This window comes from Streptomyces sp. NPDC050485 (assembly GCF_044458185.1).
GTDB lineage: Bacteria > Actinomycetota > Actinomycetes > Streptomycetales > Streptomycetaceae > Streptomyces.
In genome coordinates, this window is record NZ_JBITHR010000037.1 from 1 (window position 1) to 50,869 (window position 50,869).

The 50,869-nt window shown below is 71.3% G+C and carries 40 protein-coding genes and 2 pseudogenes; 27 read left to right on the forward strand and 15 right to left on the reverse strand.

Going from position 1 to position 50,869, the window contains the following annotated elements:
* Window positions 1–187: 187 nt before the first annotated feature.
* The gene (locus ACIBK6_RS38390; RefSeq protein WP_399057491.1) at window positions 188–679 is read right to left on the reverse strand and encodes a GNAT family N-acetyltransferase; all 492 of its coding nucleotides are present in this window, start codon (window positions 677–679) and stop codon (window positions 188–190) included.
* A 48-nt stretch (window positions 680–727) separates the two neighbouring features.
* On the opposite strand from ACIBK6_RS38390, the gene ACIBK6_RS38395 reads away from it, so the two are divergent.
* The 3 genes and pseudogenes from ACIBK6_RS38395 (at window position 728) to ACIBK6_RS38405 (ending at window position 4,021) form a co-directional block, all read left to right on the forward strand.
* Complete coding sequence (locus ACIBK6_RS38395; protein WP_399057493.1) at window positions 728–1,531, forward strand: exodeoxyribonuclease III; 804 nt, start codon at window positions 728–730, stop codon at window positions 1,529–1,531.
* A gap of 476 nt (window positions 1,532–2,007) precedes the next feature.
* Window positions 2,008–3,210 (forward strand): helix-turn-helix transcriptional regulator, encoded by a 1,203-nt coding sequence (locus ACIBK6_RS38400; protein ID WP_399057495.1) that lies wholly within the window; start codon window positions 2,008–2,010, stop codon window positions 3,208–3,210.
* An 89-nt stretch (window positions 3,211–3,299) separates the two neighbouring features.
* A pseudogene (locus ACIBK6_RS38405) lies at window positions 3,300–4,021 on the forward strand (GntR family transcriptional regulator).
* A gap of 78 nt (window positions 4,022–4,099) precedes the next feature.
* On the opposite strand, the gene ACIBK6_RS38410 reads toward ACIBK6_RS38405, so the two are convergent.
* Window positions 4,100–4,777: a MerR family transcriptional regulator gene (locus ACIBK6_RS38410; RefSeq protein ID WP_399057567.1), complete on the reverse strand. Its 678-nt coding sequence runs from the start codon at window positions 4,775–4,777 to the stop codon at window positions 4,100–4,102.
* 188 nt (window positions 4,778–4,965) lie between these two features.
* On the opposite strand from ACIBK6_RS38410, the gene ACIBK6_RS38415 reads away from it, so the two are divergent.
* Genes ACIBK6_RS38415 through ACIBK6_RS38425 form a run of 3 tightly spaced genes read left to right on the forward strand, consistent with a single transcriptional unit; the run spans window position 4,966 to window position 8,308 of the window.
* Window positions 4,966–6,501, forward strand: a complete 1,536-nt coding sequence (locus ACIBK6_RS38415; protein WP_399057497.1) for a flavin-containing monooxygenase — start codon at window positions 4,966–4,968, stop codon at window positions 6,499–6,501.
* On the forward strand, window positions 6,498–7,436 hold the full coding sequence (locus ACIBK6_RS38420) for an alpha/beta fold hydrolase (RefSeq protein ID WP_399057499.1): 939 nt from the start codon (window positions 6,498–6,500) through the stop codon (window positions 7,434–7,436). Before ACIBK6_RS38415 ends, ACIBK6_RS38420 begins: the two co-directional genes overlap by 4 nt.
* A complete protein-coding gene (locus tag ACIBK6_RS38425; RefSeq protein WP_399057501.1) occupies window positions 7,433–8,308 on the forward strand; it encodes an SDR family oxidoreductase in 876 nt (291 codons plus the stop codon). The genes ACIBK6_RS38420 and ACIBK6_RS38425 overlap by 4 nt, the downstream gene beginning before the upstream one ends.
* A gap of 1,356 nt (window positions 8,309–9,664) precedes the next feature.
* On the opposite strand, the gene ACIBK6_RS38430 is transcribed toward ACIBK6_RS38425, so the two are convergent.
* The gene (locus tag ACIBK6_RS38430) at window positions 9,665–13,018 is read right to left on the reverse strand and encodes a S41 family peptidase (protein ID WP_399057503.1); all 3,354 of its coding nucleotides are present in this window, start codon (window positions 13,016–13,018) and stop codon (window positions 9,665–9,667) included.
* A 154-nt stretch (window positions 13,019–13,172) separates the two neighbouring features.
* Here ACIBK6_RS38430 and ACIBK6_RS38435 point away from each other — a divergent pair, with 154 nt between their 5' ends.
* Both ACIBK6_RS38435 and ACIBK6_RS38440 read left to right on the forward strand, forming a co-directional pair.
* The gene (locus tag ACIBK6_RS38435; RefSeq protein WP_399057505.1) at window positions 13,173–13,748 is read left to right on the forward strand and encodes a TetR/AcrR family transcriptional regulator; all 576 of its coding nucleotides are present in this window, start codon (window positions 13,173–13,175) and stop codon (window positions 13,746–13,748) included.
* Between the two features lie 131 nt (window positions 13,749–13,879).
* A complete protein-coding gene (locus ACIBK6_RS38440; RefSeq protein WP_399057507.1) occupies window positions 13,880–16,117 on the forward strand; it encodes an MMPL family transporter in 2,238 nt (745 codons plus the stop codon).
* Window positions 16,118–16,315: 198 nt separating this feature from the next.
* Here the strand turns inward: ACIBK6_RS38440 and ACIBK6_RS38445 are convergent, their stop codons facing one another.
* Window positions 16,316–16,753: an SsgA family sporulation/cell division regulator gene (locus ACIBK6_RS38445; RefSeq protein ID WP_399057509.1), complete on the reverse strand. Its 438-nt coding sequence runs from the start codon at window positions 16,751–16,753 to the stop codon at window positions 16,316–16,318.
* Between the two features lie 304 nt (window positions 16,754–17,057).
* Here ACIBK6_RS38445 and ACIBK6_RS38450 point away from each other — a divergent pair, with 304 nt between their 5' ends.
* Window positions 17,058–18,221, forward strand: a complete 1,164-nt coding sequence (locus ACIBK6_RS38450) for a serine hydrolase domain-containing protein (RefSeq protein ID WP_399057511.1) — start codon at window positions 17,058–17,060, stop codon at window positions 18,219–18,221.
* Entirely contained in the window at window positions 18,218–18,997 is a 780-nt protein-coding gene (locus ACIBK6_RS38455; RefSeq protein ID WP_399057513.1) for an SDR family NAD(P)-dependent oxidoreductase, read from the forward strand. Before ACIBK6_RS38450 ends, ACIBK6_RS38455 begins: the two co-directional genes overlap by 4 nt.
* Window positions 18,998–19,007: 10 nt before the next feature.
* On the opposite strand, the gene ACIBK6_RS38460 is transcribed toward ACIBK6_RS38455, so the two are convergent.
* The 4 genes and pseudogenes from ACIBK6_RS38460 to ACIBK6_RS38475 form a co-directional block, all read right to left on the reverse strand.
* Entirely contained in the window at window positions 19,008–19,853 is an 846-nt protein-coding gene (locus ACIBK6_RS38460; RefSeq protein ID WP_399057515.1) for a DMT family transporter, read from the reverse strand.
* Window positions 19,854–19,912: 59 nt separating this feature from the next.
* Window positions 19,913–20,005 (reverse strand): annotated as a pseudogene (locus tag ACIBK6_RS38465) (YbaK/EbsC family protein); the annotation flags it as partial.
* Between the two features lie 43 nt (window positions 20,006–20,048).
* Complete coding sequence (locus ACIBK6_RS38470; protein ID WP_399057517.1) at window positions 20,049–21,674, reverse strand: penicillin-binding transpeptidase domain-containing protein; 1,626 nt, start codon at window positions 21,672–21,674, stop codon at window positions 20,049–20,051.
* 131 nt (window positions 21,675–21,805) lie between these two features.
* Entirely contained in the window at window positions 21,806–23,623 is a 1,818-nt protein-coding gene (locus tag ACIBK6_RS38475) for a dolichyl-phosphate-mannose--protein mannosyltransferase (RefSeq protein WP_399057519.1), read from the reverse strand.
* A 167-nt stretch (window positions 23,624–23,790) separates the two neighbouring features.
* Here ACIBK6_RS38475 and rsmI point away from each other — a divergent pair, with 167 nt between their 5' ends.
* The 10 genes from rsmI to ACIBK6_RS38525 all read left to right on the forward strand — a co-directional run bounded on the left by rsmI (window position 23,791) and on the right by ACIBK6_RS38525 (window position 36,171).
* Window positions 23,791–24,678, forward strand: coding sequence for a 16S rRNA (cytidine(1402)-2'-O)-methyltransferase (gene rsmI, locus ACIBK6_RS38480; protein ID WP_399057521.1), 888 nt, complete (start codon window positions 23,791–23,793; stop codon window positions 24,676–24,678).
* A 192-nt stretch (window positions 24,679–24,870) separates the two neighbouring features.
* Entirely contained in the window at window positions 24,871–25,236 is a 366-nt protein-coding gene (locus ACIBK6_RS38485; RefSeq protein ID WP_399057523.1) for a hypothetical protein, read from the forward strand.
* A 32-nt stretch (window positions 25,237–25,268) separates the two neighbouring features.
* A complete protein-coding gene (locus ACIBK6_RS38490) occupies window positions 25,269–26,141 on the forward strand; it encodes a TatD family hydrolase (protein WP_399057525.1) in 873 nt (290 codons plus the stop codon).
* 135 nt (window positions 26,142–26,276) lie between these two features.
* Window positions 26,277–27,605, forward strand: coding sequence for a ubiquitin-like domain-containing protein (locus ACIBK6_RS38495; RefSeq protein WP_399057527.1), 1,329 nt, complete (start codon window positions 26,277–26,279; stop codon window positions 27,603–27,605).
* Window positions 27,602–28,462: a 16S rRNA (adenine(1518)-N(6)/adenine(1519)-N(6))-dimethyltransferase RsmA gene (rsmA, locus tag ACIBK6_RS38500; RefSeq protein WP_399057529.1), complete on the forward strand. Its 861-nt coding sequence runs from the start codon at window positions 27,602–27,604 to the stop codon at window positions 28,460–28,462. The genes ACIBK6_RS38495 and rsmA overlap by 4 nt, the downstream gene beginning before the upstream one ends.
* Window positions 28,459–29,349, forward strand: coding sequence for a 4-(cytidine 5'-diphospho)-2-C-methyl-D-erythritol kinase (locus ACIBK6_RS38505; RefSeq protein ID WP_399057531.1), 891 nt, complete (start codon window positions 28,459–28,461; stop codon window positions 29,347–29,349). The genes rsmA and ACIBK6_RS38505 overlap by 4 nt, the downstream gene beginning before the upstream one ends.
* Window positions 29,350–29,452: 103 nt before the next feature.
* Window positions 29,453–31,258 (forward strand): ABC-F family ATP-binding cassette domain-containing protein, encoded by a 1,806-nt coding sequence (locus tag ACIBK6_RS38510; protein WP_399057533.1) that lies wholly within the window; start codon window positions 29,453–29,455, stop codon window positions 31,256–31,258.
* A 327-nt stretch (window positions 31,259–31,585) separates the two neighbouring features.
* A complete protein-coding gene (locus ACIBK6_RS38515) occupies window positions 31,586–33,271 on the forward strand; it encodes a PQQ-binding-like beta-propeller repeat protein (RefSeq protein ID WP_399057535.1) in 1,686 nt (561 codons plus the stop codon).
* A gap of 46 nt (window positions 33,272–33,317) precedes the next feature.
* Window positions 33,318–35,180: a PQQ-binding-like beta-propeller repeat protein gene (locus tag ACIBK6_RS38520; protein WP_399057536.1), complete on the forward strand. Its 1,863-nt coding sequence runs from the start codon at window positions 33,318–33,320 to the stop codon at window positions 35,178–35,180.
* Between the two features lie 280 nt (window positions 35,181–35,460).
* The gene (locus ACIBK6_RS38525) at window positions 35,461–36,171 is read left to right on the forward strand and encodes a LuxR C-terminal-related transcriptional regulator (protein WP_399057537.1); all 711 of its coding nucleotides are present in this window, start codon (window positions 35,461–35,463) and stop codon (window positions 36,169–36,171) included.
* 1 nt (window position 36,172) lies between these two features.
* Here ACIBK6_RS38525 and ACIBK6_RS38530 read toward each other — a convergent pair whose 3' ends face one another.
* Window positions 36,173–36,445, reverse strand: a complete 273-nt coding sequence (locus ACIBK6_RS38530) for a hypothetical protein (protein ID WP_399057539.1) — start codon at window positions 36,443–36,445, stop codon at window positions 36,173–36,175.
* 14 nt (window positions 36,446–36,459) lie between these two features.
* Complete coding sequence (locus ACIBK6_RS38535) at window positions 36,460–38,130, reverse strand: sodium:solute symporter family protein (protein WP_399057541.1); 1,671 nt, start codon at window positions 38,128–38,130, stop codon at window positions 36,460–36,462.
* A 217-nt stretch (window positions 38,131–38,347) separates the two neighbouring features.
* On the opposite strand from ACIBK6_RS38535, the gene galT reads away from it, so the two are divergent.
* The 3 genes from galT to galK are packed head-to-tail and all read left to right on the forward strand — an operon-like array spanning window position 38,348 to window position 41,551.
* Window positions 38,348–39,403, forward strand: a complete 1,056-nt coding sequence (gene galT, locus ACIBK6_RS38540; protein ID WP_399057543.1) for a galactose-1-phosphate uridylyltransferase — start codon at window positions 38,348–38,350, stop codon at window positions 39,401–39,403.
* The gene (galE, locus tag ACIBK6_RS38545; RefSeq protein WP_399057545.1) at window positions 39,400–40,368 is read left to right on the forward strand and encodes a UDP-glucose 4-epimerase GalE; all 969 of its coding nucleotides are present in this window, start codon (window positions 39,400–39,402) and stop codon (window positions 40,366–40,368) included. The genes galT and galE overlap by 4 nt, the downstream gene beginning before the upstream one ends.
* Window positions 40,355–41,551: a galactokinase gene (gene galK, locus ACIBK6_RS38550; RefSeq protein WP_399057547.1), complete on the forward strand. Its 1,197-nt coding sequence runs from the start codon at window positions 40,355–40,357 to the stop codon at window positions 41,549–41,551. Before galE ends, galK begins: the two co-directional genes overlap by 14 nt.
* Window positions 41,552–41,736: 185 nt before the next feature.
* Here galK and ACIBK6_RS38555 read toward each other — a convergent pair whose 3' ends face one another.
* Complete coding sequence (locus tag ACIBK6_RS38555) at window positions 41,737–42,177, reverse strand: GNAT family N-acetyltransferase (RefSeq protein ID WP_399057549.1); 441 nt, start codon at window positions 42,175–42,177, stop codon at window positions 41,737–41,739.
* Window positions 42,178–42,440: 263 nt separating this feature from the next.
* Between ACIBK6_RS38555 and ACIBK6_RS38560 the strand changes: the two genes are divergently transcribed.
* Complete coding sequence (locus ACIBK6_RS38560) at window positions 42,441–43,208, forward strand: LuxR C-terminal-related transcriptional regulator (RefSeq protein WP_399057551.1); 768 nt, start codon at window positions 42,441–42,443, stop codon at window positions 43,206–43,208.
* Here ACIBK6_RS38560 and ACIBK6_RS38565 read toward each other — a convergent pair.
* Window positions 43,167–43,664 (reverse strand): MarR family winged helix-turn-helix transcriptional regulator, encoded by a 498-nt coding sequence (locus ACIBK6_RS38565; RefSeq protein WP_399057553.1) that lies wholly within the window; start codon window positions 43,662–43,664, stop codon window positions 43,167–43,169. The two genes, ACIBK6_RS38560 and ACIBK6_RS38565, sit on opposite strands and share 42 nt — an antisense overlap.
* A gap of 132 nt (window positions 43,665–43,796) precedes the next feature.
* Here ACIBK6_RS38565 and ACIBK6_RS38570 point away from each other — a divergent pair, with 132 nt between their 5' ends.
* On the forward strand, window positions 43,797–44,651 hold the full coding sequence (locus ACIBK6_RS38570) for a trans-aconitate 2-methyltransferase (protein WP_399057555.1): 855 nt from the start codon (window positions 43,797–43,799) through the stop codon (window positions 44,649–44,651).
* Between the two features lie 4 nt (window positions 44,652–44,655).
* Window positions 44,656–45,018: a VOC family protein gene (locus tag ACIBK6_RS38575; protein ID WP_399057557.1), complete on the forward strand. Its 363-nt coding sequence runs from the start codon at window positions 44,656–44,658 to the stop codon at window positions 45,016–45,018.
* Between the two features lie 107 nt (window positions 45,019–45,125).
* Here ACIBK6_RS38575 and ACIBK6_RS38580 read toward each other — a convergent pair whose 3' ends face one another.
* The 3 genes from ACIBK6_RS38580 to ACIBK6_RS38590 form a co-directional block, all read right to left on the reverse strand.
* Window positions 45,126–45,755, reverse strand: coding sequence for a hypothetical protein (locus ACIBK6_RS38580; RefSeq protein ID WP_399057559.1), 630 nt, complete (start codon window positions 45,753–45,755; stop codon window positions 45,126–45,128).
* Between the two features lie 234 nt (window positions 45,756–45,989).
* On the reverse strand, window positions 45,990–46,721 hold the full coding sequence (locus tag ACIBK6_RS38585; protein WP_399057561.1) for a TetR family transcriptional regulator: 732 nt from the start codon (window positions 46,719–46,721) through the stop codon (window positions 45,990–45,992).
* On the reverse strand, window positions 46,718–47,713 hold the full coding sequence (locus ACIBK6_RS38590; protein ID WP_399057563.1) for an acyl-CoA desaturase: 996 nt from the start codon (window positions 47,711–47,713) through the stop codon (window positions 46,718–46,720). The genes ACIBK6_RS38585 and ACIBK6_RS38590 overlap by 4 nt, the downstream gene beginning before the upstream one ends.
* A 219-nt stretch (window positions 47,714–47,932) precedes the next feature.
* Here ACIBK6_RS38590 and ppc point away from each other — a divergent pair, with 219 nt between their 5' ends.
* Window positions 47,933–50,662: a phosphoenolpyruvate carboxylase gene (gene ppc, locus ACIBK6_RS38595; RefSeq protein ID WP_399057565.1), complete on the forward strand. Its 2,730-nt coding sequence runs from the start codon at window positions 47,933–47,935 to the stop codon at window positions 50,660–50,662.
* Window positions 50,663–50,869: the final 207 nt, after the last annotated feature.

A 50,869-nucleotide genomic window follows, 5' to 3' on the forward strand; every position in this document is an offset into this window, starting at 1 on the left:
CCCGCCTCCAGCCCTGGGAAACGATCACCTGCTGCACGGGAAGCGATCTCCAACACCCCGCCACGTCGCAGGTCAACAGCACTCGTGAACACCCGACAACAACAACACGGAATCCCGTCCGATCAATCGATCGGACGGGATTCCGTCGTTTCCGGACGAAGTTGGGGTGGCACCGCCGCCCCGACGCTCATCCTCCGGAATGGTTGAGCGGTTTGGCGAAGCAGCGGCTGGAGTCGTACGTCCGGTAGTGGCCGAACTTTTCGCAGGGCTCGTAGCCCGTCGAGGCGTAGAGGGCGATGGCCTCCGGCTGCTTGGTGCCGGTCTCCAGGACCATGCGGGTGCGGCCGGCCGCGCGGGCGTCGGCCTCCAGGGCGGCGAGGATGCGGCGGGCGAGGCCGAGGCCGCGCGCCTCGGGGACGACGTACATGCGCTTCAGCTCGGCGTCGCCGTCGCGGTAGTTCTCCTCGTTGGCTTCCTGCCTGCGCCAGCCGCCGGTGGCGACCGGGCGCCCCTCGGTGTCGTACGCGATCAGGTACAGGCCGCGCGGCGGTATGAACATGGCGGCGTCGAGCGGCGTGACATCGCCCTCGCCCTCGTACCGCTCGGCGTATTCGAGCTGGACCTGGTCGTTGAGCTTGACGGCGTCGGGGTGGTCGTAGCCGACCTGGCGGATAAGCATGCGTATCATCGTACTTCTATGCGTGGGTCGAGTCGGTAGGGTGCCGGGATGCTCACTGTTACCTCTGTGAATGTGAACGGGCTGCGGGCCGCCGCCAAGAAGGGCTTCGTGGAGTGGCTCGGGGGGACCGGGGCCGATGTGATCTGCCTGCAGGAAGTGCGGGCCGAACCCCACCAGCTGCCCGCCGAGGCGGGGGCGCCCGAGGGCTGGCACGTCGTGCACGCGCCTGCCACCGCCAAGGGGCGTGCGGGTGTGTCGCTGCTCACCCGCCGCGAGCCCGAGCGGGTGCGGATCGGGTTCGGCAGCGCGGAGTTCGACGGCAGCGGGCGCTACGTCGAGGCGGACCTGCCCGGCGTTACCGTGGCCTCGCTGTACCTCCCGTCCGGCGAGGTCGGCACCGAGCGGCAGGACGAGAAGATCCGCTTCATGGCCGAGTTCCTGGTGTACCTGCGCGAGCTCAGGGTACGGGCCGCCGCCGACGGGCGCGAGGTCGTGGTGTGCGGCGACTGGAACATCGCCCACCAGGAGGCCGACCTCAAGAACTGGCGCGGCAACAAGAAGAACTCCGGCTTCCTGCCCGAGGAGCGGGAGTGGCTCACGCAGGTCTTCGACGCGGAGGACGGCGGCTACGTCGACGTCATGCGCGCCCTGCACCCGGACACGGAGGGCCCGTACTCGTGGTGGTCCTACCGGGGCCGCGCCTTCGACAACGACACGGGCTGGCGCATCGACTACCAGGTCGCCACACCCGGCCTCGCCCGGCGGGCGGTGAAGGGGCTGGTGGAGCGGGCCGCGAGCCATGGGGAGCGGTGGTCGGACCATGCGCCGGTGACGGTGGTCTACGACCTGTAGGGGGCGGCCCGCATGAAGCCCCGCCCGGCGGTGTTTCCTACCGTCGCCGGACGGGGCTGATCTGTGCCCGCGCGCGGCGCCGCTACTCGCGGGGGCTCGGGCCGGAGGACTCCGTGGTTCCCAGCCGGATGACGTCCGCGATCCTCTCGGCGAGCGAGGCGGGGACCATTCCGACGTCGACCCACGGGGTTCCTCTGCCGCTAACCAGCGGGCGGAGGCGGTTCGCTTGCTCCTCCGTGGCTCCCGCTGCCCGTAGAGCCCTCTGAAGTGTGCCCGCAGCCTCCGTGGCTCTGTCCCAGCCGCTCCGCCGTTCCTGCATCTCCACGGCTATGCGCCCACCTTCGGGTCCGCCGCAAGGGTCTGTGCAGCTTGCGCGTTGCTGTGTCGCGTCGATTCGGTCATGCCATCAGCTTCCGGCTGGAGTGGATCTCCGGCTAGCGGCCCCGTGTAGGCCACCTGTCGGCCAGACTGGTCACATGGCGGGGAGTATCGGGGCCAACATCCGGTGGCTACGCGAGCAGCGGGGATGGAGCCAGGCGCGGTTGGCGCGTGAGGTCTGCCGCGCTGCCGGAGTTCAGGGCGACCCGATCGGGCGTCAGGAGATCAGTCGGTACGAGACGGGCAAGCGCACTCCTCGCGAGTGGCTACCGTTCATCGCTGCCGCACTCGGGGTATCGGCAGACGTGTTCGCAGCGGTACAAAAGCCCACTGAACCCCCGCTGCCGGCGCTGGCCGACTATCTGCCCGCCGGTGATCCCCTAGCCCCTCTCAGTGCCCGTGATGGGCGACAGGTCGGCATGGGTGCCGTGGCTGATCTGCAGCAACGGGTACACGGGCTCCGCCTTGCCGACGACGTGATTGCGGGTGGCGACCTGATGCGGCCCGCCCTCCGGGAACTCCGCTCTGCCGTGAAGCTCTTCCGGGAGTCCAGCCACAGCGAAGAGGTGGGCCGCGAACTGCTCAGGCAGATTGGCGAGTTGGCCCAGATCGCTGGATGGATCGCGAGCGATGCCGGACAGTACAGCGAGGCTGAGCACATCTACCGGCTCGGAATCAGCGCCGCCCGACAGACGGACGACCACACGCTAACGGGCAACCTCGCTGGCTCTCTCGCCTACCAACTCAGCAATATTGGCAGGGAAGTTGAGGGCGTCCAGCTTGCTCGCGCCGCTCTCGACGAGGCAGGGACGGACTCACCGGCCAAGGCGCGGGCCCTCTATCTCGATCGGGTGGCATGGGCGCACACCAAAGCGGGTGAGGCTCAGTCGGCCATGCGGGCGCTCGGCGAAGCCGGCGAGGCGCTGAGCCAGGACAGTGACCGTCAGGAGTCCCCGGCCTACCTCTATTGGGTGGACGCCGGAGAACTACAGGTAATGGAGTCGCGCGCCTACACGGAACTGCGCCGACCCCTCTGCGCCGTTCCGCTGCTCCGGGACGTACTCAGCCGGTACGACGCGACGCACACCCGGGAGCTCGCGCTGTACCTGTCGTGGCTTGCCGTAGCCCTCGCGGACGCCAACGAGCCGGAGGAGGCGGCAGCCACGGCAGAGCGCGTCATCATCCTGTCCGCCGGCATTGCCAGCGAGAGGACGGCGGAGCGGGTGCGGGTCGTACTCGCACGGCTTGAGCCGTTCCGAGACGTACCCGAAGTCCGCGCCCTCCTCGACAGCGCCGCGTGAGCCGACAGCGATCCCGACACCCGTACCCAGGCCTGTGCACTAGTGTGCCGAGCGTCGGAACGCCTCAACTCCGTTGAGAGGAACGGCAGATGCCGTCAGAGAAGACGTTCACGAAGATCGCCGACCACTTCCGGGAACGGATCATGTCCGGGGAACTCGCCCCTGGTGTTCAGATCCCAACCAACCGGGAAATCGCGGAGAGTTGGCAACTGCCGCCGCGACCGTGAGCCGGGCGCTGCAAGCGTTGCAGGTCGAGGGTTACATCAGGACCACGGCGCGGGGGACGTTCGTCGCCGACGACCCCGTGTGGACCCTCACGCCCAAGGACCGTCTGGAACGGGTCCAACGAGTGAAGAGCTTCCTTGCGGAGGGCGAGACATCGCGCGTGACGGCCGCCGAGCTGGTCAAGCCGCCGCTGTACGTGGCCGACATCCTGGACCTGGAGACGGGCGACCAGGCCGTGCGGCGCGAGTGGATCGCAGGCAGGGGCAGGACCCGGACCGTGTTCGCGGTCGTCTGGTATCTCGCCCCGTTCGCCGCCTTGGTCCCCGATCTGCTCAACACCTCACCGGGCCGGAACCACGGGCTCACGGCGCGAGTCCTGGAAGCCACGGGGCGCACGATCACGCACGCCAGGGACGACATGCACGCCAGGGAAGCTGACGCCCGCGAGGCGAGTGCGCTGGGGCTTCCCCCGGGATCCCCCATCCTGGCCGGCGCCCACCGCTGGACGGATGCGGAGGGCGTCATCGAGTACGGGGAGTGGTGCCTTCCGCCCCGCTTCACGATCGGGTACGAATATCGGCCCTGAGTCCGCATCGCACGGGCCACCTCGGGGGAGGCCGGGCCGGGCCGCTACCTCTGCCGGCGGCCGGCTGTCGGCAGCCCCTCAAGCCTCCCCCGGCAGATGCCGGTCCAGGGCCAGGGACAGTTCCGCGTCCACCACCGCCTTCGCCAAAGGGCGCATGCGTTCCGCGTCGCTGCTGGGCGCGTGGGTGTGGAGGAGGTCGGTGAAGAGGGTGGCCAGGGCGTCGGCGTGTGCTCTCACCTCTCGGGCCGCCGCCAGGACCGCGGCCAGTGGGACGCCCTCGCGGACCAGGGAGGACGAGACGTCCAGGAGGCGGCGGCTGACGTGGACGATCTCCTCGCCGGAGACGGTGAGGTAGCCCAGGTCAAGGGCGGCCGCGAGGTTCTCGGGGGTGGCCTCGCCCGCGAAGTGGTCGGCCAGCGCCTCGGGGGTGAGGCGGACCGGGGTCTCCTCGGTGGGCTCGACCAGTCCGAGCGCCTCGCCCGCGTCGCGGCCCGACTCGAAGGCGGAGGTGAGGTCGGCGATGCCGGACAGGGTGTGGCCCCGGTCGAGCAGCGCCGAGATGGTGCGCAGCCGGGCCAGGTGGTGGTCGTCGTACCAGGCGATCCGGCCCTCGCGGCGGGGCGGCGGGAGCAGGCCGCGCTCGCGGTAGAAGCGCAGGGTACGTTCGGTGATCCCGGCCTTCTCGGCCAGTTCCGACATGCGGTACTCGCGGACACCTTCGCTTGTGCCCGTGCCCGTGCCCGTACCCGTACCCATCCCCGTACCTGTCTGGTCTGCTGCCACGGGCGTCAGCCTATGCGGTGGCCACCGCATAGGGGCGCCGCGTTGTACCGGCGGTAACTTCCCGCCCCGGACCCCTACCGTTCGGTATGCGACTGCTCTACCCTCCCAACAGTGCCAGTGATTGCTGGCAGGGTTGCGGGACGGACCGTGGAGGCGGTGGCATGGCCCAGTACGAGCATGTACGTGTGGCGGTGATCGGGTCGGGGTTCGGCGGGCTCGGGGCGGCGGTCCGGCTGCGCCGCGAGGGGATCACCGACTTCGTCGTCCTGGAACGGGCCGGTTCCGTCGGCGGCACCTGGCGCGACAACAGCTACCCCGGGTGCGCCTGCGACGTCCCCTCGCACCTGTACTCGTTCTCCTTCGCGCCCAATCCGGACTGGCCCCGCACCTTCTCCGGGCAGGAGCACATCCGGGCCTACCTCGACCACGTCGCCGACACCTTCGGGCTGCGCCCGCACATCCGCCTCGACCACGAGGTGACCATGATGCGGTGGAACGCCGAACAGGTGCGGTGGGAGATCGACACGGCCAACGGCCGCAGGCTGACCGCCGATGTCGTCGTGTCCGCCACCGGGCCGCTCTCCGACCCCAAGATGCCGGAGATACCCGGGCTCGCCGACTTCCCCGGGAAGGTGTTCCACTCCGCGCGCTGGGACCACGACTACGATCTGCGCGGCAAGCGCGTCGCCATGATCGGAACCGGTGCCTCCGCCATCCAGATCGTGCCCTCCATCCAGCCCGAGGTCGGTAAGCTGACGCTCTTTCAGCGGACGCCGCCCTGGGTCATGCCCCGAATGGACCGCGTGATAACGGGAGTTGAGCGCTGGCTGCACCGTCAGCTGCCCGCCACCGGCGCCGCCCGGCGCGGACTCCTTTGGGGCATAAGGGAGTTGCAGGTCAGCGCGTTCACCAAGCGGCCCAATGAGCTCGGCCTCATCGAGTCGCTCGCCAAGTCCAACATGGCCCGCGCCATCAAGGACCCTGTCCTGCGTGCCAAGTTGACGCCCGACTACCGGATCGGCTGCAAGCGGATCCTGCTGTCCAGCTCGTACTATCCGGCGCTCGCGAAGCCCAATGTGGACGTCGTCGCCTCCGGGCTCGCCGAGGTGCGCGGCTCGACCCTGGTCGCCGCCGACGGGACCGGGACCGAGGTCGACGCGATCATCTTCGGCACCGGGTTCCACGTCACCGACCTGCCGATCGCCGACCGGGTCGTCGGCGCGGACGGGCACACGCTCGCCGAGGCGTGGAAGGGCGGCATGGAGTCGCTGCGCGGCGCGACCGCGGCCGGGTTCCCCAACTGGATGACCATCATCGGGCCCAACACCGGCCTCGGGAACTCCTCCATGATCTTGATGATCGAGTCCCAGCTCAGCTATATGGCCGACTATCTGCGGCAGTTGAACGTGCTCGGCGGCAAGGTCGCGCTCGCCGCCCGGCCGTCCGCCGTCGGCGCCTGGAACCGGCGGGTGCAGGAACGCATGAAGCGGACCGTGTGGAACACCGGCGGCTGCACCAGCTGGTACCTCGACGCCGGTGGCCGCAACACCACCATCTGGCCGGGCACCACCAGCGAGTTCCGCCGCGCGACCCGGGAGGTGGACCTCGCGGAGTACGAGGTCGTACGGGCCCGGCCCGCAGCGGACCCCACCAAGGACGCGGCAAGTGCCGCCGGCGAGCAGGCGGTGTCGGCATGAGCCGGATCGGCTCCGCACGCGACGCGGTGTACGCCCCGCCCGTCGCCGACCGTGAAGTGACCGCATTCTCCGCCGACGGAACCCCGCTGCACGTCGAGGTGCACGGCCCCGCCGACGCGCCCGCCGTCGTCCTCGCGCACGGCTGGACCTGCTCGACCGCGTTCTGGGCGGCGCAGATCCGGGCGCTGGCCGGTGAATGCCGGGTCATCGCCTACGACCAGCGCGGCCACGGCCGTACGCCCGCAGCCGAGGTCTGCTCCACCGGCGCGCTCGCCGACGATCTCGAAGCGGTGCTCGGCGCGACGCTCGCGCCGGGCGAACGGGCGGTCCTCGCCGGGCACTCCATGGGCGGCATGACGCTGATGGCGGCCGCCGCGCGCCCCGGGTTCCGTGCGCACGCGGCGGCGGTCCTGCTGTGCAGCACGGGCAGCTCGCGGCTTGTCGCCGAGGCGCGGGTGGTGCCGATCCGCGCGGGGCGGGCCCGGACCGGGATCACCCGGCGCATCCTGGGATCGGGCGCGCCGCTCGGGCCCGTCACCCCGCTCGCCAAGAAGATCCTGCGGTACGCGACGATGGGGCCCGGCGCCGCGCCGGACCGTGTCGAGGCGTGCGCCCGCATCGTCCACGCGTGTCCGCGCAGGGTGCGGCAGGACTGGTCCCGCGTCCTCGCCGAGCTCGAACTCGATGCGCTGGTACGGGAGTTGAGGGTGCCCGCCGCCGTGGTGGCCGGTAGCGCGGACCGGCTCACGCCGCCCGTGCACGCGCGGCGGCTCGCGGGCGCGCTGCCCGACTGCCGCTCGTTCGACATGCTGACCGGCGTCGGGCACATGACGCCCGTCGAGGCGCCCGAGTTCATCACCGAGAAGATCCATGAGCTGGTGCGTACGCATCTCGTCGCCCCGGCCGCCGTCGACGCCGAGGAGAGTGCCGTATGAGCAGGGTCGGTCTGGAAGGACAGGTCGCGGTCGTCACGGGCGCGGCGCGGGGCGTCGGCGAACTCCTCGCGCGCAAGCTGTCGGCGCGCGGTGCCAGGGTCGCCCTGGTCGGCCTCGAACCCGACGAGCTGAAGCGGGTCGCGGCCCGGCTGCACACCGAGGCGGAGTCCTGGTACGCGGACGTCACCGACCACGAGGCGATGGCGCGGGTCGCGACGGAGGTCAAGGAGCGGTTCGGGAAGGTCGACATCGTCGTCGCCAACGCGGGGGTCGCCTCGGGCGGGCCGTTCCTCGACTCGGACCCGGACGCGTGGCGCCGCGTCATCGAGGTCAACCTGATCGGCGGGGCGGTGACGGCCCGCGCCTTCCTGCCCGTACTGATGGAGTCGCGCGGGTACTTCCTGCAGATCGCCTCGCTCGCGGCGATCACCCCGGCGCCGATGATGACGGCGTACTGCGCCTCGAAGTCCGGCGTGGAGGCCTTCGCCCACAGCCTGCGCGCCGAAGTCGGCTACAAGGGGGTGCGGGTCGGCGTCGGCTACCTGTCGTGGACCGACACGGACATGGTGCGCGGGGCCGACCAGGACGAGGTGATGCGGGAGTTGAGGTCGCGGCTGCCCTGGCCGGCCAACCGCACGTATCCGCTCGGGCCCGCCGTCGACCGCATCGTCGCCGGGATCGAACGGCGCTCCTCGCATGTGTACGCGCAGTGGTGGCTGCGCGGGATGCAGTCCGTGCGGGGGTATCTGCCGGGGGTGATCGGGGCGGTCGGGCAGCGGGAGATGCGGCGGTTCGAGCCGCGGCTCGGCGGGGTTTCGCGGGGACTCGTCGGCGCGGGCGGCGCGGCGGACGAGGAGGCGCGTCGGGGCTGAGGTCCCGGGGGCGCGGGATGCGGCTATGCCCTGACTCCGCCCCAATCGGCAGAGTTCCCCGGTTCGAGTCCGGGGGGCGGGCACTCGACAACAACGAGCACCAGGCGGTGAATCACGACCCCACGCATTGAGTGCAGCGAGGCGGCAACTCGGCGTGGACGCTGCGGAGTTCACGACCAGGTTTCAGCTATTCCCTTGCGGTGCCACTCTGAGGTGAATTCCGGAAGCCCCGGGAGATCGGCTGGAACGGATCAGTACGGGCGACCATTCCGTGATGCCTTTCACGCCCCTGGGAATGTATGCGCTCGTCTCGGACCCGTCTGGGAACTTGATTTGTGCAAGTCGTTGCGGATCGCCGTTCGGCTTGGCGGGCGGGCGAACATCGATGCCGAGCACGGTTCCGTAAGCCTGCTCAAGGGCTTTGGTTCTCACGGAGAGGCGCTTATTGAACAGAGAGTCCCCGGGTGCCCCGAGCTGACCCGTGGTGGGCGCTGGTGCGACTCCCCATGGCACTGCACCCGCACAGGCCTTGACCAGGCCCGTACGGGTGCAGAAGGGGCGCAGACCTTGCCCCGGGCAGTCAACTTGTTACCGGCCAGAACGGAGAGTGGTGGCGGTTCGAGTTCGCCCGTCCTGGCTCCCTTGCTAGCCGAGCAGGGCCTTCAGGAGGGCGCCTACGACGTGGACAAGCCCGACTACGACAGCACCAAGGACGGAGAGAATTGGCACAGTAATCCCCTTGCTATGAAATGGATTTTGGAGCCGACTCGGCGGCTCGTTCGAGCCACCCCTGTTGTAACTGCCTCACCCATTGAATGGACACGCCTGGCTTCACCCGCATGGGGAAGATGAAGTGATTCCCCCCGCCCCTTGGGAGGTGATCCCCCCACGCCCAGACGACCCCGCCCCCCGTCTTCTATCCCCGGGTGCCCTGAGCTGGCCACGGGTGGACGCTGCGAGAAGCACCGACGCGAGGCCGAGCAGCAGCGCGGGGCGAGTGCAGAGCGGGTGCCGGACGCGTTCAATCGACAACGGCCGTTGTGTACTCACTGTCACGACAGAGAGACCGCGAAGCGTCAACCGGGTGATTGGGCTGCCGCGAATGCGAAGCCAATTCGGAAATGGGGCGCAGCCCGACCGGGGGGACTCCCCTCCGGCCCACCGGCTCCCGCTGATTCCGGTGGTGGGCAACGCCTACCGGTACACCGAGGAATCCACCCTTCCCGGGGCAGCCTCAACGCTCAACGGGCTGTCCATACCGCAATGAAAGCGAAAGGCCGCTTCCCTCCACTTCGCCGACCAGTTCTTCAACGGCGACGTGGCGGTGAGCCCCGAGGGTTTGGTTGTGACGCCACGTCAGATGATCGGTCGGCTGGGTGTATCGCGCGGCGGCAGTACCGGACGTTGCCGGTTGGGGGTTGTGGTGTAGCCCGGCGGGGTCGAGGCGGGGTGGGTCTTCAGGAGGTCCAGGGCCAGGCATACCGCGTCGTCCAGCTGGGCGTGGCGGCCCTCGGCCCAGTCCAGCGGGGTGCGCAGGATCTCCAGGTCCGGTTCGACGCCGTGGTTCTCCACGGACCACCCGTACTCGTCGAACCAGGCCGCGTTCATGGGGACGGTGATGACCGTGCCGTCGCCCAGGGTGTGGCGGCCCGTCATGCCCACCACGCCGCCCCAGGTGCGCTGGCCCACCACCGGGCCCAGGTTCAGGAGGCGGAAGGCCGCGGTGATCATGTCGCCGTCGGAGGATGTCGCCTCGTCGGCCAGGGCAACTACGGGCCCCCGTGGGGCATTTGACGCGTACGACACCGGCTGGGCGTTGCGCGTCAGGTCCCAGCCCAGGATGCGGCGGGTCAGTTTCTCCACGACCAGCTCGCTGATGTGGCCGCCCGCGTTTCCGCGGACGTCGACGATCAGGGCGGGGCAGCTCATCTCCGGGCGCAGGTCCCGGTTGAACTGGGCCCAGCCCGAGCCGCCCATGTCCGGGATGTGCAGGTAGCCGCACTTGCCGCCGCTCAACTCCCGTACCACTTCCCGGCGTTTGGCCACCCAGTCCTGGTAGCGCAGCGGGCGCTCGTCCACCAGGGGGACCACCGCCACCCGGCGCGCGCGGCCCTCGCCCTCGGCCGGCTGGAAGGTCAGCTCGACGGTCGTGCCGCCGGTGCCCGCGAGCAGGGGGTAGGGGCCCGCCGTCGGGTCCACCGGGCGGCCGTCGACGTGGGTCAGGATGGCGCCCTCCCGGATGCCCGAGCCCGCCAGCGGTGAGCGCGCCTTGGAGTCGGAGGAGTCGCCGGGCAGAATGCGCCGGACCAGCCAACTCCCGTCCCTGCACGCCAGGTTGGCGCCGAGCAGGCCCTGCGCCCGCTGGTAGTGCGGGGGGCCCTCGTTGCGGCGGGCGGCCGTGACGTAGGCGTGCGAGGTGCCCAGTTCGCCGAGGACCTCGCGCAGCAGGTCCGCGAACTCGTCGGGGGACGCGACCCGTTCGACCAGCGGGCGGTACTGGTCGAGGACCGCCGGCCAGTCGATGCCGCACATCCTCGGCTCCCAGAAGTACGCGCGGATGATGCGGCCCGCCTCGTCGTAGGCCTGGCGCCACTCCAGGGCCGGGTCGACCTGGTGCAGGATGCGGCGCAGGTCGACGTAGACCGTGGAGTCGCTGTCGCCCGGCTCGGTGGCGGGGACCGCCCGCAGCTCGCCCTCGTCGACCACGACAAGGCGGCTGCCGTCGCCGCTGACCGCGAAGTAGTCGAGGTGGTCGACCAGTTCGGTCTTGCGGGCCTTGGAGATGTTGAAGTGTTCCAGGGTGGGGCGGCCCGAGGTGTCGGCCGGGTTGGCGAAGGTCTCGCCGAGCGCGCCCGAGATGGGCCAGCGCAGCCAGACCAGTCCGCCGCCGGACACTGGATGCAGCGCCGAGTACTTGGAGGCGGCGACGGGGAACGGCGTGACCCGGCTCTCCAGGCCCTCCACCTCCACCGTCACCGTGCCGTCGCCGGAGTCGTCCTGCGGGTCGAGACCGCCCGCCGCCGGCCGCCCGTCCGGTGACAGCGCGAACGGCGAGGGCGTCGCCGAGGACAGCGGGACCAGATAGGGGCGGCAGCCCAGCGGGAACGAAAGGTCCCCGGTGTGCACGTCGTACACCGGGTCGAAGCCGCGCCAGGACAGGAACGCCAGATAGCGGCCGTCGCTGGTGAACACCGGGTTCTCGTCCTCGAAGCGGCCGTTGGTGACGTCCACGACGGTGCGGGCGCCGGGGCCCGAGATGCGGGCCATCTTGATCTGCCGCAGGGAGCGGCCGATGCCCGGGTGCGACCAGGTCAGCCAGGCGCCGTCCGGCGAGAAGGCGAGATCGCGGACCGGGCCGTTGAGGGACCTGATCAGCTCGGTGACCTCGCCTCCCCCGGACTCCGTCCCGGCGGTGCCCAAGGCCTCCGTCGCGGCGGTGTCCCGGGATTCCTCCGTTCCGGAGGTGCCCTCGGATTCCTCCGTCGCGTCGATGAGCAGGAGGCGGCCGTCGTTCGCGGCGACCGCCAGGCGTTCGCCGTCGGGGTCGGACACCATCTCGTGCACCCGGCCGAGCGCGCCCGCCGCGAGCCGCCGCGGCGCGCGGTCGCCGCTCGCCCGCGGCAGATAGGCGATCTCCACCGCGTCCTCGCCGTCCGCGTCCGTGATGTACGCGACCTGCCCGCCGCTGCCCAGCATCTCGGGCATCCGCACCCGTACTCCCGGGGTGTCCGAGATGGTGCGGGCCGGGCCGTCGCGGTGGGTCAGCCAGTACAGGCTGCCGCGCACCACGACGGCGCTGGCCCGGCCCGTGGTGTCGACGGACAGCGCGTCCACGTGGTTGGCGGCCGGGACCTGGTAGGTGCGCCGTCCCGCGCGGGGCCCGCCGAGGCGTACGTCCAGCTTGCGCGGCTTCGAGTCGGGAGTGAGCGCGTCCACGATCCACAGGTCGCCCCCGCACTGGTAGACCACCCGGCGGCCGTCGCTGGAGGCGTGCCGGGCGTAGAACGCGTCGTGGTCGGTGTGCCGGGTCAGATCGCTGCCGTCGGGCAGGCAGGAGTACAGGTTGCCGACGCCCTCGTGGTCGGAGAGGAAGGCGATGCGGCCGTCCACGAACATCGGCGCGTCGAGGTGGCCGCCCAGGTCGGGCAGCAGCCGCTTGCCGTGCAGCCACAGCCGTCCGGTGGCGCCGCCGCGGTAGCGCTTCCAGGCGGCCGGCTCGTGCGGCGGCTTTCCGGTGAGCAGCAGGGTGCGGCGCTCGCCGTCGACGTCGGTGACCGCGATGTCGGAGACCGGGCCCCAGGGGAGCTTGCCGCCGGGAGAGCCGTCGGTGGGCACGCTGTAGGCCCAGGAGAAGTACGAGAACGGCTGGCGGTGGGAGGACACCGCGAGGATGTGGCCGTCGGGCGTCCAGCCGCACACCCGGGTGTCGGACGAGCCCCAGTAGCCGAGCCGGCGGGCCGCGCCGCCGGTCACCGGGGCCAGATGGATCTCCGGGTCGAGGCTGCGCCAGGTCGTGTACGCGATCTGGCTGCCGTCGGGGGAGAAGCGGGGGTGGCCGATCTTGGTGCGGTCGACGGTGACCCGCCAGGCGCGCGAGGGACTGTGCCCGGCCGGGACCAGCGGGGCGACCCACAGGTCGTCCTCGGCGGCGAAGCACAGCAAGTCGGCGTGCAGATGCGGGAACCGGAGGTACGCGGCGTCGTCACTCACCCCCCAATGCTTTCCGCGGGAAGGGGGTGCGGCAACTTTTGGGAGGGGTTTATTCCGTTCCGACACCTGTGGTCAGGAACACAAGCGAAACGGTTTCGTTTCGCTGCGGGGCGAGGTTACCTTCGTACGGTACGCACAGGAAGGGAGGTCGATCATGGCGGGCAGGCTCACCGCGGAACGCGCGGGGGAACTCTACGAAGCCGTGCTCGGCCTGCTGCGCGAGGTCGGTTACGACGCCCTCACCATGGACGCCGTCGCCACCCGCACCCGCTCCAGCAAGGCCACCCTCTACCGCCAGTGGGGGAGCAAGCCCGAGCTGGTCGCGCGGGCGCTGCGGCACAACAAGCCGGTCAGTCTCGCCGAGATCGACACCGGCTCGTTGCGCGGCGACTTCCACGAGCTGGTCGCCCGCGAGGACGACTGTCAGATGGAGAAGGACTCCGCGCTGATGCGGGGTCTGACGCGGGCCGTCCACGACCATCCCGAACTCCACAAGGCGCTGCGCGAAGTGCTGATCGAGCCGGAGATCACCGGTCTCGACGCGCTGCTGCGGCGCGCCGTGGAGCGCGGCGAGGTCCGTGGCGACAACCCGGCGTTGTCCTATGTTGTACACATGCTGGTCGGCGCCTTCGTCGCCCGGCAGCTCATCGAGGACCGGCCGATGGACAAGGCCTTCCTCGCCGACTACATCGACGCCGTGGTCCTCCCCGCCCTCGGCGACCCTCGTTAGGCACCCTGCCCGGCCTCCCCGCCCGGCCTCCCCGCGCAGTACCCGCCCCACCTGACGTACGCCGCTCTCGTCGTCGGGCTGGTTCCCCATGCCCTGCTGGTTCCATACGACTTGACCGGGAGTACGCCCTCGTGGCCACGTTCCTCTACCGCCTAGGCAGGTTCGCCTTCCGGCGCCGCCGCTATGTCGCTCTGGTGTGGGTGGCGCTGCTCGCCCTCGCCGGGTTCGGCGCCGCCTCCGCGACCACCGCCACCTCCTCCTCGTTCTCGATCCCGGGCACCGAGGCGCAGCGCGCCTTCGACCTGCTCAAGGAGCGGTTCCCGAACGCCACCGCGGACGGCGCAACCGCCCGGATCGTCTTCAAGGCGCCCGAAGGCCAGAAGATGGCCGACGCCCCCAACAAGGCCGCGGTCGAGAAGACCGTCGCCTCGCTCCGGGCGAGCTCCGACCAGGTCGCCTCGGTGACCGACCCGTTCAAGGCCAACGCCGTCTCGAAGAACGGCCAGGGTCCGGTCGCGTACATCCAGGTGTCGTACAAGGCCAACGCGATGCAGCTGACCGACGACACCCGCAACGCGCTCAAGAAGAGCGGCGACGAGGCGAAGTCGGCCGGGCTCACCGTGGACATCGGCGGTGACGCGCTCCAGTCGATGCCGAAGAGCGGTTCGGGCGAGATCGTCGGTGTGGTCATCGCGGGCCTCGTCCTGGTGATCACCTTCGGCTCGCTGGTGGCGGCGGGCCTGCCGCTGCTCACCGCGCTGATCGGCGTCGGCATCGGCGTCTCCACCATCACCGCGCTCGCCAACGTCCTGGACCTCGGGTCCACCACGTCCACGCTCGCGATGATGATCGGGCTCGCGGTCGGCATCGACTACGCGCTGTTCATCGTCTCCCGCTACCGGGCCGAGCTGGCCGAGGGCAGGGAGCGCGAGGAAGCCGCCGGACGGGCCGTCGGAACGGCCGGTTCCGCCGTGGTGTTCGCCGGTCTGACCGTGGTCATCGCGCTGGTCGGCCTCGCCGTCGTCAATATTCCGATGCTCACCAAGATGGGCGCCGCGGCGGCCGGCACGGTCGTCATCGCCGTCCTCATAGCGCTCACCCTCATCCCCGCGCTGCTCGGCTTCGCCGGCAAGCGGGTGCTCGGCCGCAAGGCCCGCAAGGCGTACGAGAAGGGCGAGGGGGCCCCCGAGGGCAAGCCCAACATGGGCACCCGCTGGGCCAGCTTCGTACTGCGCAAGCCGGTCTGGGTGCTGCTCGTCGGCGTCCTCGGCCTCGGCGCGATCGCGCTGCCCGCCAGCTCGCTCCAGATGGGTCTGCCGGACGACGGCTCGCAGCCCACCTCCACCACCCAGCGCCGCGCCTACGACACGCTCTCCGACGGCTTCGGGCCGGGCTTCAACGGGCCGCTCATGGTCGTCGTCGACGGCAAGGGCAGCAAGGACGCGCAGGCCGCCGCCGACCGCACGGTCGACGCGATCAAGAAGCTCCCGGACGCGGGTCCGGTCCTTCGGCCGCAGTTCAACAAGACGACCGGCAACGACACGGCGACCATCACGGTCATACCGAAGTCCAAGCCGTCCTCCACCCAGACCGAGGACCTCGTCCACTCGATCCGGGACACCAGCAGGACGCTCCAGGCCGACACCGGGGCGAAGCTCCTGGTGACCGGCTCGACCGCGATGAACATCGACTTCTCGCAGAAGATGAACGACGCGCTGCTGCCCTATCTGGCACTCGTCGTCGGCCTCGCCTTCCTGCTCCTGATGGTGGTCTTCCGCTCGGTCCTCGTCCCCCTGAAGGCGGCCCTCGGCTTCCTGCTCTCGGTGGTCGCGGCCCTCGGCGCGGTCGTCGCGGTCTTCCAGTGGGGCTGGCTCGGCTCGCTGTTCGGGGTCCAGCAGACCGGCCCGATCATGTCGATGATGCCGATCTTCATGGTGGGCGTGGTCTTCGGTCTCGCGATGGACTACGAGGTCTTCCTGGTCACGCGGATGCGCGAGGCGTACGTCCACGGCGAGCGGCCGGGGCAGGCGATCGTCACCGGGTTCAAGCACGGTGCCCGGGTGGTCACCGCCGCCGCCGTCATCATGATCGCGGTCTTCTCCGGCTTCATCGGCTCCAGCGAGCAGATGATCAAGATGATCGGCTTCGGCCTGGCCATCGCGGTCTTCTTCGACGCGTTCATCGTCCGGATGGCGATCGTGCCCGCGGTGCTCGCGCTGCTCGGCGCGAAGGCCTGGTGGCTGCCGCGCTGGCTCGACCGGGTGCTGCCGAACGTCGACGTCGAGGGCGAGGGCCTGCGCAAGCGGCAGGAGGCCGCCGAGCGCGACGGCGACGGCGACTCCGGCCGGCGCGAGCTGGTGGGGGTCTGATCCCCACCCCCACAAACGCCGGGGCCGACCGAAATGAGCGGCGGAGGGCCCCGGCCGACGCCAACGGCCTGTGGGGACGGGTCCGCTGGCGCCCCTCGGCCCCCCGTGCGTCATGGCGCACGGGGGGCCTCCGCATGCTCAGAGCCGGTGTCTGAACCCCGTCCGGGTGCGGGCGAGGTTCAGACACCGGCTCTCGGCTCAGGACGTGCCCGCCGGGTGCGGGGCGGCCCTGGCGTCGGTCGCGTACGTGTGGCGCAGGAAGCGGACCAGCGGCGAGTTGTCGAACTGCACGACGGCCACCCCGTCCGGCGAGTGGAATTCGAGCACCGTCTGGGCCCGGCCGCACGGCCAGACCTCCACATCGCCGCGGCGGGCGGGCGCGCGCAGCCCCGATTCCAGGAGGTCGCGCGGGAACGTCCACTCGTTGTCGCCGGGGAAGGCGAAGCAGACCGCCCCGGGGGAGCCGGCGGGGTCGTAGCGCAGGGCCACCGGGACGGGGTTGGACAGCGGGGCGTCCGTGACGATCCGTGCCCGGGCGTGGTCCTCGACGCCGCGACCCGCGGGCTGGCCCTCAGCGTGGCCCTCGGCGTAGTTCTCAGCGTGATCCTCGGCGTGGTTCTCGGCTGCGGGGGACATCGCTCGCTCCTCACGCTGGGTACTACCGGGCGGCAGTTCGCGTTATTAGTCTCCAATGTCCCATATTTCGCTGGCGAAACCTCTGCGAGTCGACTTGTGATCTACTGCACGGCCGTACTCGCCGCGGCGGCGACGGCGGAACGGGGCGCGTAGCGGGCACCCTGCCCCTGGCCCCCCACTCCTCAAACTCCCCCAAGGTCATAAGGGCCAGGGGACCCCCGTGAGGGGCTGATTTCCGCCGACCGGGGGTCGGGCACCATGGACGGGTGCGTCAGTGCGGCGCCGGCTGAGTGGGGAGCGGATCGTGGTCGACGTACAGGGCGCCGTGGCACCGGGGTACGAGCCGGTCGAGGACGCCTTCGTGCGGAACTTCTCGCAGCGCGGCGAGCGCGGGGCCGCCGTCGCCGTGTACCGGGACGGGCGCAAGGTCGTCGATCTGTGGGCCGGTACCAAGGACGTCGACGGCACCGCTCCCTGGGCCGTCGACACCGCCCAGATCGTCCGCTCGGCCGGCAAGGGCGTGGCCGCCGCCGTCCCCCTGCTCCTGCACCAGCGCGGCCGGCTCGACCTCGACGCGCCGGTGTCCACGTACTGGCCCGAGTTCAAGGCCAACGGCAAGGAGCGCGCCCTGGTGCGGCACCTGCTGTCGCACCGGGCCGGTGTGCCCGCCCTGGACCGGCCGCTGACCCCCGCCGAGGCCGCCGACGGCGAGTCCGGCCCGGCGGCCGTCGCCGCGCAGGCCCCGTTCTGGGAGCCCGGCACCGCGCACGGCTACCACGCGCAGACCTACAGCTGGCTGCTCGGCGAGCTGGTCCGGCGGGTCACCGGACGCACCATCGGCCGCTGGCTCGCCGAGGAGATAGCCGGGCCGCTCGGCCTGGACTTCTGGCTCGGGGTGCCGGGCGAAGAGGCGCACCGGGTCGGCCGGGTCGGCCCGGTCGAGGCGCCCGAGGGCGGCGACGGCGGGCTGCGGCTGCGGCCCAAGCGGAGCGTCGCCGAGGCGTACCAGGACCCCGGCTCGCTGACCCGGCGCGCGTTCGGCGCGATCGATCCGCTGCCGGACGAGAACGACCCCGCCTACCGTGCCGCCGAACTCCCCGCCTCCGCGGGCATCTCCACCGCCCGCGCGCTGGCCCGCTTCTACGCCGCCACCATGGGCGAAGTCGACGGCGGGGCAAGGCTGTTCGCGCCCGCGACGCTCACCCTGGCCCGCACCGAGGAGAGTTCGGGGCCGGACCGCGTCCTGGTCGTCAACACCCGCTTCGGGCTCGGCTGCATGCTGCACGGCCCGGCGTCCCCGCTGCTCGCCCCCGGATCCTTCGGGCATCCGGGCCGCGGCGGCTCGCTCGGCTTCGCCGACCCCGAGTCGGGGATCGCGTTCGGATACGTCACCAACGGCCTCCAGAAGGGAGTGACCGCGGATCCCCGTGCCCAGGCGCTGGTGCGGGCAGTACGTTCGGTGTCATGACGCATCCGCAGACGGCACGCTTCGAAGGACACGCGGTACTGATCACCGGCGCGGGGCGCGGCATCGGCGCCGCCATCGCGCGCAGACTCGCTGCCGAGGGCGCCCGAGTCCTGGTCACCGACGCCGACTTGGACCGGGCCGCCGCGACCGCCGCCGACCTGAAGGGCGCCCTCGCCCGGCGGTGCGACGTGTCCGACCGGGACTCCGTGGAGGGCGCGGTCGGCTACGCGGTCGCCGAGTTCGGGCGGCTCGACGTCCTCGTCAACAACGCCCACTCGTGCCACCCCGACACCCCGCTCTTCGAGGACCAGGACGACGAGACGTGGGCCCGCGACCTCGACGTCACCCTCACCGGCGCCTTCCGCTGCGCCCGCGCCGCGCTGCCGCACCTCGCCGCGTCCGGCCGGGGTGCGATCGTCGGTATCGGCTCGGTCAACGGCGAGCAGGACTTCGGCAACCACGCCTACAGCGCGGCCAAAGCGGGCCTCGCGTCCCTGACCCGTACGCTCGCCGGGGACGCCGCGCCGCGCGGTGTGCGGGTCAACCTGGTGCAGCCCGGCACGGTCCGCACGCCCGGCTGGGACGGCCGCGAGGCCCACCTCGACAAGCTGGCCCGCGTGTACCCGCTCGGCCGGGTCGGCGAGCCTGAGGACATCGCAGCGGCCGTCGCGTTCCTGGCCTCCGCGGACGCGGCCTGGATCACGGGCACGACGCTGCGTGTCGACGGGGGCCTGCTCGCGGTCAATACGGCGGCCCAGCAGGTGCTGGGAGTATGAATCCAGCCCCTCAGCCTGCCCGCAGCATCAAGCCGATGCCCGCCACCATCAGGCCCGCCGCGGCGATGCGGGGTGCCCCGAACCGTTCCTTGAAGAACACCGCCCCGATCGCCGCTCCCACGATGATCGAGGACTCGCGCAGCGCCGCGATCGGGGCGAGTGGGGCTCTGGTCTGGGCCCACAGGACGAGTCCGTAGGCCGTGACCGAGAGTGCCGCGCCGAGCAGCCCGCGGGCCGCGAACGGGCGTAGCGCGGGGGCCAGTTGGGAGCGCAGGCGGTACCCGGCGTACGCCGGGATCGCCAGGCCCTCCAGGATCATCAGCCAGGCGATGTAGCCGAGCGAGGAGCCCGACGCGCGCACCCCCACGCCGTCGATCACCGTGTACCCGGCGATCGTCAGGCCGGTGGCGAGCGCGGCGAGGATGGCGGGCCAGTGCGGCCGCGAACCCCGGATGCCCCACAGGGCGACCCCGACCAGACCGGCGCAGGCGACGGCAACTCCGGCCATTTGCCAGGGATTTGGCGTCTCGTGGACGAACGCGGCGGCGAGCAGCGTCACCACCAGCGGGGCCGTGCCGCGCGCGATCGGATACATCTGCCCGAAGTCGCCGAGCGTGAACGACCGCATGAGCAGCAGCATGTACGCGATGTGCAGTACCGCCGAGGTCAGCAGATACGGCCACGCCCCGGCGGCGGGCAGCGGCAGGAACGGGGCGGCCAGCAGCCCGAGCAGCGCGCCGCCGCCCGATATCAGGGTGAACGAGAGCAGCTGGTCCTTGAGGTGGTGCGCGAGCGCGTTCCAGCTGGCGTGCGTGATGGCCGCGAACAGCACCGCGAAGGTGACGGTGACGGTCACGTGCGCTGCTCGCGCACGTCGACCAGGGTGCCGCCCTGGCCCTTAAGGCCTTGGGGGATGGTGGCGTCGGGGAAGCGGCGTACCTCGACCTGGAGACCCAAGGCGCGCAGGGCCTCGGCGAATCGGGGGTGGGCATCGTCGTGAGAGCTCATGGCCCGCACGTTAGTGGTCACCTACGGGCCGTGCGAGGTGGTTTCAGCCCGCGCGGAGCACCTGCGCGACGATGGGACCCGCCGCGTCGCCGCCGTGGCCGCCGGACTGGACGAGGGCGGCCGCTGCGAGGTCGTCGCTGTACGCGGTGAACCAGCTGTCGGACTTGTTCTGGCCGTCCTTCTCGGCGGAGCCGGTCTTGGCGCCCTTGTCGCCGCCCACTCCCGACATGGCGTTGGTGGCCGTGCCGTACGAGGCGGTCGCCGTGATGTGCATCATGTCGCGCAGCTGGGCGGCGGTCCCCGACGGCAGCGGATCGGCCTGGGCCAGCTGCCGTCCGTCCAGCGACTGCGGCACGAGCACCGGCTGGCGGAACTGGCCCGACTTCGCGGTCGCGGCGATGGACGCCATGTCGAGCGGGCTCATCTGCACCTTGCCCTGCCCGATGTACGCCGCCGCCGTCTCGGCGCCCGCCGACGCGGGCACGCTGCCGTCGAAGGACGGCACGCCGACCTTCCAGTCCTGGCCGATGCCGAAGTAGTTCTGCGCCACCCGGCCCAGCGCCCCGTCGTCGGCCACGTCGTCGACCAGCTTGATGAACGCGGTGTTGCAGGACCGGGCGAAGCTCTTGGAGAAGAGCTGGCCGTCCATCGAGAAGTTGTTCAGGTTGTGGAAGGTGACGCCCTGCCAGATGGCGTCCTTGGGACACTCGGCCGGCTTGTCCGCGGCGGCCTTGCCCTTCTCGATCAGCATCGCCGCGGTGACGATCTTCATCGTGGAGCCGGGGGCGACCCGGGCCTGCAGTGACGCCGGGAACTTGTCGTTGCGGTTGTCCGCGATCGCCCGGACCTCGCCCGTGCTCGGCCGGACGGCGACCACCGACGACTCCCCGAAGCCCTTCACCGCCTTCTCCGCGGCCGCCTGCACATCCGCGTCCAGCGTCGTCTTCAGCCTGCCGGGGGTGCCCTTCTGGAGCGTGATCAACGTGCGGGCCGGGGTGGCGTTGCCCTTGATCTGGAGCTCGATGCCCGGCGTGCCGCTCACCTTGGCGCCGTACTTCTCGCGCAGCCCGTCCAGGATCGCGCCGAGCGAGGGGTACTGCTCCTTGGTCAGCGGGCGGTCCTGGTGGTCGACGGCCTGGATCTCGGGGTGCTGCGCCGCGCCCGTCTCCAGGCGTTCGCCCGCCTTCAGCTGCGGGTGCAGCACCGCGGGCTGCCAGTCCACGAGCGGCTTGTGCGTCAACTGGCCGCGTACGACGGTCAGTTGGGAGGCGTACGACAGCGGGGCCGTCTTCCCCTGGAAGGAGACCTCGGCCTTCACCGTGTACGGCACGACCGGCCCGTTCGGGGCGCCCGGGGTGACCGTCACGTTGGTGATGTGCGCCTCGTCGCGGAAGCCGGCCAGCGCGGTCGTGGCGCCCGCCTGGTTGTTGGTCAGGGCGGCGGCCCCCGCCGCGTCGCCCTTCGCCCAGGCGTCCAGGAAGCCGGTGGACGCCTGTTTGATCTCGTCCGCGCCCAGCGGGCCGGTACGCGCCGGCGCCCCTTGCGTGTGCGTGCCGCCGGATGTGGTGCCACTGCCCCCGCCCACCAGCGAGTAGCTCCCGTACGCCACACCTCCGGCGGCCACCACGAACACCCCGCCGACGATGGCGACCTTCGCTCCACTGCGCATCCCGCAGTCCCCTCCCCAGGAGTCCCCGAACATCTTGAACGTGTTCAAGGTTTGCTTGGGAGCGACTCTACGGGACAGCAGTGACAACGGGGCTTGCTGTTGTCCGAACGGTTACCGGAACGCGACCGGCCTCACACCCAGCTGTCCAGCCACATCCGGCTGCGCCAGGAGTCCAGCGGGATCGCCGTGCCGGTGTAGATCGGCCAGAAGTACACGAAGTTCCAGACGATCAGCAGCACCAGCACGCCCGCGCCGATCGCGCCCACCGCGCGCCGCCGTTCCCCGGCGGCAAGCCCCGGCTCCACCGGAGCGGCCGCGCCGCGCGTCACCTGTGGCGGCCCGATGATCGCGCCGATCATCATCGCCACCGCCAGACACAGGAACGGCACGAACACGACCGCGTAGAAGAAGAAGATCGTCCGCTCCTGGTACATGAACCAGGGCAGGTACCCGGCCGCGATGCCGCAGGCGATGGCGCCGGCCCGCCAGTCGCGGCGGAAGATCCAGCGCCACAGGACGTACAGGATCGCGAAACAGGCGGCCCACCACAGCAGCGGGGTGCCGAGCGCGAGGACCTCGGAGGCGCACTTGCCGCCCGCGTCCGACGGGCAGCCACCGGTGCCGGGGTTCGGGCTCTCGTAGTAGTACGAGACGGGCCGGCCAAGGACGATCCAGCTCCACGGGTTGGACTGGTAGGTGTGGCCCTCGGTGAGGCCGACGTGGAAGCTGTAGACCTCGGTCTCGTAGTGCCAGAAGCTGCGCAGCGCCGCCGGCACCCAGCTCATGTCGAACTGCGGCAGGTGGTTGATCGTGCCGATGACCGGCAGTTTGATGTGGTCGGGGGAGAGCCCGGCCCGGCCGTCAGCCCAGTGCCGGCCGTAGCCCTTGTCGGTGACGAACCAGCCCGTCCACGACACCATGTACGTGCCGATCGCCACCGGCACCGTCGAGAGGAACGCCCAGAAGGCGTCCCGGCGCAGGACCGCCCGGTAGGGGCTGACCGCGCCCGCCGTGCGCCGGGCGCCCGCGTCCCACAGCACGGCCATCACACAGAAGAAGACCAGGATGTAGAGGCCGTTCCACTTGGTGCCGCAGGCCAGGCCCAGCATCACCCCGGCCGCGATCCGCCACGGCCGCCACCCGAACCGCAGCGTCGCGGCGATCTCCGCGTCGGGGCGCAGCTCGCCGTCCTCGCCCTCGGGCAGCGCCGCCGCGAGCCGCGCCCGGGTGCGGTCGCGGTCGACCAGGAGGCAGCCGAAGGCGGCGACCACGAAGAACATCAGGACGGTGTCGAGCAGCGCGGTGCGGCTCATCACGAAGTGCAGCCCGTCCACCGCGAGCAGCGCGCCCGCCAGGCAGCCCAGGAACGTCGAGCGGAACAGGCGCCGCCCGATCCGGCAGAGCAGCAGCACCGACAGGGTGCCGAGCACCGCGACCATGAACCGCCAGCCGAACGGCGTGAAGCCGAACATCTTCTCGCCGATGCCGATGAGGTACTTGCCGACCGGCGGATGCACCACATAGCCGGGCGCGGTCGGCACCGAGATCAGATCGGGGTTGGCGAGGATCGACTTGTCGATGTCCTTGGGCCAGTCGCCCTCGTAGCCGTGGTTGATGAGCGCCCAGGCGTCCTTGGCGTAGTACGTCTCGTCGAATATCACCGCGTGCGGGGCGCCCAGGTGCCAGAACCGCATGAGGCCGGCGACCAGCGTCACCAGGAGCGGCCCCGCCCACGCCGACCAGCGCACGATGCGCGCCGCCCACAGCGGGGAGAGCCCGAGCACTGTCCAGAGCTGGCCGGAGGGCCGGGTGAAGGGCGGCACGAGGCGGTCGCGCAGTCCGGTTCTCGGCCGCGCGGCATGGCCGAATCGGCGCATGCGGAGCTGCCAGGAGGACGGATCTTCCCCGGCGTCATGGCCCGGCAGGGTCGGTGGCGCAGTACTGGTCACCGCGCCATCGTAGGGAACACGGCTGTGCGAGTCCCGTGCCCGGGCCCGGGGCCTGATGGTCACCGGGCTGTACGAGTCCCGTGCCCGGGCCCGGCGCCCTCGTGGTCACCGGGCTGTACGAGTCCGGGTTCCGGGCCCGGCGCCCGCGTGGTCGCGGGGCTGCGAGGATGGGCGGTGTGACCGGAACACTCGTACTCGCAGGCACCCCCATCGGCGACACCGCGGACGCCCCGCCCCGGCTCGCCGCCGAACTGGAACGGGCCGACGTCGTGGCCGCCGAGGACACCCGGCGGCTTCGCCGGCTCACCCAGGCGCTCGGCGTGCACCCGCAGGGCCGGGTCCTCTCCTACTTCGAGGGCAACGAGTCGGCGCGCACGCCCGAACTGGTGGAGGCCCTGGAGGGCGGCGCCCGGGTGCTGCTTGTGACCGACGCGGGCATGCCGTCGGTCTCCGACCCCGGGTACCGCCTGGTCGCGGCGGCCGTGGAGAAGGACATCAAGGTCACGGCCGTGCCGGGGCCCTCGGCGGTGCTCACCGCGCTCGCCCTGTCCGGGCTGCCCGTGGACCGCTTCTGCTTCGAGGGCTTCCTGCCGCGCAAGGCGGGCGAACGGCTCGGGCGGCTGCGCGAGGTCGCGGACGAGCGGCGCACGCTGGTCTACTTCGAGGCCCCGCACCGGCTCGACGACACCCTCGCCGCGATGGCCGAGGTGTTCGGCGCCGAGCGGCGGGCCGCGGTGTGCCGGGAGCTGACCAAGACGTACGAGGAGGTCAAGCGCGGGCCGCTGAAGGACCTCGCGGCGTGGGCGGCGGAGGGGGTGCGCGGCGAGATCACCGTGGTGGTCGAGGGCGCGGCCGAGACGGGACCGGCCGACCTCGACGCCGCCGAGCTGGTCAGACGCGTACAGGTCCGGGAAGAGGCGGGGGAGCGGCGCAAGGAGGCCATCGCGGCCGTCGCCGTCGAGACGGGTCTACCCAAGCGGGAGGTGTTCGACGCGGTGGTGGCGGCAAAGAACGCGGCACGCCAGGGCCCCGTGGACGGTAAAGGACTATCGTAAAAAGTAAAACGCAGGCCGGGCACCAGGGCGGATAAAAGCACGCAGCCCTAGGAAAGGCCAAGACCGCGCCAACTCTCGACAGCCCCTGATGCGTTTTGGCTGCGAAAGGCGTCTCCTGGATCAGGGACGCTTTCGCCCCCGCTCGCAAGAGCGCTCGCAAGAGCTTGTCCAGCGGACAAGAGGAGCCGGCACATGAGTGAGATCGCTGAGACCACAGCACACGAGGCGTATGCCTTCGCGTGCATGAGGTGTGGATACGGCTGGGAGCAGGCGTACGAAATAGAGCACCACACAGACGCCAGTGGCCAGGCATTCGTCGTATACAAGGCCGACGGCGAACGGGTGCCGTCCCCGCTGTCCGCCCCCACCTGCCTCAACTGCGGCGGTCACGTGGTGCGCATCATGCGTGCCGGGCGCGTATCCATCGCCCAGCAGTGGCTCAAGGACCACGAATCCAAGCCGGCCGAGCCCGAGCCGGAGGGCGCGGCGCAGAGCGACGCGAAGCCGGAGCACCACTGGCACCTCTCCGACCTCCTGCACCCCTTCCACCGCAAGTGACCCCGAGCGCGCGCCTTTCGTAGGATCGGCGCATGAGTGCCGCCAAAGATGCCCCACCGCCGCTGCCCGAACCGCTCGCGGTGGCGGTGGCCGATTCACACACCCACCTGGACATGCAGGACGGCACGGTCGAGGGGGCCCTGGAGAAGGCCGCCGCCGTCGGTGTCAGCACTGTGGTCCAGGTGGGCTGTGACGTGAAGGGCTCCCAGTGGGCGGCCGACACCGCCGAGGCGTACCCGAACGTGCACGCCGCCGTCGCCCTGCACCCCAACGAAGCCCCCCGCATCGTGCACGGCGACCCCGACGGCTGGTCGCGGCAGGGCGCCCGCGGCCCCGGCGGCGACACGGCGCTGGACGACGCGCTCGCCGAGATCGAGCGGCTCGCGGCGCTGGACTGGGTGAAGGCTGTCGGCGAGACCGGTCTCGACAACTACCGCACCGGGCCCGAGGGCAAGGCCGCCCAGGAGCGGTCCTTCCGGGCGCACATCGAGATCGCCAAGCGCCACGGCAAGGCCCTCGTCATCCACGACCGCGAGGCGCACGCCGATGTGCTGCGCATTCTGCGCGAGGAAGGCGCCCCCGAACGGACCGTCTTCCACTGCTATTCCGGCGACGCGGAAATGGCCGAACTCTGCGCGAAATCCGGGTACTTCATGTCCTTCGCGGGAAACGTGACCTTCAAAAACGCCCAGCCGTTGCGCGACGCGCTCGCCGTCGCCCCGCTGGAACTCGTACTCGTGGAGACGGATGCGCCCTTCCTCACGCCGGCGCCCTACCGCGGACGGCCCAATGCGCCCTATCTCATTCCGGTCACGGTGCGCGCCATGGCGGCCGTGCGGGGCGTCGGTGAAGAGGTGCTGGCCGCGGCGATCGCGGACAACACCGCGCGCGCCTTTGATTACTGACCGATAACAGAATCAGCCGCCACGGGGCGGCGTACAGGGTAGTGCCGCGACGCTGCGTAGTCGAGCCACTTTGGAGAGTGACCGGAGCTCCGCTATTGTCCCGGCCCGCACCATCGGACCGGACCCTGGAGCGTCGTGAGCAATTCGCAGGGCAGTCACCGTGCCGCGCGCGGCAGCCACCGCGCCGCGAGCGCCACGGCAACACCACCCTTCGGAAGCGCCGCCGTGCCGCCCCCGTACACCGGCAGCGAGACCCGCAGCGCACCGACGCAGATCGACCGGACCCCGATCCCGGCCCCGCGCGACCCGGCGGCCGGAAGCGGGCGGGGCGGATCGCGCCGGGCGGCGCGCCGCCGCAAGACGTCGGGCAGGCCCGCCGCCGTCCGCCGCCTGGTCCCGCAGGCCCTCGTCGTCGCGTTCCTGGCGGGCGGCACCTCCGCCTTCCTCGTCAGCGACAAGGAGGTCCGGCTCACCATCGACGGCGTACCGCGCTCCATGCACACCTTCGCCGGCAGCGTCGAGGAACTCCTCGCCGACGAGCACGTCCCCATCGGCGCGCACGACATCGTGGCGCCGGGCCGCGCCGCCGCGATCGCGGGGGGCGACGAGGTCGTGGTGCGCTACGGCCGCCCCGTCCAGCTCACCCTCGACGGGCAGCTCCGGCAGGTGTGGACCACCGCCCGCACCGTCGACGGCGCGCTGCGCCAGCTCGGCGTGCGCGCCGAGGGCGCCTATCTCTCGGCGTCCCGCTCCTCGGAGATCGGCCGCGCGGGCCTCGCCCTGGACGTACGCACCGAACGCTCGGTGACCTTCCTCGCCGACGGCCGCCAGCGCACCATCCGCACCAACGCGGCCACCGTCACCCAGGCCCTCCAGGAGGCCGGCGTCACCCTCCAGGGCCAGGACACCACCTCCGTACCGCCGTCCTCCTTCCCGCGCGACGGGCAGACCGTCACCGTCATGCGGATCAGCGGTACGAAGGAGGTACGCGAGGAGCCGATCCCCTTCGACGTCGAGAAGACCAAGGACGCCAGCCTGTTCGCGGGCACCCAGGTCGTGGTCCGCCAAGGGGAGCGGGGCGCCCGCAAGGTCACGTACGCGCTGTGGACCGTCAACGGCGTCAAGCAGAAGCCGAAGAAGATCGCCGAGGAGATCGTCAGCGAACCGGTCACCCAGCAGGTCAAGGTCGGCACCAAGGCGCTGCCCTCCTCGGTGGGCGGCGCCGACCACCTCAACTGGAGCGGCCTCGCCCACTGCGAGTCCGGCGGCCGCCCCGGCGCCCTCGACCCCTCGGGCACCTACGGCGGGCTCTACCAGTTCGACCCGGGCACCTGGCACGCGCTCGGCGGCAGCGGGCGGGCCGAGCAGGCGCCGTCCGGGGAGCAGACGTACCGGGCGAAGAAGCTCTTCGTGCAGCGGGGGTCGAGTCCGTGGCCGCACTGCGGCCGTAGGCTGTATCGGTGAGCACCACTGAGCCCGACGCACTCCTCGGCCCCGCCGACATCCGTGAACTGGCCGCAGCGCTGGGCGTACGCCCCACCAAGCAGCGCGGCCAGAACTTCGTCATCGACGCCAATACGGTCCGCCGCATCGTGCGGACGGCCGAGGTCCGCCCCGACGACGTGGTGGTGGAGGTGGGCCCCGGCCTCGGCTCGCTGACCCTGGCCCTGCTTGAAGCGGCGGACCGGGTGGTCGCGGTCGAGATCGACGACGTGCTGGCGGCCGCGCTGCCCGCGACCGTCGCCGCCCGGATGCCCGCGCGGGCGAGCCGCTTCTCCCTCGTGCACTGCGACGCGATGGCCGTCCAGGAACTGCCGGGCCCCGCGCCCACCGCCCTGGTCGCGAACCTCCCCTACAACGTGGCGGTCCCCGTCCTCCTGCACATGCTGGACCGCTTCCCGACGATCGAGCGCACGCTCGTCATGGTCCAGGCCGAGGTCGCCGACCGGCTCGCCGCGAAGCCCGGCAACAAGGTGTACGGAGTGCCCTCGGTCAAGGCCAACTGGTACGCGGACGTCAAGCGCGCCGGGTCCATCGGGCGCAATGTGTTCTGGCCCGCGCCGAACGTCGACTCGGGGCTCGTCTCGCTGGTCCGGCGCACGAAGCCGGTCGAGACGACCGCCTCCAAGGCGGAGGTGTTCGCGGTCGTCGACGCGGCGTTCGCGCAGCGCCGCAAGACCCTGCGGGCGGCGCTCGCCGGGTGGGCGGGTTCGGCGCCCGCCGCCGAGGCGGCCCTGGTCGCGGCGGGAATCTCCCCGCAGGCGCGGGGCGAGGCGCTCACCGTCGAGGAGTTCGCGCGGATCGCGGAGGCCAAGAGTTGAGCATCACGGTCCGCGTCCCCGCCAAGGTCAACGTCCAGCTCGCGGTGGGCCCCGCCCGCCCCGACGGCTTCCACGACCTCGCCAACGTCTTCCTCGCCGTGTCGCTGTACGACGAGGTCACCGTCACGGCCGCCGACGAGCTGCGCGTCACCTGCGCCGGGCCCGACGCCGCCCAGGTCCCCCTGGACCGCGCCAACCTGGCGGCCCGCGCGGCCGAACTGCTCGCCGCCCGGCACGGCATCGACCCCCGCGTGCACCTCCACATCGCCAAGGACATCCCCGTCGCGGGCGGCATGGCGGGCGGCAGCGCGGACGGTGCGGGCGCGCTGCTCGCCTGCGACGCGCTGTGGGGCACCGGCGCCTCGCGGGCCGAACTCCTCGACATCTGCGCCGAGTTGGGCAGCGACGTGCCGTTCAGTCTGGTCGGCGGCGCGGCGCTCGGCACCGGGCGCGGCGAGCAACTGACGCCGCTGGAAGTCGGCGGCGCCTTCCACTGGGTGTTCGCCGTCGCCGACGGCGGGCTCTCCACCCCCGCCGTCTACCGGGAGTTCGACCGGCTGACCCCGGACGCCGCCGCCCCGGCCGCCTCGCCCGCCCTGCTCGACGCACTGCGTACCGGCGATGCGAAGGCGCTTGCGGCCGCGCTCACCAACGACCTACAGGCCGCCGCCCTGTCCCTGCGCCCGGCCCTCGCCGACACCCTGGCCGCCGGGGTGTCCGCGGGCGCCCTCGCGGGCATCGTCTCCGGCTCCGGCCCGACCACGGCGTTCCTGACCCAGGACGCCGCCCGTGCCCACGAGGTCGCCGCCGCCCTGACCGCCTCCGGCACCTGCCGCACCGCCCGGGTGGCCACCTCCCCGGCCGCGGGCGCGACCGTACTCGGCTGAAACGACCAAACCCTCACGAAGAGTGACGGCAGCCGTGCGTACGGCCCCCCGGCTCGCAGGGCCTAGGCTGGGAGGTCGATCCAGTCCCCTGCTCAGGAGTGAAATGGCCGTCAATCTGGTCAATGTCGAGGCAGTCAGCAAGGTGTACGGCACCCGTGCCCTGCTCGACGGGGTCTCCCTCGGCGTCTCCGAGGGGGACCGGATCGGCGTCGTCGGGCGCAATGGGGACGGCAAGACGACCCTGATCCGGATGCTCGCGCAGCTGGAGGAGCCGGACACCGGGCGGGTCACGCACGTCGGCGGGCTGCGCCTCGGCGTGCTCACCCAGCACGACTCGCTCGACCCCCAAGCCACCGTCCGGCACGAGGTCATCGGCGACCTCGCCGACCACGAGTGGGCCGGCAACGCCAAGATCCGCGACGTGCTGACCGGCCTGTTCGGCGGGCTCGACCTGCCCGGGTTCGCGCAGGGCCTGGACACCGTCATCGCGCCCCTGTCCGGCGGCGAGCGGCGCCGTATCGCGCTCGCCAAACTGCTCATCGCCGACCCCGACCTCATCGTCCTCGACGAGCCGACCAACCACCTCGACGTGGAAGGCATCTCCTGGCTGGCCCGCCACCTCCAGGCCCGCCGCTCCGCGCTCGTCTGCGTCACCCACGACCGCTGGTTCCTCGACCAGGTCTGCACCCGCATGTGGGACGTGCAGCGCGGCTCGGTCTTCGAGTACGAGGGCGGCTACTCCGACTACGTCTTCGCCCGCGCCGAGCGGGAGCGGATCGCCGCGACCGAGGAGACCAAGCGGCAGAACCTGATGCGCAAGGAGCTGGCCTGGCTGCGCCGCGGCGCCCCCGCGCGTACCTCCAAGCCGCGCTACCGCATCGAGGCCGCCAACGAGCTCATCGCAGACGTCCCGCCGCCGCGCGACACCAGCGAGCTGATGAAGTTCGCCAACGCCCGCCTCGGCAAGACCGTCTTCGACCTGGAGGACGTGACCGTCCAGGCCGGCGAGAAGCTGCTCCTCAAGCATCTGACCTGGCAGCTCGGACCCGGCGACCGCATCGGCCTGGTCGGCGTGAACGGCGCGGGCAAGACCTCGCTGCTCCGCGCGCTCACCGAGGCCTGGCGCACCGCCGGCGAGGCCCAGCCCACCGCGGGCCGGGTCGTGGTCGGCAAGACCGTCAAGCTGGCCTACCTCTCCCAGGAGGTCGCCGAGCTCGACCCGGCCCTGCGCGTCCTGGAAGCCGTCCAGCAGGTACGCGACCGCGTGGACCTCGGCAAGGGCCGCGAGATGACGGCCGGTCAGCTCTGCGAGCAGTTCGGCTTCTCCAAGGAGAAGCAGTGGACGCCCGTGGGCGACCTCTCCGGCGGTGAGCGGCGCAGGCTCCAACTGCTGCGCCTGCTCATGGACGAGCCCAACGTGCTCTTCCTGGACGAGCCCACCAACGACCTCGACATCGAGACGCTCACCCAGCTGGAGGACCTCCTCGACGGCTGGCCCGGCTCCATGGTCGTCATCTCCCACGACCGGTTCTTCATCGAGCGCACCACCGACCACGTGTGGGCGCTGCTCGGCGACACCACGCTGCGGATGCTGCCGCGCGGCATCGACGAGTACCTGGAGCGGCGCCGGCGGATGATCGAGTCGGCGCCCGTGGCCACCGCCGCGCCCGCCGCCAAGCCCGCGAGCGCCGTCTCCGCGCAGGACGCCCGGGCCGCGAAGAAGGAACTCCAGAAGGTGGAGCGGCAGTTGAACAAGATCTCCGACCGGGAGACCAGTCTGCACGCGCAAATCGCCGATAACGCCACGAACTTCGAGAAGGTGGCGAAACTGGATGCCGAGCTGCGCGAACTGCTCGCCGAGCGTGACGAGTTGGAGATGCGCTGGCTCGAACTGGCCGAAGAGGCCTGAGGCATATGCGTACGAACGTCTTGCGACACTTGCGTAGAGACGGCGTACAGAGTCAGTAACGGCGGCATCACGGGCCGGTTCTCCCTTGGGAACAGGGGTGGACCGGCCCGTAGTGCTGGGCGCTCCGAGTGATAGAAAGTAGCTCCGTTCGACTGACGTAAAGACGCAAAGACGCAAATTCGGGGGTATCTCGCTGTGACCCAGCCGCCCAGTTCGCAGCCGCCGCAGGGGGGCTTCGGAGCACCGCAGGACCAGCCTCAGGGACCGCCTGCGCAGCCGCAAGGACCGCCCGCACCGCCGCAGGGGCCGCCGCCCCAGCCGCCGCAGATGCCGGCCGCGCCGCCCGTACCGCCAGGTCAGCCGCCGCAGGCGCCGCCGGCCGGCGCCCCCGCATACGGCTACCCGCAGGCGCCGCAGCCCGGCTACGGCTACCCGCAGGCCCCGGGCCAGCCCCCCGCACAGGGCAACCCGTACGCGCAGACCCAGCAGGGCGGTTACGGATACCCGGGCCAGCCCCCGTACCCCGGCGCCCCGGTGCCGCCGCCCGCCGGTGGCGGCAAGAACCCGTTCAAGGGCAAGCCCGCGGTCATCGTGGCCGCGGCGGTCGCGGGCCTCCTGGTCATCGGCGGCGGCGTGTACTTCGCGACGAGCGGCGGCGGCGACAGCAAGAAGCCCGTCGCCGGCAAGACCAACAGCGCGGCCCCCAGCGGATCCGCCTCGGTCGACCAGGGCAACGGCAGGGGCAACGGCGGCTCCGACAGCAACGACATCAACGCCGGGATCAAGGACGGCGAGGCGCGGGCCTGGCTGCACGAGAACGACACCCCGCTGACCCAGAACGGTGCCGAGCAGTACGGCCCCTGGATCCTCGGCGACACCGTCGTCAAGGCGATGTACAAGGAGGTCGTCGGCTACGCGGCGGCCGACGGCAAGCAGAAGTGGTCGGTGCCCCTGGACACCCCCATCTGCGGCGCCCCGCACAACCCGACCGCGGACGGAAAGATCGTCTTCGGCGTCCAGGAGAGCAACACCAAGGACGCCAAGTGCAACACCATGCAGATGGTCGACCTCGCCGCAGGCAAGGCGGGCTGGAAGGCGCCGGTGCCCTCGGAGGGCGCCTTCGACATCATGGTCAGCTTCGACATGGCGATCAGCGGCAACACCGTGGCGCTGGCCCGGATGGGCGGCGCGAGCGGCTTCTCCATCACTGACGGCAAGAAGCTCTTCGGCACCCCCAAGACCGGCAACTGCCGCTCCGACGCCTTCGCGGGCGGCCCCAAGCTCATCACCGTCGGCACTTGCACCGACCCCAACAACACCAGCATGGACGCGCCGCAGTCGGAGCTGCTCCAGGAGCTCGACCCGGCCACCGGCAATTCCAAGTGGAACTACCAGTACGACAAGGGCTGGTCGATCCGCCGCATCTACTCGATGGACCCGCTGGTCGTGTACGCGACCAACAAGGACAAGAAGTCGTGGAACATCTCCACCTTCACCGCTGACGGCAAGGTCCGCTCGCAGGTGGACTCCAAGTCGCAGCTCACCGCGAACTGCAGCGGCTTCGGCATCGTCGACCGCCAGCTCCAGGACTGCTGGGGCATCGCCGCCGACGCCAGCACCCTCTACATCTCCACCGAGGGCAAGGAAAGCGGCGACCTCGGGGTCGGCCAGAGCAACGACGTGGTCGCCATCGACCTCGGCACCGGCAAGGAGAAGTGGCACGCCGCCGCGCCCAAGGGCCGCATGATGGCGCCGCTGACCATCGAGGGCGGCAAGGTCGTGCTCTATGTGCAGCCCGGCGTCGAGGAGGCGGCCGCGATCGCGAGCCTGCCCCCCACCGGCGGCACCGCGCAGATCACCCTGCAGAGCCCGGCGGCGGCCGCCAGTACCGAACGCAACTTCTTCAGCCCCCGCCTGGCGTGGTCGAGCGGGCGCCTCTTCGTCCTCAACGACAGGGTGAAGAGCCCCAAGGGCGACCAGAAGGACAACGCGCTCCTGTCCTTCGGCAAGTGACGCCCCAACTCCCCGCCCCCGCCTTCCAGTCAGAGGTCTCTACGCCATGAGCCAGCCACCCCAGCCACCCCAGCCGCCGCAGCAGCCGAACGACGCGCCCAAGGGCTTCGGCGCCCCGCAGGAGCCACCCGCGTCCGGCTTCGGCGCGCCCCAGGAGCCCCCGGCCGGCGGCTTCGGCGCGCCCACCCCGCCGCCGCCCAACTCCCTGCCGCCCAGCGCCCCGCCGAGCCCCCCGGCCCCCGCGGCCCCGCCCGCCTACGGCTACCCGCAGACGCCCGGCACCCCGCCGCCGGCCGGCCCGCCCGGCTACGGCTACCCGCAGACCCCGCCGCAGCAGCCCGGCTACGGCTACCCGGGCCAGCCCGGCGGCCAGCCCGGGTACGGCTACCCGACCCAGCCGCCCACCCAGCCGATGGCGCCGCAGTACGGGATGCCGGGCGCGCCCGACCCCGGCCGCAAGAAGCCGAACACCCAGCTCACGATCATCATCGCGGCGGTCGTCGCGGTGGCCCTGATCGTCGGCGGCGGCATCTGGTACGCCACCGGCAAGGACGACGGCAAGAAGAACGACGCCACGTCCGGCACCGGCGGCAACAAGGGTGACGCGGGCGGCAGCGCGACCGGTGGCGGCGGCAAGGAGAAGGCGCCCGCCAACACCGCCGCCAAGGTGCTCTTCCAGACGCCCCAGCCCCAGGTCACCGACCTCAGCCAGGTGCACGGCTCCTGGCTCACCGACAAGGTGTACGTCAAGTCCGGCCTCAAGGAGATCGTCGGCTACGACCCCGCCAAGGGCACCCAGCTCTGGAAGCTCCCGCTGACAGGCAACGTCTGCGAGGCGACCACGCACGTCTCGGCCGACGGCAAGACCGCGTTCGCCTTCGAGACCATGGAGAACGGCAGCAAGTACGCCTCCTGCACCGAGGTCGCCGGACTCGACCTCAACACCGGCAGGCTGCTGTGGCAGAACGACATCAAGGGCGCCAGCGGCGACCGCAAGTCCCGGTTCGACGAGGTCACCCTCGGCGCGGGCACCGTCGCCGCGGGCGGTCTCGACGGCGGCGCGGCCTGGGACCTGAACACCGGCAAGGAACTGTGGAAGTCGACCACCACCACCGACCAGTGCAAGGACGTCGGCTACGGCGGCGGTGACGCGCTCGTGGCCGTCCGCAAGTGCGGCGACTACGACCACCCCACCATCAACGTGCAGCCGCTCGACCCCAAGACCGGCCAGCCGATCTCCACGTACAAGATGCTGCCCGGCATCCAGTACGCCCACATCGTCTCGGCCAAGCCGCTGGTGCTGGCCGCCGACGTCGGTGACACCGCGGGCAACGGCAGCGGCATCTCGGACTTCTTCTCCGTCGACGACAAGACCGGAAAGCTGCTCGCCCGCATCCCGGCCCCCGGCGCCAAGTACGCGGCCAGCTGCGACAGCACGAGCGTCGAGAAGTGCAAGATGGTCGCGGCCGGCAACGGCAGGCTGTACGTGCCGACCCAGCAGCACGCGAACGCCGCGAGCGGCTCCGACTCGTTCGGCCGGACCAACGAGCTCGTCGCCTTCGACCTGACCACCGGCCAGCTCGTGCCCGGCAAGGCCGACGCCGGCGACGGCTACACGCTGTACCCGCTGCGCATGGACGGCAACAACGTCATCGGGTACAAGGACGCCCCGTACAACAAGGGCACCCAGGTCGTCAGCATCGACGGCGGCAGCCTCGCCTCGACGCTGCTCCTGGAGAACCCGGCCGACCGGACGGTCCGCGACGCGTTGACCTCGTTCTCGGCGAAGTACTCCGAGATCCTCTACGGCCAGGGCCGGCTGTACCTGGGTGTGACGATGCTGAGCAAGCCGTACTCGGCGGACGACGCCGCGAAGAAGTTCCTGTTCATGGCGACCGGCACCGGCTGAGCCGACCGGACAGCGGGGCCCCGGCGGCGAGTTCACACTCGCCGCCGGGGCCTTCTTCATTGGCCGCGTTGGCCGCATATCTCCCCGCGTACTTCCTCAACCGGGCCTGAATACCGGAGAATTCGGCATTCTGGGGGCTTCTCGCCGGTAAGGGGCGCGCGGCGTCGAACAAGCGTGTAGCTTGCCGGGGCAAGAGGGCCGGGGGCCGGGGGGTCCGCGTGGGGTGCCCTTGGCTCGGGAAGAGCTAGGGGAAGGGCCCAGGGGGATGGGGGGTAGCTCGATGGGCGTGCGGCTCATGGTGGTCGACGACCACCGGCTCCTCGCCGAGGCACTGGCCTCGGCGCTGAAACTGCGCGGGCACCGGGTGCTCGCGGCGACCGCTCCGGTGGCCGGGGCCGCCGAGCTCGTGGTGAGCCGGGCACCCGAGGTGTGCCTGCTCGGCACCGCCGCGCCCGCCGAACCGGGGGTGTTCGACCCGATCGTACGGATCAAACGGGAGCGGCCGCAGGTCGCCGTGGTGGTGCTCGGGCCGGTGCCCAGCCCGCGCGGGATCGCCGCGGCGTTCGCGGCCGGGGCGTCGGGATACGTACGCCACGACGAGCGCATAGAGGGTGTGGAGCGAGCCATGGTGAAGGCCAGGGCGGGCGAGGCGGCGGTCGCGCCGCAGCTCCTCCAGGGCGCCTTCGCCGAACTCCTCAACCCGGCGGCCCAGCCCGACGACGAGGGCCAGCGCCTGCTGCAGCTGCTGACCCCGCGCGAGGTGGAGGTCCTGGTCCGGGTCGCCGACGGTGAGGACACCCGGCTGATCGCGGCGGGCATGGGCATCGCCCCGTCCACCGCGCGCACCCACGTCCAGCGGGTCCTGATGAAGCTCGGCGTGGGATCGCGCCTGGAGGCGGCCGCGCTCGCCGCGCGGACCGGGCTGCTCGACCGGGCCGCCCAGCCCGCCGGCCTGCCGCCCCAGCGGGCCGCACCGCCGACGGGCGACTGAGCTATGCGTCCGGGGTGGGCGGCGCGGTCGGCCGCAGCTTCAGCCAGACCAGGAAGAACAGGCCGAGGGCCAGCATGCCCAGGCCCGTCCACAGGTTGATGTTGATGCCCTGGGCCTTCTTCAGGTCGGCGTCGGAGGCCATGATCCCGGCGCCGGTGACGATCACCCCGAACAGGGTGAACAGGCCGCCGATGATCCGGCGGATGTCGAAGAGCCGGGCCGCGGTGGCCGACTTCTGCTCCAACTCGGAGACTTCTCGCTGCAGTTCGGACATGTGAGGGCCTCCGGTCAGAGGGAGTAGGGAAGGTAGCAGAGCGCGGCCAGGACGATCGCGGCCCAGCCGAGCAGGGCGGGCCTGCGGTACCAGGCGCTGTCGCCCTCGGCGGGCGGCTCCTCGACGCCGGGCGACTTCGTCCCGTACACCAGGCCCGCGAGTTCGGCGGCCGGCTTGGGCGCGGTGAACAGCGTGACCACGACCATCACCACGGCGCCGGCGACGAAGCCGACGATCGCGGAGACGAAGTTGGCGCCCTGGTCGGTGGGGATGGACACGACGCCCTGCTTGTAGATCCAGAAGTAGTTGACCATCGCCGCCGTGGTGCCCGCGAACAGCCCCCACACCCCGGACTTCACCGAGGCCCGCTTCCAGAACATGCCGATCACGAAGACCACGAACATCGGGACGTTGAAGAAGGAGAACAGGGTCTGGAGGTAGCCCATGATGTTCGAGAACGAGGAGGCGATGAACGCCGTGCCGATCGAGGCGAGCACGCCGATCGCGGTGATCAGCCGCCCGAACCGCAGGTAGTAGCCGTCCGGCTGGTCCTTCTTCACGTACTTGGCCCAGATGTCGTACGTGAACACGGTGTTGAAGGACGACACGTTGGCCGCCATGCCCGCCATGAACGCGGCGAGCAGACCGGTCACCGCGATGCCGAGCACACCGTTGGGCAGCAGCTCCCGCATGAGCATCGGGATCGCGTCGTTGTACGTCAGGTCCGAGCCCGGGGTGCCGATCTTCGGCACCAGGACGGCCGCGACCAGGCCCGGGATCATCACCAGGAAGACGATGAACATCTTCGGGAAGGCGGCGATCAGCGGGGTCCGCCGGGCGGCGCTGAGGTTCTTCGCGGACAGCGCCCGCTGCACCTCGGCGAAGTTGGTCGTCCAGTAGCCGAAGGACAGCACGAAGCCGAGGCCGAGGACGATGGTGAGCCAGTTGGCGCCCAGCGGGTTGGCCTCGCCGATGCCGGTGCCGCCCCACGCGGACAGGAAGTTGTCTCCGTGGCTGCTCCTGAGCGAGCCGGTCAGGCCGTCCCAGCCGCCGACCCGCTTGAGGCCGAGGATGGTCAACGGTATGAGGGCGGCCAGGATCACGAAGAACTGGAGCACCTCGTTGTAGATGGCCGAGGAGAGCCCGCCGATGGTGATGTAGGCGAGCACGAACAGCCCGGCGACGACGATCGCCACCCACTGCGGCCAGCCGAGCAGCGCCTCCACGACGATGGAGAGCGCGTACAGGTTGACGCCCGCGATCAGCACGGCGGCGAAGGCGAACAGCACCGAGGCGAGCAGGTGCGCCGACTTGTCGAAGCGCTGGAGCAGGAACTCCGGTACGGAGCGGACCTTCGAGCCGTAGTAGAAGGGCATCATCACCAGGCCCAGGAAGACCATGGCCGGGATGGCGCCGATCCAGTACCAGTGGACGACCGCGACGCCGTACTGGGCGCCGGTGGCGGACATGCCCAGGATCTCGGTGGCGCCGAGGTTGGCGGCGACGAACGCGAGCCCGGTGACCCAGGCGGGCAGCGAGCGGCCCGACAGGAAGAAGTCGAGGCTGGTCTTCACGCTGGCGCGGGCGGCGAAGCCGATGCCCAGGACGACGATGAAGTAGATCGCCAGAATCGTGTAATCGAGCCCGTTGGTGGGGAGCCGGAGCCCCGCGGCCAGGTATTGCATGCGTACTCGCTTCGTCGCGCTTACTGATCCGGCACGGAACCTACGCCTCGATGTTCAGAAACTGAACAGTTTTGATGAGATTGTTTGTTTGATTGTGATCGAGCGCAAGGTTTCCGTCGGACCTGATCATCCGTAGTAACCGCTTGCGTGCCCATTGACGGGGCCTGTTGGCTTGTGGTTTGTTGTGTTGGGTTCTGTTGGATGGTGGAGGTTGCAGGTGAAGAAGACGTCGACCCGGCTCGCCGACGGTCGTGAGCTGCTCTACTACGACACCCGCGACGACCGCGTACGGGACGAGGTGGACCCGCGCCCGCTCGACCCCGTCTCGACCGCCTCCGAGATCCGCCGCGACCCGCTGCTCGGCGACGCGGTGGCCATCGCTTCCCACCGCCAGGGCCGCACCTACCACCCGCCCGCCGACGAGTGCCCGCTGTGCCCGTCCCGCGACGGGCGCCACAGCGAGATCCCGGCCGCCGACTACGACGTCGTCGTCTTCGAGAACCGCTTCCCCTCGCTCGCCGGGCAGTCCGGGCGCTGCGAGGTCGTCTGCTTCACCTCCGACCACGACGCGTCCTTCGCTGACCTCACCGAGGAACAGGCCGCGCTCGTCCTGGAGGCCTGGACCGACCGCACCGCCGAACTCGCCGAACTCCCGCAGGTGGAGCAGGTGTTCTGCTTCGAGAACCGGGGCGCCGAAATAGGCGTCACCCTCGGCCACCCGCACGGCCAGATCTACGGCTACCCCTTCACCACCCCCCGCACCGCCCTCATGCTCCGCTCGCTCGCCGAGCACCGCGAGCGCACCGGCGGCCGCAACCTCTTCGAGGACGTCGTCGCCAAGGAGCTCGCGGACGGCGACCGGGTGGTCCTCGATGGCGAGCACTGGGTGGCGTTCGTGCCGTACGCCGCGCACTGGCCCTACGAGGTCCACCTTCACCCCAAGCGGCGGGTCCCCGACCTGCGGGCCCTCGGCGACGAGGCCCGCACCGAGTTCCCACGGATCTACCTGGAACTCCTGAGGCGCTTCGACCGGATCTTCGGCCCCGGCGAGCCGCCCACCCCGTACATCGCCGCCTGGCACCAGGCGCCGTTCCGGGGCGGGGGGGCCGTCGGCCGTGCGGAGTTCGGGCTCCATCTTGAGCTTTTCACCATTCGACGCACTTCCGGCAAGCTGAAGTTCCTCGCGGGCTCCGAATCCGGTATGAGCGTGTTCATCAACGACGTGCCGCCGGAGGCTGCGGCCGAGCGACTGCGAGAGGTGGCCAGCGAGTGAGCAAGTACCTGGTGACGGGCGGTGCGGGGTACGTGGGCAGCGTGGTGGCGGCCCACCTGGTCGAGGCCGGACACGAGGTGGCCGTCCTGGACGACCTCTCCACCGGCTTCCGCGAGGCCGTCCCGGCCGGCGCCGCGTTCATCGAGGGCCGCGTCCAGGACGCCGCGAGGTGGCTGGACGCCGACTACGACGCCGTGCTCCACTTCGCCGCGTTCTCCCAGGTGGGCGAGTCGGTGGCGAAGCCGGAGAAGTACTGGGCGAACAACGTCGGCGGCACGATGGCGCTGCTCGCGGCGATGCGCGGGGCGGGAGTCGGCAAGCTGGTCTTCTCCTCCACGGCCGCCACCTACGGCGAACCGGTCGCGACCCCGATCACCGAGACCGACCCGACGGCCCCGACCAGCCCGTACGGCGCCTCGAAACTCGCCGTGGACCACATGATCGCGGGCGAGTGCGCGGCCCACGGCCTGGCCGCGGTGTCGCTGCGCTACTTCAACGTGGCGGGCGCGTACGGCAGGTGCGGCGAACGCCACGCCCCGGAATCGCACCTGATCCCCCTGGTGCTCCAAGTGGCGCTGGGCCAGCGGGAGTTCATCTCCGTCTACGGGGACGACTACCCCACCCCCGACGGCACCTGCGTACGGGACTACATCCACGTGGCCGACCTGGCAGAAGCCCATCTGCTCGCCCTGGAGGCGGCGGTGGCGGGCGAGCACCTGGTCTGCAACCTGGGCAACGGCAACGGGTTCTCGGTCCGCGAGGTCGTCGAGACCGTACGCAAGGTGACCGGCCACCCCGTCCCCGAGGTCGTCGCGAGCCGCCGCCCCGGCGACCCGGCGGTCCTGGTGGCCTCCGCGTCGCGCGCCCACGAACGCCTGGGCTGGCAGCCGTCCCGCGCGGACCTCGCCGGCATCGTGGCGGACGCGTGGGCGTTCGCGAGGAGAGCGGAGCATGCGGGTGAGTGACGTGACGGCGAGTGGCGTGGCATCGGGCGGAGCGGGCGCCGGTGAAGTGGCGTCCGCCTTCCGGGAGTTGTACGGATCCGAGCCGGACGGGGTGTGGGCGGCGCCCGGCCGGGTCAACCTGATCGGCGAGTACACCGACTTCAACGAGGGCTTCGTCATGCCGCTCGCGCTGCCGCACAGGGCGCTCGCGGCGGTGTCCCGGCGCACCGACGGGGTGCTGAGGCTGCACTCGGCAGACATCGGGGGCCCCGTGGTGGAACTGCGGGTGGACGAGCTGGAGCCGCGCTCCGGGGCGGGCTGGGCGGCGTACCCGGCGGGCGTGGTGTGGGCGCTGCGCGCATCCGGCCACGAGGTGACCGGCGCCGACATCCACCTGACGTCGACGGTGCCGACGGGCGCGGGCCTGTCGTCCTCGGCGGCCCTGGAGGTCGCGACGGCGCTTGCCCTGCGCGACCTGTACGAACTCCCGCTGTCCATGGCGGAGTTGGCGGAACTGTCTCAGCAGGCCGAGAACTCCTTCGTGGGCGTCCCCTGCGGAATCATGGACCAGACGGCGTCTGCGTGCTGCACCGAGGGCCATGTGCTGCACCTGGACGCCCGCGACCTGACCCAGCATCAGATCCCCTTCGACCTGCCCGCGCACGGTCTGCGGCTGCTTGTCGTCGACACCCGCGTGAAGCACGCGCTGGGAGACGGCGCGTACGCCGAGCGGCGCGCCGGCTGCGAGCGCGGCGCGCGGGAGCTGGGTGTACGGACCCTGCGCGAAGTGTCCCCCGCACAACTCCCCGACGCGCTGCGCGAGCTGTCCTCCCCGACCGTACGGGACTACGTACGGCACGTGGTGAGCGACAACGAGCGGGTCGCGCGGGTCGCGGCGCTGCTCGCGGCGGGCGAGGTCCGCGAGGTGGGCCCGGTCCTGACCGAGGGCCACGCCTCCCTGCGGGACGACCTGCGGGTGTCCTGCGCGGAACTCGACGCGGCGGTCGAGACGGCGGTGTCGGCGGGGGCGCTGGGTGCGCGGATGACAGGGGGCGGCTTCGGCGGCTCGGCGATCGTGCTGGTGGAGGCGGAGCTTGCGGAGGTGGTCGAGAAGGCGCTGACCTCCGCCTTCGCCCTGGCGGGGTGGGCGGCCCCGAGGGTGTTCGAGGCGACCCCGTCGGCGGGGGCGCGCCGGGTGACCTGACGGGCGGAACGTCGAGCTCAGCCGAAAATTCAGCCCCTTGGGGGTCCCCCCTGGACGTAGTCCTTGGGGGAGCTTGAGGAGCGGGGTCTGGGGCGGAGCCCCGGAGGGGGTCTGGGGCGGAGCCCCAGGGCTCAGCCTTCTCAACCCGCTGCACGGGCGGGCGGGTGGAAAACGGCCCCCCCCGCTCACCCCAGCCGCTTCGTCAGGGTGAACTCCGTAACCCCCGGGGGGTAGTCGGGGACCACCCCGACGACTTCGTAGCCCCGGCCGCGGTAGAAGTCCGGTGCCTGGAAGTCCCACGTCTCCAGGCGGGCCCACCCGCAGCCCCGCTCGGAGCGGGCCAGCTCCTCGGCGCGGGTGAGGAGCAGGGTGCCGAGCCCCGCCGTGCGCAGCGCGCCCGAGACCCACAGCAGGTCGACGTGGAGCCAGCCCGCCCAGGTGCGCCCGGTCAGCCCCCCGGCCAGCTCGCCGGCGTCGTCCAACGCCCAGACGTGCAGCGGGACTTCCCGCTCGGCCGGCCCGCGCAGGGCCCGCAGCACCGGCGAGCGTTCGGTGTTGGTGTCGCGCAGCCGCCGCGTGAGCAGCGCTTGGCGGTCCTTGTCCACTTCCGTCTCGATACGAAACATGGAACTCACCCTAAACATCCGCACACGCCCCGTAGCGGTCCGGATGCCATCAGTTCTGCAAAGTGCCTTCCGCTCACGGCCCGCGGCCCTACGCTGATGCACAGCACCGGTGGGGGCCGGTGTTGATCAGGGGGCGAGACAGTCGGGTACGTCGCCCGGGGTGGGGTAGTACTCAGTGCACGGCGGCGGCCGTGCGACTGCGGTGAACCCGGCTCCGGGCGCCGTACCCGTACCGGTCCGTCCCCCGACCCTGGGGGTGTCACTTGGTACGTGTCCGAGTTCTCGTGGTGGACGACCATCGCATCTTCGCCGAGTCGCTCGCCGCGGCCCTGGCCGCCGAGCCCGACGTCGATGTCGCCGCGGCCGGCAGCGGCCCGGCCGCGCTGCGCTGCCTGGAGCGGGGCGCCGCCGACGGCCGCAGATTCGATGTGATGCTCGTGGACGCGGACTTGGGGACGTCGGCGGCGGTGCCGGTGGCCCGCGCGGTGCCCGAGGGCGGCGGCGCGGAGGGCCTGGTGGACGGCATCTCACTGGTCGCGGGCGTGCGTTCGGGCCAGCCCGCGGTGCGTACCGTCGTACTCGCCGAGAAGGACGACCCGCGCCGAGCCGCCCTCGCCCTGCAGGCCGGGGCGTGCGGCTGGGTAGCCAAGGACTGCTCGCTGCAACGGCTGCTCGCCGTGATCCGGGGCGTACTGCGCGACGAGACGCATCTGCCGCCCGCGCTGCTCACGGGCGTACTGCGGGAGCTGACCGCCGCGCGCAAGCACCGTACGGAGTCCGAGCGTCTGGTGGAGTCGCTGACGCCGCGCGAGCGCGAGGTGCTGCGCTGCATGGTCGCCGGGCTCGGCCGCAAGGCGGTCGCCGAGCGGCTGTTCCTGTCGCCGCACACGGTGCGCACCCATATGCAGAACGTGCTGGGCAAGCTGGGTGTGCACTCCACGCTCGCGGCCGTCGCGCTGGCCCGCCGGGCCGGGGTGGGGCCGGTCGACCTAGCCGGGGACGTTGTCGAACGGGGCGGTCAACTGGCGTAGCAGCGCGGCCAGTTCGCCGCGCTGGTGGCGGCTGAGCTCGGCGAGGATGGCGCGTTCCTGCTCCAGGAGCCCGGCGAGTGCCTGGTCGGCCCGGTCGCGCCCCTCGGGCGTGAGCCGGACCAGCACCCCGCGCCGGTCGCTGGGGTCGGGCAGCCGCTCGACCAGGCCCTTCTTGGCGAGCCGGTCGATGCGGTTGGTCATCGTGCCCGAGGTGACCAGGGTCTGGGTCAGGAGCTGTCCGGGGGAGAGCTGGTAGGGGGCGCCCGCGCGCCGCAGCGACGTCAGTACGTCGAACTCCCAGGGCTCCAGATTGTGCTCGGCGAACGCGATCCTGCGGGCCCGGTCGAGATGGCGGGCGAGCCTGCTGACACGGCTGAGCACCTCGAGTGGTTCCACGTCGAGGTCCGGGCGCTCGCGGCGCCATGCTGCGACCAGTCGGTCGACCTCGTCCTCCATGTCGATCAGTGTAGAGGGTCTGTCGACATGAAGTCTCTTGACGTCAAGATATATATCGAGCCACCATTGGGCAGGGAGGGGCCGGAGGCCTGTTCCGATTCGGCCAGCCCGTACCTGCAAGGGGGCTCGAACATGTATTCCGAACCACTGTCGCCCGCTCCGTCACCGGGGCCGCCGGTCTGGGACCCGCAGCAGTATCTGCGGCACGCCGGCCACCGCACCCGGCCGTTCCTCGACCTGCTCACCCGCATCCCGGAGCTCCCCGCGGCCGGTGGCCTCTCGCCCCGGATCGCCGACCTCGGCTGCGGCCCCGGCAACGTCACCGCCCACCTCGCCGACCGCTGGCCCGACGCCCGCATCACCGGCTTCGACCTGTCCCCGCAGATGCTCGCCCAGGCCGACAAGGACCACGGCGGCACCACGGCGGGCGGCGGCTGGCTCGACTTCCAGCTCGCCGACGCCGCGCACTGGGTGCCCACCGAGCCGTACGACCTGATCGTCTCGAACGCGGCCCTGCAATGGGTCCCCAACCATCCCGAGTCGTTCGCCGACTGGATCGACGGCCTCGCCCCCGGCGGCACCTTCGCCTTCCAGGTGCCCGGGAATTTCACTTCGCCCAGCCACGCCATCCTCGCCGAAATCTGCGAATCCCCGCGCTGGCGCACCCGCCTCAATGACCACGGCCGCCGCTATGTCCACATCCTCGAACCCGCCGACTACCTCACCCGGCTCTCCGACCTCGGCTGCGAGACCGATGTCTGGGAGACCGTCTACTGCCAGCTGCTCACCGGCCAGGACCCGGTCCTCGACTGGGTGAAGGGCACGGCCCTGCGCCCCGTGCTCACCGCCCTCGACGGGGACCAGCCGGCCATCGCCGCCTTCCTCGCCGAATACCGCGACCGGCTCCGCGAGGCCTATCCGCCGGGCCCGCACGGCACGGTCTTCCCGTTCCGCCGCATCTTCGCCGTAGCCAGAAAGCAGGACTGACACCATGCTTGCCGCCGTCGACCATGTGCAGCTCGCCGCCCCGCCGGGCAGCGAACCGCAGTTGAGGACGTACTACGAGGACGTACTCGGCATGACCGAAATCCCCAAGCCCCCGGCCCTCGCGGCCCGTGGCGGCTGCTGGTTCCAGTACGGTCCGGTCCAGCTCCACCTGGGCATCGAGGCCGACTTCCGCCCGGCGAAGAAGGCCCATCCGGGGCTCCGCGTCACCGAGATCGAGGCGTACGCGCGCCGCATCGAGGAACGCGGCGCGAAGGTCGTCTGGGACGACAACCTGCCGGGGCACCTGCGGTTCTACTCCGAGGACCCGGTGGGCAACCGGCTGGAGTTCCTGGCGCCGGTGGCGTGACACAGCAGTGCCCTGCCCCCGCGAGCCGCAGGGGCAGGGCACTGGCCGCTACGGGTGTCCGGCTCAGTAGATGCCGTACCTGTACATGTCCCAGCCGGTGCCGATCTTCACCCGGCCCTTGAGCGGGGCCTTCGGGTTGCCGGTGCCGGCGTAGAGGTACAGCCGCCGCTCGGCGTACGGGCCATCAGGTCGGGCTTGCCGTCGCCGCTGACGTCGCCGACCGAGATGACCTTGTTGTACATGTTCCAGCCGGAGCTGGACCAGCCGCCGTAGCCGAGGCCGCCGCTGCCGCTGACGTCTGCGTGCAGCGCCATCACGCCGGTCGGGGACAGGTCGAGCACCTCGGGAGCGGCGCCGCCGCCGAGGTCGCCCGGCAGGATGAGGTCCTTGTAGGCACCCAGGCTGTTCGCGAACTGGGGGTTGACCTTCTCGGTCCAGGTCTCCAGGTAGAGGCTGTCGTTCGGATCCCGGTACAGCATGTCGGTGTAGGCGTCGCCGTTCACGTCGAAGCGGGGCTTGGCCCGGACGGCGCCCTTGGCGGCCGGCGCACGCGGTGCCTTGAGGGTGGCCGGCTGGTGCGGCAGGGTCGCCGACGCGGAGGCGGCGGGCCGGGGCGCGGAGGCGGTGGGCACGTGCGGGGCGGGGCTGTCGGCCGAGGCCGGGCCGGCGAGCAGCATGCCCGCCGACAGGATGAGGGCGGTGCAGGCCGCGAGGCGGCTCGCGCGCTCGGTGCGCACAGCGGACAAAATTCCCCCATGGGAATAAGCGGGTAGAGCCGGGGGAAATGAGTTCGCCGGGTATTCGTCGTCGCGTCGGCGCGCAGAGAAAAGGCGCGGCACACACCGTGGCGGCACAACGGGCCGACGCGGACGGAGGCACGCGAGGAATGGCGCCCCCCCGGGATTGCGCGTGAAGACTACAGGCGAATCTTGTGCAGTTGAAGTGAAAATTAAGCCGGTGTGCGGCGGCGCTCAGCTTTTGCGGTGCCCTATCAACCGCGGTTTCGCCTCAAGGCCGTCCAAACCGTGCCAGGCCAGATTCACCAGATGCGCCGCGACTTCCGCCTTCTTGGGCTTCCGCACATCCAGCCACCACTGCCCGGTCAGCGCCACCATGCCGACCAGCGCCTGGGCGTACAAAGGCGCCAGTTTCGCGTCGAAACCGCGGGCCTTGAACTCCAGGCCCAGAATGTCCTCGACCTGCGTGGCGATGTCGGAGATCAGTGAGGCGAACGTGCCGGTCGACTGGGCGACGGGGGAGTCCCGCACCAGAATGCGGAACCCGTCCGTATTCGTCTCGATGTAGTCGAGCAGCGCGAATGCCGCCTGTTCCAGGAGTTCCCGCGGATGGCCCGCGGTCAGCGCGCCCGTCACCAGGTCGAGCAGCGACCGCATTTCCCGGTCCACCACGACCGCGTACAGGCCCTCCTTGCCGCCGAAGTGCTCGTACACCACCGGCTTGGAGACGCCCGCCTTCGCCGCGATCTCCTCGACCGAGGTCCCCTCGAAACCCCGCTCCGCGAACAGTGTGCGACCGATGTCCAGCAATTGCTCCCGCCGCTCGGCCCCGGTCATCCGGGTCCTGCGGGTACGCCTCGGCTTCTCGGCCGGACCGGCCGATCCGGCCGCGCCCGCAGAGCGGGAGGAACCAGTGGTGCTGGTGGTACGGGTGGTGCTGGAGTCGGTCGCCACGTCGTCCATCATGCCGCCTCGGCGGCCTTCTCCTTGCGCCGGGACCGGGGCTCCTCGTTCCGCTTCGACTCCAGCCGGGCCGCGCTCGGCCAGCGCACGTCGTACGCCAGACCCAGCCGCTCGCACCAGCGGATGATGCGGGCACTGGAGTCGATCTGCCCCCGCAGCACCCCGTGCCGGGCCGACGTCGGGTCCGCGTGGTGCAGGTTGTGCCAGGATTCGCCGCACGACAGCACCGCCAGCCACCACACATTGCCGCTGCGGTCACGGGACTTGAAGGGCCGCTTGCCCACCGCGTGGCAGATCGAGTTGATCGACCACGTCACGTGGTGCAGCAGCGCCACCCGCACAAGCGAGCCCCAGAAGAACGCCGTGAACGCGCCCCACCACGACCAGGTGACCAGACCGCCCACCAGCGGCGGGATCGCCAGCGACAGCGCCGTCCAGTAGACGAAGTCGCGCGAGACGCGGCGGATCGCCGGATCGCCCAGGAGATCGGGCGCGTACTTCTCCTGCGAGGTCTGCTCCTCGTCGAACATCCAGGCGATGTGCGCCCACCACAGGCCCTTCAGCAGCGCGGGCAGCGTCTCGCCGAAACGCCACGGCGAATGCGGATCGCCCTCCGCGTCCGAGAACTTGTGGTGCCTGCGGTGGTCGGCCACCCAGCGCACCAGCGGGCCCTCCACCGCCATCGAACCCGCCACCGCGAGCGCGATGCGCAGCGGGCGCTTCGCCTTGAACGAGCCGTGCGTGAAATAGCGGTGGAAACCGATCGTCACGCCGTGGCAGCCCAGGTAGTACATGAAGACGAGCAGGCCCAGATCGAGCCAGCTGACCCCCCAGCCCCAGGCGAGCGGCACCGCCGCGAGCAGGGCGACGAACGGCACGGTGATGAACAGCAGTAGGGCGATCTGTTCGACGGAGCGTTTGCTCTCGCCGCCCAGCGTCGCGGACGGCTGGGGAGACCCGTCCGGCGACTTGAGCAGATCGGGAGAGGTGGTCATGGGGAAGTACCCCCGGCAGGGTGAGGAAAATGAGCGGAGACGCCTGGCTACGGGTGCGTAACCTACGGCAACGTAAGTATGGCAGCGCCGTGGCGCGGGACAAGAGCCCGTGGACGGCGGGGCGTGGACGGACACCTATCCTGGGTGTCGTCGGACAGCGCGGTCCGCAGCCTCCAGTACCCCTCCAGACGTGCTCAAACACTGCAAGGAGCCGCACCTGTGAGCAGTGCCGACCAGACTCCCGCCGCCAGCAACGAGCTGCGCGCCGATATCCGCCGACTGGGTGACCTCCTGGGCGAGACCCTCGTCCGCCAGGAGGGCCCCGAGCTCCTGGAGCTCGTCGAGCGGGTCCGCGCCCTCACCCGGACCGACGGCGAGGCCGCCGCCGAACTGCTCGGCGGCACCGAAGTGGAGACCGCCGCCAAGCTGGTGCGCGCCTTCTCCACCTACTTCCACCTCGCGAACGTGACCGAGCAGGTCCACCGGGGCCGCGAACTGCGCGCCCACCGCGCCGCCGAGGGCGGACTGCTCGCCCGCACCGCCGACATGCTCAAGGACGGCGACCCCGACCACGTCCGCCAGAGCGTCAAGAACCTCAACGTCCGGCCGGTCTTCACCGCCCACCCCACCGAGGCCGCCCGCCGCTCCGTACTCAACAAGCTGCGCCGCATCGCCGAACTCCTGGAAACCCCGGTCATCGAGTCCGACCGGCGCCGCCTGGACCTGCGGCTTGCCGAGAACATCGACCTGATCTGGCAGACCGACGAGCTCCGCGTCGTACGGCCCGAACCGGCCGACGAGGCCCGCAACGCCATCTACTACCTCGACGAGCTGCACGCGGGCGCCGTCGGCGACGTCCTCGAAGACCTCGCCGCCGAACTGGAGCGGGTCGGCATCGAACTGCCCGCCGGCACCCGCCCGCTCACCTTCGGCACCTGGATCGGCGGCGACCGCGACGGCAACCCCAACGTGACCCCGGCGGTCACCTGGGAGGTGCTGATCCTCCAGCACGAGCACGGCATCAACGACGCGCTCGACACGATCGACCACCTGCGCGGACTGCTCTCCAACTCCATCCGCTACGCCGGCGCCACCGAAGAGCTGCTCTCCTCGCTCCAGGCCGACCTCGAAGCGCTCCCCGAGATCAGCCCCCGCTACAAGCGCCTCAACGCGGAGGAGCCCTACCGCCTCAAGGCGACCGCGATCCGCCAGAAGCTCGTCCACACCAAGGACCGCCTCGCCAAGGGCACCCCGCACCAGCCGGGCCGCGACTACCTCGGCACCGCCGGGCTCATCGACGACCTCGCCCTCATCCAGACCTCGCTGCGCGCACACCGCGGCGCCCTGTTCGCCGACGGCCGCATGGACCGCACCATCCGGACCCTGTCCGCGTTCGGCCTCCAGCTCGCCACGATGGACGTACGCGAACACGCCGACGCCCACCACCACGCGCTCGGCCAGCTCTTCGACCGGCTCGGCGAGGAGTCCTGGCGGTACACGGACATGCCGCGCGACTACCGGCAGAAGCTCCTTGCCAAGGAGCTTCGCTCGCGCCGCCCGCTCGCCCCCACCCCCGCCCCGCTCGACGCCGCCGGACACAAGACCCTCGGCGTGTTCGGCACCATCAAGGAAGCCTTCGAGCGGTTCGGTCCCGAGGTCATCGAGTCGTACATCATCTCCATGTGCCAGGGCGCCGACGACGTCTTCGCGGCGGCCGTACTGGCCCGCGAGGCCGGACTCATCGACCTGCACGGCGGCTGGGCCAAGATCGGCATCGTGCCGCTCCTGGAGACCACCGACGAGCTCCGCGCCGCCGACGTCATCCTCGACGACATGCTGGCCGACCCCTCCTACCGGCGCCTGGTCTCGCTGCGCGGCGACGTCCAGGAGGTCATGCTCGGCTACTCCGACTCCTCCAAGTTCGGCGGCATCACCACCAGCCAGTGGGAGATCCACCGCGCCCAGCGCCGACTGCGCGACGTCGCCCACCGCTACGGAGTGCGGCTCCGGCTCTTCCACGGCCGCGGCGGCACCGTCGGCCGCGGCGGCGGCCCCTCGCACGACGCCATCCTCGCCCAGCCCTGGGGCACCCTGGAGGGCGAGATCAAGGTGACCGAGCAGGGCGAGGTCATCTCCGACAAGTACCTCATCCCGTCGCTGGCCAGGGAGAACCTGGAACTCACCGTCGCGGCCACCCTCCAGGCCTCCGCCCTGCACACCGCGCCCCGCCAGTCCGACGAGGCACTCGCCCGCTGGGACGCGGCGATGGACACGGTGTCCGAGGCGGCACACGGGGCGTACCGCAGGCTGGTCGAGGACCCCGACCTGCCCGCGTACTTCTTCGCCTCCACCCCCGTCGACCAGCTCGCCGAGCTGCACCTCGGCTCGCGGCCCTCGCGCCGCCCCGACTCGGGCGCGGGCCTCGACGGGCTGCGCGCGATCCCCTGGGTGTTCGGCTGGACCCAGTCCCGGCAGATCGTGCCCGGCTGGTACGGAGTCGGCTCCGGGCTGCGCGCCCTGCGCGAGGCCGGGCTCGACACCGTGCTCGACGAGATGAGCGAGCACTGGCACTTCTTCCGCAACTTCATCTCCAACGTCGAGATGACGCTCGCGAAGACCGATCTGCGGATCGCCCGCCACTACGTCGACACGCTCGTCCCCGCCGAGCTCCAGCACGTCTTCGCGGACATCGAGGCGGAGCACGAGCTGACGGTGCGGGAGGTGCTGCGGGTCACGGGGCGCTCCGAACTGCTCGGCGCGCATCCGGTGCTCCAGCAGACCTTCGCGATCCGCGACGCCTACCTGGACCCGATCTCCTACCTCCAGGTCGCCCTGCTGGCCCGGCAGCGCACGGCCGCCGACCGGGGCGAGGCCCCGGACCCGCTGCTGTCGCGGGCGCTGCTCCTCACGGTGAACGGGGTCGCGGCGGGGCTGCGCAACACCGGCTGACCCGACCGGGGTGGGGGGGGGCGGGGCCCGCCCCCCCCGCCCCCGCCCCCCGCGGGCCGGGCGCCCCCCCCCCCCCCCCCCCCCCCCCCCCCCCCCCCCCCCCCCCCCGCGCCGGCCGGCGCGGGGGGAGGAGGCGAGCAGAAGCGGCCCAAGCGCACCGGCTGGCGCCGCTTCGTGCCCCGCTGGCGACTGGTACTCGGCCTGTTC

Excerpts from the sequence above, each read along its gene's own strand:
- ACIBK6_RS38525 (WP_399057537.1), top strand. The coding sequence starts at position 35,461 with ATGGGCGTGCGGCTCATGGTGGTCGACGACCACCGGCTCCTCGCCGAG.
- ACIBK6_RS38555 (WP_399057549.1), bottom strand. The coding sequence starts at position 42,177 with ATGTTTCGTATCGAGACGGAAGTGGACAAGGACCGCCAAGCGCTGCTC.
- rsmI (WP_399057521.1), top strand. The coding sequence starts at position 23,791 with ATGGGCGGTGTGACCGGAACACTCGTACTCGCAGGCACCCCCATCGGC.
- ACIBK6_RS38590 (WP_399057563.1), bottom strand. The coding sequence starts at position 47,713 with ATGACCACCTCTCCCGATCTGCTCAAGTCGCCGGACGGGTCTCCCCAG.
- ACIBK6_RS38535 (WP_399057541.1), bottom strand. The coding sequence starts at position 38,130 with ATGCAATACCTGGCCGCGGGGCTCCGGCTCCCCACCAACGGGCTCGAT.
- ACIBK6_RS38530 (WP_399057539.1), bottom strand. The coding sequence starts at position 36,445 with ATGTCCGAACTGCAGCGAGAAGTCTCCGAGTTGGAGCAGAAGTCGGCC.
- galK (WP_399057547.1), top strand. The coding sequence starts at position 40,355 with ATGCGGGTGAGTGACGTGACGGCGAGTGGCGTGGCATCGGGCGGAGCG.
- ACIBK6_RS38585 (WP_399057561.1), bottom strand. The coding sequence starts at position 46,721 with ATGATGGACGACGTGGCGACCGACTCCAGCACCACCCGTACCACCAGC.
- ACIBK6_RS38510 (WP_399057533.1), top strand. The coding sequence starts at position 29,453 with ATGGCCGTCAATCTGGTCAATGTCGAGGCAGTCAGCAAGGTGTACGGC.
- ACIBK6_RS38420 (WP_399057499.1), top strand. The coding sequence starts at position 6,498 with ATGAGCCGGATCGGCTCCGCACGCGACGCGGTGTACGCCCCGCCCGTC.
- ACIBK6_RS38470 (WP_399057517.1), bottom strand. The coding sequence starts at position 21,674 with ATGCGCAGTGGAGCGAAGGTCGCCATCGTCGGCGGGGTGTTCGTGGTG.
- ACIBK6_RS38390 (WP_399057491.1), bottom strand. The coding sequence starts at position 679 with ATGCTTATCCGCCAGGTCGGCTACGACCACCCCGACGCCGTCAAGCTC.
- ACIBK6_RS38485 (WP_399057523.1), top strand. The coding sequence starts at position 24,871 with ATGAGTGAGATCGCTGAGACCACAGCACACGAGGCGTATGCCTTCGCG.
- ACIBK6_RS38445 (WP_399057509.1), bottom strand. The coding sequence starts at position 16,753 with ATGTCCCCCGCAGCCGAGAACCACGCCGAGGATCACGCTGAGAACTAC.
- ACIBK6_RS38575 (WP_399057557.1), top strand. The coding sequence starts at position 44,656 with ATGCTTGCCGCCGTCGACCATGTGCAGCTCGCCGCCCCGCCGGGCAGC.
- ACIBK6_RS38400 (WP_399057495.1), top strand. The coding sequence starts at position 2,008 with ATGGCGGGGAGTATCGGGGCCAACATCCGGTGGCTACGCGAGCAGCGG.
- ACIBK6_RS38395 (WP_399057493.1), top strand. The coding sequence starts at position 728 with ATGCTCACTGTTACCTCTGTGAATGTGAACGGGCTGCGGGCCGCCGCC.
- ACIBK6_RS38570 (WP_399057555.1), top strand. The coding sequence starts at position 43,797 with ATGTATTCCGAACCACTGTCGCCCGCTCCGTCACCGGGGCCGCCGGTC.
- ACIBK6_RS38425 (WP_399057501.1), top strand. The coding sequence starts at position 7,433 with ATGAGCAGGGTCGGTCTGGAAGGACAGGTCGCGGTCGTCACGGGCGCG.
- ACIBK6_RS38455 (WP_399057513.1), top strand. The coding sequence starts at position 18,218 with ATGACGCATCCGCAGACGGCACGCTTCGAAGGACACGCGGTACTGATC.
- ACIBK6_RS38435 (WP_399057505.1), top strand. The coding sequence starts at position 13,173 with ATGGCGGGCAGGCTCACCGCGGAACGCGCGGGGGAACTCTACGAAGCC.
- ACIBK6_RS38415 (WP_399057497.1), top strand. The coding sequence starts at position 4,966 with ATGGCCCAGTACGAGCATGTACGTGTGGCGGTGATCGGGTCGGGGTTC.
- ACIBK6_RS38515 (WP_399057535.1), top strand. The coding sequence starts at position 31,586 with ATGCCGGCCGCGCCGCCCGTACCGCCAGGTCAGCCGCCGCAGGCGCCG.
- ACIBK6_RS38565 (WP_399057553.1), bottom strand. The coding sequence starts at position 43,664 with ATGGAGGACGAGGTCGACCGACTGGTCGCAGCATGGCGCCGCGAGCGC.
- ACIBK6_RS38490 (WP_399057525.1), top strand. The coding sequence starts at position 25,269 with ATGAGTGCCGCCAAAGATGCCCCACCGCCGCTGCCCGAACCGCTCGCG.
- ACIBK6_RS38410 (WP_399057567.1), bottom strand. The coding sequence starts at position 4,777 with ATGGGTACGGGTACGGGCACGGGCACGGGCACAAGCGAAGGTGTCCGC.
- ACIBK6_RS38520 (WP_399057536.1), top strand. The coding sequence starts at position 33,318 with ATGAGCCAGCCACCCCAGCCACCCCAGCCGCCGCAGCAGCCGAACGAC.